48 protein-coding genes and 1 pseudogene (1 of these 49 running past the window's edge) are annotated in these 57,671 nt (G+C 69.6%); 35 read left to right on the top strand and 14 right to left on the bottom strand.

What is annotated here, in order from left to right; translation table 11 throughout:
- From ABD357_RS02295 to ABD357_RS02265, 7 genes are all read left to right on the top strand, one after another.
- A protein-coding gene (locus ABD357_RS02295; protein WP_344387100.1) for an ATP-binding protein crosses the window boundary here: on the top strand, positions 1 to 100 show its 3' end. The gene continues 413 nt to the left of window position 1, outside the view; 100 of the gene's 513 nt are visible here — the last part of the coding sequence; its start codon lies beyond the left edge, outside the window; it ends in the stop codon at positions 98 to 100.
- A 190-nt stretch (positions 101 to 290) separates the two neighbouring features.
- Positions 291 to 1,001, top strand: a complete 711-nt coding sequence (locus ABD357_RS02290) for an LPXTG cell wall anchor domain-containing protein (protein ID WP_344387099.1) — start codon at positions 291 to 293, stop codon at positions 999 to 1,001.
- A 118-nt stretch (positions 1,002 to 1,119) separates the two neighbouring features.
- Positions 1,120 to 2,094 (top strand): COG1470 family protein, encoded by a 975-nt coding sequence (locus tag ABD357_RS02285; protein WP_344387178.1) that lies wholly within the window; start codon positions 1,120 to 1,122, stop codon positions 2,092 to 2,094.
- The gene (locus ABD357_RS02280) at positions 2,091 to 3,251 is read left to right on the top strand and encodes a hypothetical protein (RefSeq protein ID WP_344387097.1); all 1,161 of its coding nucleotides are present in this window, start codon (positions 2,091 to 2,093) and stop codon (positions 3,249 to 3,251) included. The genes ABD357_RS02285 and ABD357_RS02280 overlap by 4 nt, the downstream gene beginning before the upstream one ends.
- An 83-nt stretch (positions 3,252 to 3,334) precedes the next feature.
- The gene (locus tag ABD357_RS02275; RefSeq protein WP_344387177.1) at positions 3,335 to 4,666 is read left to right on the top strand and encodes a hypothetical protein; all 1,332 of its coding nucleotides are present in this window, start codon (positions 3,335 to 3,337) and stop codon (positions 4,664 to 4,666) included.
- Positions 4,667 to 5,008: 342 nt separating this feature from the next.
- On the top strand, positions 5,009 to 5,686 hold the full coding sequence (locus ABD357_RS02270; protein ID WP_344387095.1) for a response regulator transcription factor: 678 nt from the start codon (positions 5,009 to 5,011) through the stop codon (positions 5,684 to 5,686).
- A gap of 68 nt (positions 5,687 to 5,754) precedes the next feature.
- On the top strand, positions 5,755 to 7,035 hold the full coding sequence (locus tag ABD357_RS02265; RefSeq protein ID WP_344387094.1) for an ATP-binding protein: 1,281 nt from the start codon (positions 5,755 to 5,757) through the stop codon (positions 7,033 to 7,035).
- Between the two features lie 14 nt (positions 7,036 to 7,049).
- Here the strand turns inward: ABD357_RS02265 and ABD357_RS02260 are convergent, their stop codons facing one another.
- Positions 7,050 to 7,589 carry a GtrA family protein gene (locus tag ABD357_RS02260; RefSeq protein ID WP_344387176.1) on the bottom strand — a complete coding sequence of 180 codons (540 nt, stop codon included), beginning with the start codon at positions 7,587 to 7,589 and terminating at the stop codon, positions 7,050 to 7,052.
- Positions 7,590 to 7,782: 193 nt separating this feature from the next.
- Between ABD357_RS02260 and ABD357_RS02255 the strand changes: the two genes are divergently transcribed.
- From ABD357_RS02255 to ABD357_RS02245, 3 genes are read left to right on the top strand one after another with little or no spacing between them, the layout of a single operon-like run.
- Complete coding sequence (locus ABD357_RS02255; RefSeq protein WP_344387092.1) at positions 7,783 to 8,922, top strand: 5-(carboxyamino)imidazole ribonucleotide synthase; 1,140 nt, start codon at positions 7,783 to 7,785, stop codon at positions 8,920 to 8,922.
- Entirely contained in the window at positions 8,919 to 9,479 is a 561-nt protein-coding gene (gene purE, locus ABD357_RS02250; protein ID WP_344387090.1) for a 5-(carboxyamino)imidazole ribonucleotide mutase, read from the top strand. The genes ABD357_RS02255 and purE overlap by 4 nt, the downstream gene beginning before the upstream one ends.
- Positions 9,480 to 9,492: 13 nt before the next feature.
- Positions 9,493 to 10,671 (top strand): dipeptidase, encoded by a 1,179-nt coding sequence (locus ABD357_RS02245; RefSeq protein ID WP_344387174.1) that lies wholly within the window; start codon positions 9,493 to 9,495, stop codon positions 10,669 to 10,671.
- On the opposite strand, the gene ABD357_RS02240 is transcribed toward ABD357_RS02245, so the two are convergent.
- On the bottom strand, positions 10,668 to 12,020 hold the full coding sequence (locus ABD357_RS02240; protein WP_425584722.1) for a class I SAM-dependent methyltransferase: 1,353 nt from the start codon (positions 12,018 to 12,020) through the stop codon (positions 10,668 to 10,670). The genes ABD357_RS02245 and ABD357_RS02240 overlap by 4 nt on opposite strands.
- A 72-nt stretch (positions 12,021 to 12,092) precedes the next feature.
- Between ABD357_RS02240 and ABD357_RS02235 the strand changes: the two genes are divergently transcribed.
- The 3 genes from ABD357_RS02235 (at position 12,093) to groL (ending at position 15,210) form a co-directional block, all read left to right on the top strand.
- Positions 12,093 to 12,848, top strand: a complete 756-nt coding sequence (locus ABD357_RS02235; RefSeq protein ID WP_344387089.1) for a polysaccharide deacetylase family protein — start codon at positions 12,093 to 12,095, stop codon at positions 12,846 to 12,848.
- A gap of 322 nt (positions 12,849 to 13,170) precedes the next feature.
- Positions 13,171 to 13,479: a co-chaperone GroES gene (groES, locus tag ABD357_RS02230; protein WP_328769227.1), complete on the top strand. Its 309-nt coding sequence runs from the start codon at positions 13,171 to 13,173 to the stop codon at positions 13,477 to 13,479.
- 105 nt (positions 13,480 to 13,584) lie between these two features.
- Entirely contained in the window at positions 13,585 to 15,210 is a 1,626-nt protein-coding gene (groL, locus tag ABD357_RS02225; protein WP_344387087.1) for a chaperonin GroEL, read from the top strand.
- Positions 15,211 to 15,345: 135 nt separating this feature from the next.
- Here the strand turns inward: groL and ABD357_RS02220 are convergent, their stop codons facing one another.
- The 3 genes from ABD357_RS02220 to ABD357_RS02210 form a co-directional block, all read right to left on the bottom strand.
- Positions 15,346 to 16,053, bottom strand: coding sequence for an ester cyclase (locus ABD357_RS02220; RefSeq protein WP_344387084.1), 708 nt, complete (start codon positions 16,051 to 16,053; stop codon positions 15,346 to 15,348).
- A gap of 175 nt (positions 16,054 to 16,228) precedes the next feature.
- Positions 16,229 to 17,002: an SDR family NAD(P)-dependent oxidoreductase gene (locus ABD357_RS02215; protein WP_344387081.1), complete on the bottom strand. Its 774-nt coding sequence runs from the start codon at positions 17,000 to 17,002 to the stop codon at positions 16,229 to 16,231.
- 76 nt (positions 17,003 to 17,078) lie between these two features.
- On the bottom strand, positions 17,079 to 17,744 hold the full coding sequence (locus ABD357_RS02210) for an MOSC domain-containing protein (RefSeq protein ID WP_344387079.1): 666 nt from the start codon (positions 17,742 to 17,744) through the stop codon (positions 17,079 to 17,081).
- 80 nt (positions 17,745 to 17,824) lie between these two features.
- Here ABD357_RS02210 and ABD357_RS02205 point away from each other — a divergent pair, with 80 nt between their 5' ends.
- Positions 17,825 to 18,775, top strand: coding sequence for a LysR family transcriptional regulator (locus tag ABD357_RS02205; protein WP_344387078.1), 951 nt, complete (start codon positions 17,825 to 17,827; stop codon positions 18,773 to 18,775).
- 66 nt (positions 18,776 to 18,841) lie between these two features.
- Here the strand turns inward: ABD357_RS02205 and ABD357_RS02200 are convergent, their stop codons facing one another.
- Positions 18,842 to 19,171 carry a WhiB family transcriptional regulator gene (locus ABD357_RS02200; protein ID WP_344387076.1) on the bottom strand — a complete coding sequence of 110 codons (330 nt, stop codon included), beginning with the start codon at positions 19,169 to 19,171 and terminating at the stop codon, positions 18,842 to 18,844.
- A gap of 398 nt (positions 19,172 to 19,569) precedes the next feature.
- On the opposite strand from ABD357_RS02200, the gene ABD357_RS02195 reads away from it, so the two are divergent.
- From ABD357_RS02195 to ABD357_RS02180, 4 genes are all read left to right on the top strand, one after another.
- Positions 19,570 to 20,181: a response regulator transcription factor gene (locus tag ABD357_RS02195; RefSeq protein ID WP_003948568.1), complete on the top strand. Its 612-nt coding sequence runs from the start codon at positions 19,570 to 19,572 to the stop codon at positions 20,179 to 20,181.
- 256 nt (positions 20,182 to 20,437) lie between these two features.
- Entirely contained in the window at positions 20,438 to 21,025 is a 588-nt protein-coding gene (locus ABD357_RS02190) for a sigma-70 family RNA polymerase sigma factor (protein ID WP_344387075.1), read from the top strand.
- A 184-nt stretch (positions 21,026 to 21,209) separates the two neighbouring features.
- Positions 21,210 to 22,715: an IMP dehydrogenase gene (gene guaB / locus ABD357_RS02185; RefSeq protein WP_344387073.1), complete on the top strand. Its 1,506-nt coding sequence runs from the start codon at positions 21,210 to 21,212 to the stop codon at positions 22,713 to 22,715.
- 137 nt (positions 22,716 to 22,852) lie between these two features.
- Positions 22,853 to 23,977 carry a GuaB3 family IMP dehydrogenase-related protein gene (locus tag ABD357_RS02180; RefSeq protein ID WP_344387070.1) on the top strand — a complete coding sequence of 375 codons (1,125 nt, stop codon included), beginning with the start codon at positions 22,853 to 22,855 and terminating at the stop codon, positions 23,975 to 23,977.
- A gap of 733 nt (positions 23,978 to 24,710) precedes the next feature.
- On the opposite strand, the gene ABD357_RS02175 is transcribed toward ABD357_RS02180, so the two are convergent.
- A complete protein-coding gene (locus ABD357_RS02175; RefSeq protein WP_344387069.1) occupies positions 24,711 to 25,916 on the bottom strand; it encodes a nucleotide sugar dehydrogenase in 1,206 nt (401 codons plus the stop codon).
- Positions 25,917 to 26,188: 272 nt separating this feature from the next.
- Between ABD357_RS02175 and ABD357_RS02170 the strand changes: the two genes are divergently transcribed.
- The 7 genes and pseudogenes from ABD357_RS02170 (at position 26,189) to ABD357_RS02140 (ending at position 38,643) form a co-directional block, all read left to right on the top strand.
- On the top strand, positions 26,189 to 27,895 hold the full coding sequence (locus tag ABD357_RS02170) for a glycerol-3-phosphate dehydrogenase/oxidase (protein ID WP_344387067.1): 1,707 nt from the start codon (positions 26,189 to 26,191) through the stop codon (positions 27,893 to 27,895).
- Between the two features lie 122 nt (positions 27,896 to 28,017).
- Positions 28,018 to 30,252, top strand: a complete 2,235-nt coding sequence (locus ABD357_RS02165; RefSeq protein WP_344387065.1) for a serine/threonine-protein kinase — start codon at positions 28,018 to 28,020, stop codon at positions 30,250 to 30,252.
- Positions 30,253 to 30,417: 165 nt separating this feature from the next.
- Positions 30,418 to 33,144, top strand: a complete 2,727-nt coding sequence (locus ABD357_RS02160) for a protein kinase (protein WP_344387064.1) — start codon at positions 30,418 to 30,420, stop codon at positions 33,142 to 33,144.
- 210 nt (positions 33,145 to 33,354) lie between these two features.
- The gene (locus ABD357_RS02155) at positions 33,355 to 35,022 is read left to right on the top strand and encodes a serine/threonine-protein kinase (RefSeq protein ID WP_344387171.1); all 1,668 of its coding nucleotides are present in this window, start codon (positions 33,355 to 33,357) and stop codon (positions 35,020 to 35,022) included.
- 105 nt (positions 35,023 to 35,127) lie between these two features.
- A complete protein-coding gene (locus ABD357_RS02150) occupies positions 35,128 to 35,520 on the top strand; it encodes a hypothetical protein (protein WP_344387062.1) in 393 nt (130 codons plus the stop codon).
- A gap of 97 nt (positions 35,521 to 35,617) precedes the next feature.
- Positions 35,618 to 36,793, top strand: a pseudogene (locus tag ABD357_RS02145) (serine/threonine-protein kinase); the annotation flags it as partial.
- 152 nt (positions 36,794 to 36,945) lie between these two features.
- A complete protein-coding gene (locus tag ABD357_RS02140) occupies positions 36,946 to 38,643 on the top strand; it encodes a protein kinase domain-containing protein (RefSeq protein ID WP_344387061.1) in 1,698 nt (565 codons plus the stop codon).
- Here ABD357_RS02140 and ABD357_RS02135 read toward each other — a convergent pair.
- Positions 38,559 to 38,822 (bottom strand): DUF397 domain-containing protein, encoded by a 264-nt coding sequence (locus ABD357_RS02135; protein ID WP_344387060.1) that lies wholly within the window; start codon positions 38,820 to 38,822, stop codon positions 38,559 to 38,561. The genes ABD357_RS02140 and ABD357_RS02135 overlap by 85 nt on opposite strands.
- A gap of 11 nt (positions 38,823 to 38,833) precedes the next feature.
- Positions 38,834 to 39,688 carry a helix-turn-helix domain-containing protein gene (locus tag ABD357_RS02130; RefSeq protein WP_344387059.1) on the bottom strand — a complete coding sequence of 285 codons (855 nt, stop codon included), beginning with the start codon at positions 39,686 to 39,688 and terminating at the stop codon, positions 38,834 to 38,836.
- Positions 39,689 to 39,988: 300 nt separating this feature from the next.
- Between ABD357_RS02130 and ABD357_RS02125 the strand changes: the two genes are divergently transcribed.
- The 5 genes from ABD357_RS02125 (at position 39,989) to ABD357_RS02105 (ending at position 46,494) form a co-directional block, all read left to right on the top strand.
- Positions 39,989 to 40,408: an ATP-binding protein gene (locus tag ABD357_RS02125; protein WP_344387057.1), complete on the top strand. Its 420-nt coding sequence runs from the start codon at positions 39,989 to 39,991 to the stop codon at positions 40,406 to 40,408.
- A 91-nt stretch (positions 40,409 to 40,499) separates the two neighbouring features.
- The gene (locus ABD357_RS02120) at positions 40,500 to 41,117 is read left to right on the top strand and encodes a Uma2 family endonuclease (RefSeq protein WP_344387169.1); all 618 of its coding nucleotides are present in this window, start codon (positions 40,500 to 40,502) and stop codon (positions 41,115 to 41,117) included.
- Between the two features lie 86 nt (positions 41,118 to 41,203).
- Positions 41,204 to 42,916: a serine/threonine-protein kinase gene (locus ABD357_RS02115; protein WP_344387056.1), complete on the top strand. Its 1,713-nt coding sequence runs from the start codon at positions 41,204 to 41,206 to the stop codon at positions 42,914 to 42,916.
- Positions 42,917 to 43,046: 130 nt separating this feature from the next.
- Positions 43,047 to 44,660 carry a succinic semialdehyde dehydrogenase gene (locus tag ABD357_RS02110; protein ID WP_344387055.1) on the top strand — a complete coding sequence of 538 codons (1,614 nt, stop codon included), beginning with the start codon at positions 43,047 to 43,049 and terminating at the stop codon, positions 44,658 to 44,660.
- Positions 44,661 to 44,688: 28 nt separating this feature from the next.
- Positions 44,689 to 46,494, top strand: coding sequence for a GMC family oxidoreductase N-terminal domain-containing protein (locus tag ABD357_RS02105; RefSeq protein ID WP_344387054.1), 1,806 nt, complete (start codon positions 44,689 to 44,691; stop codon positions 46,492 to 46,494).
- A gap of 148 nt (positions 46,495 to 46,642) precedes the next feature.
- On the opposite strand, the gene ABD357_RS02100 is transcribed toward ABD357_RS02105, so the two are convergent.
- Positions 46,643 to 47,668 carry an LAETG motif-containing sortase-dependent surface protein gene (locus ABD357_RS02100; RefSeq protein WP_344387053.1) on the bottom strand — a complete coding sequence of 342 codons (1,026 nt, stop codon included), beginning with the start codon at positions 47,666 to 47,668 and terminating at the stop codon, positions 46,643 to 46,645.
- Between the two features lie 275 nt (positions 47,669 to 47,943).
- On the opposite strand from ABD357_RS02100, the gene ABD357_RS02095 reads away from it, so the two are divergent.
- Positions 47,944 to 49,107: a hypothetical protein gene (locus tag ABD357_RS02095; protein WP_344387052.1), complete on the top strand. Its 1,164-nt coding sequence runs from the start codon at positions 47,944 to 47,946 to the stop codon at positions 49,105 to 49,107.
- Positions 49,108 to 49,768: 661 nt separating this feature from the next.
- Here ABD357_RS02095 and ABD357_RS02090 read toward each other — a convergent pair.
- Positions 49,769 to 50,053: a chorismate mutase gene (locus ABD357_RS02090; protein WP_344387051.1), complete on the bottom strand. Its 285-nt coding sequence runs from the start codon at positions 50,051 to 50,053 to the stop codon at positions 49,769 to 49,771.
- A gap of 480 nt (positions 50,054 to 50,533) precedes the next feature.
- On the opposite strand from ABD357_RS02090, the gene guaA reads away from it, so the two are divergent.
- A complete protein-coding gene (guaA, locus tag ABD357_RS02085; protein ID WP_344387050.1) occupies positions 50,534 to 52,108 on the top strand; it encodes a glutamine-hydrolyzing GMP synthase in 1,575 nt (524 codons plus the stop codon).
- A 45-nt stretch (positions 52,109 to 52,153) separates the two neighbouring features.
- On the opposite strand, the gene ABD357_RS02080 is transcribed toward guaA, so the two are convergent.
- Together ABD357_RS02080 and ABD357_RS02075 are read right to left on the bottom strand one after the other, a co-directional pair.
- Positions 52,154 to 52,672, bottom strand: a complete 519-nt coding sequence (locus tag ABD357_RS02080) for a pyridoxamine 5'-phosphate oxidase family protein (protein WP_344387049.1) — start codon at positions 52,670 to 52,672, stop codon at positions 52,154 to 52,156.
- Positions 52,673 to 52,759: 87 nt separating this feature from the next.
- Entirely contained in the window at positions 52,760 to 53,308 is a 549-nt protein-coding gene (locus tag ABD357_RS02075; protein ID WP_344387047.1) for a hypothetical protein, read from the bottom strand.
- Positions 53,309 to 53,526: 218 nt separating this feature from the next.
- On the opposite strand from ABD357_RS02075, the gene ABD357_RS02070 reads away from it, so the two are divergent.
- Entirely contained in the window at positions 53,527 to 54,321 is a 795-nt protein-coding gene (locus tag ABD357_RS02070; RefSeq protein WP_344387046.1) for a class II aldolase/adducin family protein, read from the top strand.
- 81 nt (positions 54,322 to 54,402) lie between these two features.
- Here ABD357_RS02070 and ABD357_RS02065 read toward each other — a convergent pair whose 3' ends face one another.
- Entirely contained in the window at positions 54,403 to 55,308 is a 906-nt protein-coding gene (locus ABD357_RS02065) for a DUF4429 domain-containing protein (protein WP_344387045.1), read from the bottom strand.
- Between the two features lie 223 nt (positions 55,309 to 55,531).
- On the opposite strand from ABD357_RS02065, the gene ABD357_RS02060 reads away from it, so the two are divergent.
- Positions 55,532 to 56,797, top strand: a complete 1,266-nt coding sequence (locus ABD357_RS02060; protein ID WP_344387044.1) for a hypothetical protein — start codon at positions 55,532 to 55,534, stop codon at positions 56,795 to 56,797.
- Positions 56,798 to 57,045: 248 nt separating this feature from the next.
- Entirely contained in the window at positions 57,046 to 57,576 is a 531-nt protein-coding gene (locus ABD357_RS02055) for a DoxX family protein (RefSeq protein WP_344387043.1), read from the top strand.
- Positions 57,577 to 57,671 lie beyond the last annotated feature (95 nt).

Genomic DNA, 57,671 nt, shown 5'->3' with positions numbered 1-57,671 from the left:
GATGTTCATCGTGCAGCGACTGTGCCTGGACTGGGGGGTCCTCCGGGCTCCGGGGGTGGCGGGCAAGACGGTATGGGCGGAACTCGGGGCGCCCGCTTAGCCGGAAGCCCGGGGTGCCCGCTTGGCCGAACGTAACTCCCACCGAGGGTTACCGCGGGTTCGAACCCTTCTTCGTACTTCTTCGTACGCGGCGGATCGATCGAGATCCGGCGCGTCCTTTGTCTTCCCTCCACAAGGCCCCGGGCGTACCTTGACGGCCGATCTGATGTGCCGTCAGGAATGAGGGGACCGTGTCATACCGGACGTACCAGAAACGAACCGCCGCGCTCGCGTTCGCCGCGGCCCTGGCCGGCTCGGCGGTGCTGATGGCCGCCCCCGCAGCATGGGCCGAGGTCGTCGACGTCGAGTACAACTGCAAGACGCCGATCGGTGACAAGTCCGCCGTCTCGCCCATCGACATCAAGAGTGCCGAGAGCGGCAGCGGCTACAAGATCACCATGTCCTGGCAGAAGGGAGTCTCGTCCAGCCCGGTGGAACTGGGCAAGGGCGCGATGAGCCCGAGCGCCACCATCAAGCTGGGCGGCGCCGAGAGCGGCACGCTCACGGTGAAGGGCCCGGCCAACGCCGAGGCCATCCCCGCCAACACACCCATCAAAATCAGCGACTTGAGCGGTACCTACACGCCGTCCAAGAGCGGCAAGGTCACCTTCACGCCGGGCGTGCTCACCATCAAGGCGCTCGGTACGACGACCACCTGCGAGCCCGGCAACAATCCGGGCCCCGCGCTGAGCCTCGACGTCACGGCCGCAGGTGGCGGCGGCGGTTCGTCGGAGACCTCCCCCGAGGGCGGCACCGAGAGCGGCGCGGACTCCGGCGCCGAGCTCCCGCAGACCGGCCCCGAGGACTCCGCGATCGCCCTCGGCACGCTCGGCGGCACGGTGCTCCTCGCCGGAGCGGCCGGGGTGCTGTGGCTGACCCGAAGGAACCAGGCGCCGCGCTGACCTTTCGTTTTTCGCGTACGCGCAGGACGAGCCTCCCCCAGCCTTCGGCCGGGGGACCCCCATCTCGCTGCGCTCGCCGTACGCCGCACCTTCTGGTCTGGAGCCGCCTGTGACATCCGTGCAGTCCGCCGCCCGTGGCCTCTGTGTCCTCGCTCTCGCCGCAGCAGTTCTGCTCGGCCTGCCCGGCGTCGCACCCACCGCCGTGGCCGACGAGGGCTGGTCCGTCGTGCCCTCGGCGGGCGGCCGGGACGGGCGGCCGTACTTCTACGCGGAGGGCGCGCCCGGTGCGGTCCTGCAGGACACGGTGTCGGTGATCAACCCGGGCGAGGAGCCGCTCACCGTACGGCTGCGGGGCGCTGACGCCGACAACAGTCAGGCGGGCGGCGGCTTCGCGCTGCGGGCGAAGCCGCGCGACACCGGCTCGTGGATCACCTTCGCCGAGAAGACCGTGAAGGTGCCCGCGCGGACCCGCGCCGATGTTCCATTCACCATCGGCGTGCCCGAGGGCGCCATCCCCGGTGACCACCCCGGCGCGATCGTTGCGAGCGGCGGCGGCCGGTCCGCGGCCGTACGCGTCCAGTTGCGGGTCGGCGGCCCGACCCTGTCCGCGCTCACGGTCGAGGACGTGGCCGTACGGGACGGCCGTATCTCGTACGACCTGGTCAACCGCGGCAACACCGTACTGACCCCGAAGCTCGCCGTACGCGCCGACGGACTGTTCGGCGAGGTGCTCGACCGCGCCCCGCGCACCCTCCCCGTCGAACTGCTCCCCGGCCGACGCGTCACCCTCCGCGAGCCCTGGCCAGACCGGCCCGCGTTCGACTCGGTCGACGTGAGACTCACGGTCACGGCGGCGGACGGGGCGCACGACGAGGCGGGCACGGCGGCGCGGTTCGTGCCGTGGGGAGCGGTCGCGGGCCTGGCGGGCGGGCTCGTGCTGTGTGCGGGCGGTGCCGGCTGGCTCGTACGACGTCGAAGGCGCACCGCGCAGTCAGGCGAGCCCGGTGGGCCTGGTGGACCCGGTGGATCCGATGGACCCGGTGGGCCCGAACAGCCGCGTACGGAAGTCGAGTTGACGGGAGCGGTGACGTGAGCGGGAAGGTGCGGGTTCCGGCGTTGGTGGTGGCGGTGCTCGCGCTGCTCCTGCTCCCCCTGGGCGGGGCGGCTACGGGCGCGGACGGGAAACCGGAGGTCAAGCTGTCCAAGTCCCAGGCGGGGACGGGCGGTTCGATCACGGTGACCGGCTCCGGATGGCGGCCGGACGCCCTCCTCATGATGCTGATCTGCGGTCAGTCCTCGCCCGACCGGGGCGTGATCGGCGGCACCAACTCCTGCGCCAACTCGGACGGCCGCGCCGTCACCACGGATGAGAAGGGCGCGTTCAGCAAGAAACTGCCGGTCGTCGAGCCGCCGCAGCCGTGCCCGTGCGTGGTGCACGTGGCGACCGTGACCGGTGAGAAGGCAGACGCGGACGCGGCGTTCCTGGTCGCCGGGCATGAGGTCGAATCCCTGCCGAAGGAGGACACCAGCGGGCGGCTCTCGGTGCTCACCGACACCCGGCTCGACGGTTCGAGCGGTCTGCTGACCTGGTTCGGCGCGTCGCCGTCCCGCGATTTCGTCTTCACCGTCGGCAACGTCGGCTCCTTGCCCGTCAAGGATCCCGTCTTCCAAGTCGGCACCTCACACGGCGTGTTCGCCCCGCAGTGGGAGGAACAGCAGTGGCGCGGCACCATCGAGCCTGGCAAGAAGGCGCAGATCGAACTGCCCGTCGAACTGTCGGCCGGCGCGCACGGCGACTACACGGTCTCGGTGAAGTACGGCGGCAAGGTGCTCGCCGAACAGCCCTGGGGCGTGGGCCGCCCCTGGGGCGTGACGCTGTTCTGGATCCTGCTCTTCATCGTCGTACCGGCCGCCGTGTTCCGGATCGGGATGGCCGTGGTGGACCGCGTACGTCCGCAGGGCAGGTCCAGGCCGGCCGGGCGCTGGGGCTCCCGCCCGAGGAGCGGTGGCGGTGGCGGGCACGCCGGTCCGCGCCGGAGTCTGCGACTGCCCGAAGTCACCATACGCATGCCGAAGTTGAGCATTTCGTCCACGGCGTCGTCCCCCCACGCAGACGCCGACGGTGACACCCGTACGAACCCGACCTTGCCGTGGTTCACCCCGGACGCCGATCCGGGGGCCGAGGCCGGTCAGCTCTCCGCACCGCAAGAGAACAGCCCTACGCCCCCCACCAGAAAGGGAAACTCGTGAGCACGCAACGGAGAGTCCGGCCCGGAGGCGGCGGCCTCGGAGTGCAGGAGCGCCCCAGAGCGAGCGCAGCCGGAGTCGCGCTGATGCTCGGCGGCGCGGGCATCCTGCTCGGGGTGGCCGCGGTGCCCGCCCAGGCGGCCGAGGTGTCGTACAAGACCGAGTGCGTACCGCCCGCGATCTCCGGGATGGACCCGGTGCAGGGCACGACCCAGGTGGAGATCACCGCGCCCGCCGAGGCGAAGGTCGGGGACGAGGTGCAGATCACCTGGAAGTTCGTGAAGGCCGCCTCCAAGAACCCCGACATCATCGACCTGGAGAAGGACACCGTCCAGCCGACCGGCACCCTCAAGGCGGGCGGCGCGCAGACCGGCGACATCGCCATGGAGGGGCCGCGGCAGAACCCTGCCATCCCGAAGAACAGCGACATGAAGCTCTCCGACATGAAGGGCACGCTGAAGCTGACGGCGGCCGGGGAGGTCACGCTGACCCCGGACGCGTACAACGTCAACGTAAACAAGCCGGTGTCCGCGGACACCAAGTGCACGCCGACGGAGGCGGTGAAGTCGGCCGCGACGATCAAGGTGAGCGGGGGAGACTCCGGGGGCACGACGGGTGGACTGCCGACGGGGGTGCCGTCGGTGCCCACGGAGGTTCCGACGGAGCTGCCGACCGGGAGCGCGCCTCCGTCGTCTCCCTCGGATCCCTCTGAGAGCGCGACCGGGGGTGACAGCGGAGGCTCCGGTGGTTCGGACTCCGGTGGGTCCGGGGGCGGGCAGACCGAGTTCACAGGCAAGGAGGTCGAGATCCCGTACGAGTGCAAGACGCCGATCGGGGACAAGAACGCGACCTCTCCCGTGCAGATCGACGCCAAGAAGGACGGCGGGAACTTCGGGCTGACGGTGCAGTTCAAGAAGTCGGTCATGGACAGCCCCGCGGACATTCCGGCGGACTCCGTGAAGCCGTCGATGGAGGTCGTGCTGGGCGGCGCGGACAAGGGCACGGTGCGAGTGGAAGGGCCGACGAACCCGGAGCCGATCAAGTCGGGTGACCCGATCGAGATCCCCGACCTGACAGGTACGTACAAGCCGGGGGCGGACGGTGAGTCGACGCTTTCACCGGGTGTGCTGACGGTGGAGGCGCTGGGTACGACGACTACGTGTACGCCGGCCAAGAGTGAGGTTTCGCTGACGCTGGATACCTCGTCTCAACCGGGCGGGGCTGCGGGTGGCTCCGCGGGTGGCTCCGCCGGCGGAGCGGGTACGTCGGGCGCCGGCCCCGCTTCCTCGGGCGGTGGCCTCGCGGACACGGGGTCTGACGACAGCGGGCTGCTGCGGGCGCTGGGGCTGCTGGCGGGTACGACGATTTTGTTGGGTGGGGCTGTGTTCACGTTTATGCCGCGAGGACGCCTGCGCTAGCTGGGCTGTCCAGGGCCGTATGTCGCCTGCGGGTCCGTTGTGGCTGGTCGCGCCCCTCGGCGTAGCCGCTGATGTCACATCCCGCGCCCCTGGGTGGTCTGTGGGTGCGGGGCCGTGGGCCGGTGCGTCAGCCCGTCGCAGGCGGGGCGTACGGCCCTTTGCTGATACAGGGCGTAGGCGGCCTGAGACAGAACCTGCGCGACCGGCATACGACGCACCGGCCCACGTCCCCTCCCGCCGGTGGGAGAGTGCGGGTGGTCGGGGGTGCGGGCTTTTGGACGGGGGTAGAGAGATCCCGATCTTCCCTCACGGCGGTTGTCCACGTCGGACTACCATCACCCCATGACCCGAGTACTGCTCGCCGAGGACGACGCGTCCATTTCGGAGCCGCTGGCCCGTGCTCTGCGCCGGGAGGGTTACGAGGTCGAGGTTCGTGAGGACGGACCCACCGCGCTCGACGCCGGCATCCAGGGTGGCGTCGATCTGGTCGTGCTCGACCTCGGGCTGCCCGGTATGGACGGACTGGAGGTGGCCCGTCGGCTGCGCGCCGAAGGCCATACCATCCCGATCCTCATCCTGACCGCGCGCGCCGACGAGGTGGACACCGTTGTGGGCCTCGACGCGGGCGCCGACGACTACGTCACCAAGCCGTTCCGTCTCGCCGAGCTGCTCGCCCGGGTCCGGGCGCTGCTTCGGCGCGGGGCCACGGAGCCGCAGCAGGCGCCCACCACGCACGGGGTGCGCATCGATGTCGAGTCGCACCGGGCGTGGATGGGGGACGAGGAGCTCCAGCTGACGGCCAAGGAGTTCGATCTTCTGCGGGTGCTGGTGCGGGACGCGGGGCGGGTTGTCACGCGTGACCAGTTGATGCGTGAGGTGTGGGACACGACGTGGTGGTCGTCCACCAAGACCCTCGATATGCATATCTCGTGGTTGCGCAAGAAGCTCGGTGACGATGCGGCCAATCCTCGGTACATCGCCACGGTACGGGGCGTGGGGTTCCGCTTCGAGAAAAGTTGAACCGCTGCGAGTTCGTCGTGGCTGGTCGCGCACACTGGACCTCGTAAACCAGCTGCCCGGAGGGCCCCGTGCGTCGCCGTCTTATTCAGTCCACTCTCGCCGTGGTCCTTGTTGTGATTGCCGTGTTCGGGGTTTCGCTCGTCATCGTCGAGACCCGGACCATCGGTGCCAGTGCGCAGGAACGCGTGGATCTGGAGGCGCTGCGGCTGGCCAGCATCGTCGACAGCCGGATTCTCGGGGATGAGCAGATCAGTGCCGAGATTCTCGAGGATCAGGTCGCGGGCGAGCGGTATGCGCTCGTCGAGATTCCGGGGCGGGATCCGATCGAGATCGGCACCAAGCCCAGCGGTGAGGTCATCCAGTCGAAGGAGGCCAGGGGCGAGGAGGGCGAGACGGTCACGGTCGAGGAGCCGCGGTCCTCGGTCACCCGCGAAGTCGGCCGTACGTTCCTGATCATCGGCGCCGTCGCCCTGCTCGCGGTGATCGCCGCCGTACTGCTCGCCGTACGCCAGGCCAACCGGCTCGCCTCCCCGCTGACCGACCTCGCCGAGACCGCGGAGCGGCTCGGTTCCGGGGACCCGCGACCGCGCCACAAGCGGTACGGAGTGCCGGAGCTGGACCGCGTCGCCGATGTGCTGGACAGTTCCGCCGAGCGCATCGCCCGGATGCTCACGGCCGAACGCCGGCTGGCCGCCGACGCCTCCCACCAGCTCCGTACGCCCCTCACCGCCTTGTCCATGCGACTGGAGGAGATCACCCTCACCGACGACCTGGACACGGTGAAGGAGGAGGCGACGATCGCGCTCGGCCAGGTGGAGCGCCTCACGGACGTGGTGCAGCGGCTGCTCACCAACTCCCGCGACCCGCGAACCGGCTCAGCCGTCACCTTCGACCTGGACGAGGTCATCAACCAGCAGCTCGCGGAATGGCGCCCCGCCTACCGCAGCGCGGGACGCGCCATCGTCAGCTCGGGCAAACGGCATCTGCAGGCCGTGGGCACCCCCGGAGCGGTGGCCCAGGTGCTGGCCGCCCTGATCGAGAATTCGTTGATGCACGGCGGCGGCACGGTCGCCCTGCGCACCCGCGTCACCGGAAACCAGGCCGTGGTCGAGGTGACCGACGAGGGCGAGGGCGTCCCCGCCGAGCTCGGTGCCCGAATCTTCGAGCGGGCCATCAGTGGCCAGAACTCCACCGGCATCGGCCTCGCCGTGGCCCGAGACCTGGCGGAGGCGGACGGCGGCCGGCTCGAAATGCTCCAGGCCCAGCCGCCTGTCTTCGGCCTGTTCCTGTCGCGTACGCCGAAGAAGCGGGCGTCGGCGGGCCAGGAGCCGGAGCAGACAGTGCGATAGCGCCCGGGCCGGTGTCAGCGCATGCGCTGGAACTGGCGGGTCGGGCGGTCCTCCGTCAGGAACGATTCGGCACTGGCCACGGCCTCACGGGCCGGGAGTGTGCGGAACACCCAGGTGCGGTAGGACCAGAAGCGGAACAGGGTCGCGATACCGATGCCGAGGAACTTGAAGACGTTGCTCTGCAAGGGGCTGTCAAGGCCGAGGCCGTAGGTGGCGGCGAACAGAATGCCGTTCTCGATCACCAGGCCGATGGCGCTGAACAGCAGGAAGAGCGAGAGCTCCTTGGTGCGGCCGCTCTTGTCGCGGTCGCGGTAGGTGAAGTAGCGGAACCCTATGTAGTTGGAGACGATCGCCACCACCGTGGCGATCACACTGGCCCGCACGACCTGCAGGTCCGTGGTGCTGCGTACGAGGTTGAAGACGAGAAGGTTGACCAGTAGCCCCATGCCGCCGACCGCCCCGAACTTGGCGACCTCTCGCGTAAGCCGGTCGATGCGCTGGCGTACCGCGCTGCGCGGCGCGGCATGTGCCCCGCGTGAACCACCTTTGCCCATGGTGTCGCCCGGCCCCCGTCTCGTCGGATATGCCAACTTCGTCAACCTCCGTCGACTTGGCCATGCTATCCAGCTCTTCCCGTCCAGTCCTGGGCAGAGCCGGAAGATGTGGCCGGTAGGTGATGAACATGCGGATCTTTCGATGATCATGCGGGCTGCTTGGGCGCCCCGGGGCGCCCGTTACCCTGGGTGCGTGACGTTCCCCGTAGTCGGCATGGTCGGCGGGGGTCAGCTCGCTCGTATGACGCACGAGGCTGGCATCCCGCTCGGCATCAGATTCAAGCTCCTCAGTGACACTCCCCAGGACTCAGCGGCGCAGGTCGTCAGCGATGTCGTCGTCGGCGACTATCGCGATCTCGACACGCTGCGTGACTTCGCGCGGGGCTGCGATGTGATCACCTTCGATCACGAGCATGTGCCCACCGAGCATTTGCGGACCCTGGAGGCGGACGGCATTCCCGTACGCCCCGGCCCCGACGCTCTTGTGCACGCCCAGGACAAGGGCGTGATGCGCGCGAGACTCGACGCGATCGGGGTGCCGTGTCCACGGCACAGGATCGTGAGCGATCCCGAGGACGTGGCCGCGTTCGCGGCGGAGGGCGAGGGCTTTCCCGTCGTACTCAAGACCGTCCGCGGTGGCTACGACGGCAAGGGTGTGTGGGTCGTACGGTCCGCGGCGGAGGCCGAGGATCCCTTCCGCGCCGGTGTACCGGTCCTCGCCGAGGAGAAGGTCGACTTCGTACGGGAACTCGCCGCGAACGTCGTCCGCTCGCCCCACGGCCAGGCGGTCGCATACCCGGTCGTGGAGTCCCGGCAGGTCAACGGCGTCTGTGACACGGTGATCGCCCCGGCCCCGGACCTCCCCGCGGAGCGGGCGCTCCATGCCGAGCAGCTCGCCCTGAACATCGCCAAGGAACTGGACGTCATAGGCCACCTCGCCGTCGAGCTCTTCGAGACCCGCGACGGCCGCATCCTGGTCAACGAGCTGGCCATGCGCCCCCACAACTCCGGCCACTGGTCCCAGGACGGTGCGATCACCTCCCAGTTCGCCAACCACGTCCGCGCGGTCCTCGACCTGCCCCTCGGCGACCCGCGCCCGCGCGCCAAGTGGACGGTCATGGTGAACGTCCTGGGCGGCGACTACCCCGACATGTACTCCGCGTACCTGCACTGCATGGCCCGCGACCCGCAGCTCAAGATCCATATGTACGGCAAGGATGTGAAGGTGGGCCGCAAGGTCGGTCACGTCAACACCTACGGCGACGACCTGGCCGACGTCCTCGACCGCGCCCGTCACGCAGCCGCATACCTGAGAGGGACGATCACCGAATGAGCACTTCGGCTGAGTCTGCAGATTCTTCGGCGGGTCCCGTCGTCGGCATCGTCATGGGCTCGGACTCCGACTGGCCCGTCATGGAAGCGGCGGCCCAGGCCCTGGACGAGTTCGAGATCGCGTACGAGGTCGATGTCGTCTCCGCGCACCGGATGCCGCGCGAGATGATCGCGTACGGCGAGGAGGCGGCGGACCGCGGCATCAAGGTGATCATCGCGGGTGCGGGCGGGGCCGCCCATCTGCCGGGCATGCTCGCCTCCGTGACCCCGCTGCCCGTGATCGGTGTGCCCGTGCCGCTGAAGCACCTGGACGGCATGGACTCGCTGCTGTCGATCGTGCAGATGCCGGCCGGGGTGCCGGTCGCCACCGTGTCGGTCGCCGGCGCGCGGAACGCCGGACTGCTCGCGGCCCGTATCCTCGGCGCCCACGACGAGGAACTCCGCGGCCGTATGCGGGAGTTCCAGCAGGAGCTGAACGACCAGGCGGCGGAGAAGGGCAAGCGGCTGCGCGCCAAGGCCGAGGGCGTGGCGGGCTTCGGCTTCGGTTCGGGGAGCTGAGGGGGTGGCGCCGCTGACGTCCCTGGACGAAGCCCGGGAACTGCTGCGGGAGTTCCCGGTCGCCGACGGGCACAACGACCTCCCCTGGGCCCTGCGCCAACAGGTCCGCTACGACCTCGACGCCCGCGACCTCGCCACCGACCAGAGCGCGCACCTGCACACGGATCTGCCGCGGCTGCGCGCGGGCGGCGTGGGCGCCCAGTTCTGGTCGGTGTACGTCCGCTCGGACCTGTCGGAGCCCGTGCCCGCCACGCTCGAACAGATCGACTGTGTACGGCAGTTGATCGCGCGCCATCCCGCGGACCTGAGGGCAGCGCTGACGGCCGCCGACATGGAGGCGGCGCGCGGCGAGGGCCGTATCGCCTCGCTGATGGGCGCGGAGGGCGGCCACTCGATCGCGAACTCCCTCGCCACGCTACGGGCGTTGTACGCGCTGGGCGTCCGCTACATGACCCTCACCCACAACGACAACATCCCCTGGGCGGACTCCGCGACGGACGAGCCGGGCGTGGGCGGCCTGTCGGCCTTCGGCCGCGAGGTGGTCCGGGAGATGAACCGCGAGGGCATGCTCGTGGACCTCTCGCACGTCGCGCCGACGACGATGCGCGACGCCCTGGACACGACCGTCGCGCCCGTGATCTTCTCCCACTCCTCCTCGCGCGCCGTGTGCGACCACCCCCGCAACATCCCCGACGACGTACTGGAGCGCCTGCCGGCCAACGGCGGCGTGGCGATGGTGACGTTCGTGCCGAAGTTCGTCCTCCAGGCGGCCGTCGACTGGACGGGGGCGGCGGACGAGAACATGCGTGAGCACGGCTTCCACCCCCTGGACACCACGTCGGAGGCAATGAAGGTCCACCGCGCCTTCGAGGACGCGCACCCCCGCCCGGTCGCCACGGCCGCGACGGTCGCCGACCACCTGGACCACATGCGCGAGGCCGCCGGAATCGACCACATCGGCATCGGCGGCGACTACGACGGCACGGCCTTCACCCCCGACGGCCTGGGCGACGTCTCGGGCTACCCGAACCTCATCGCCGAACTCCTCAGCCGCGGCTGGTCAAAGCCCGACCTCGCCAAGCTGACCTGGCAGAACGCCGTACGGGTCCTGGGAGCAGCGGAGGACGTGGCACGCGCCGAGCGCTCCCGCAGGGGGCCGTCGAACGCGACACTGGCACAACTGGACGGCTAACCAGGGGACTTCTGCCGCTGGACGGGGTGCCCGATCAGCATGGTCGGGGCCCCCTGCACCCGCGTCAGGAACACCGTCGCCGAGTTCGGCCCCTGCGGCTTCACCTTGCGGCGGAGTTCCTCCGGCTCGACCGCTGAGCCGCGTTTCTTGACGGTCAGGGTTCCGACCTTGCGCTCTCGGAGCAGCGCCTTCAACTTCTTGACACTGAAGGGGAGTTGGTCGGTGATCTCGTAGGCGGTGGCGTACGGGGTCGGGGTCACGGCGTCCGCGGTGACGTACGCGATCGTTTCGTCGAGCAGTCCGCCGCCGACCTCCTCGGCGACCTCCGCGACCAGGTGGGCGCGGATGACGGCACCGTCGGGTTCGTACAAGTACCGCCCCGGCGGCCGCACTTGAGGATCGGGCAGCCCACGGCCGCGCAGGCGGCGCGGCCCTGGCAGCAGAGTGGCGCGCACCAGCCCGGGTTCGGTGCCGAACCACAGCACGGCCTCCTTCACGTCACCGGAATCCGAGACCCACTCGGCCTCGGCGTCGCCCGGGACCGCCTCGTGCGGAATCCCCGGCGCGACCTTCAGCGCGGCATGAGGCGCCTTGAGTGCCACGTCGATGGCCCAGGACAGAGGCGGCGAGTAGGCCTCGGGATCGAAGACACGCCCGCCCGTCACCCGACCACCGCCCCTCACCGACGCTCCCCCAGAGCTGAATGCCTGGGGGGACCCCCAGCGCGCGGCCCCTCCTTGTCTGCCGCCACGCCTGGCAGGGTCGACGAAGACGGCGTCATACGCGGACGTGTCGACCTCCGTGACATCCGCCTCCCGTACGTCGATCAGGTCATCGAGCCCGAGCGCGTCGGCGTTCGCTCGCGCCACCGCGCAGGTCAGCGGGTCGCGATCGACAGCGAGGACACGTACCCCCGCGCGGGCGAGAGCGATCGCGTCGCCGCCGATGCCGCAGCAGAGATCGGCGACGGACCGTACGCCGAGCTCCGTGAAACGCTCCGCCCGATACGCCGCGACCGTCGCCCGGGTCGCCTGCTCGACCCCGTTAGCGGTGAAGAACATCCGCCCGGCGTCCGCGCCCCCGAACTTCCCCACCGCCCGCTGCCGCCACCGCGCCTGAGCGATCGCCGCGGACACGAGCTCGACGGGATGCTCCCGCCGCAACCGCGTGGCCACGGCCAGCTCCTGCGCCGGCTCGACCTCCCGCACCTCGTCGAGCAGAAACCGTCCGCGGTCGGTGAGCAGCGCGGCGAAGGAGGCCAGGGGGTCGTGATCGTCCACGGTTCCATTGTGGGCCAGTCGGTGGATGGTGCGCGCCCGGCGGTGGTGTCGGGGGCTCGTAGGGCCCATGGCCTGTGAGGATCCGGGACCATGCGTTCAGTACGACAAGATGGCAGAACTGGTTTCAGCCGCGCTCTCGCCATGGCCGTACTCGCGTCCGCACTGCTCGCCGTAGGCGCCACCGGCTGTTCCCGGTCCGTCGACCCGGTCGAACGGCTCGACAAGAAGGCGACGTCGGCGCTGCGGACCCACAGCCTCCCGGCCACGACATACCGCCGCTGGGGCCTGGCCGCCCCGCTCCCCCCGGCGCCGAAGCCACCCGCCCGCCCCGCCGTACGCCCCGCGGGTCCGGGCCTGCCGCCCGTCGTCGACCGCGTCCCCACCCGCGACAAGGTCGTCTTCCTGACCTTCGACGACGGCGCCGAGCGGGACCCGAGGTTCGTCGACATGGTCCGCGAACTTCGGCTGCCGGTCACCATGTTCCTCACGGACAGCGTCGTCGGACCGGGGTACGCGCACTTCGGCCGCCTGCGCGCGGTAGGCGCGAGCGTCCAGAACCACACCCTGGACCACCCCTACCTGCCCGGCCTCCCCTACGCCGGCCAGCGAGCCGAGATCTGCGGCCAACAGGAGAAACTCAGGCAACGCTTCGGAATCCGGCCCCGCCTCTTCCGCCCCCCGTACGGCGCCTACAACGACGACACGCTCAGAGCGGCCGCGGACTGCGGACTGACGGCGGTGATCCTGTGGAGCAACCAGGACCGCCTCAGGCCGGGCGACATCCTCCACTGCCCAGAGGGCCAGCACGGCACAAGCCTCACAGAGGCCACGACCAGAATGCTGACCCGCATCCAGGAGCAGGGCTTCACGCTGGCGCGCTTGGAGGACTACCTCTAGCCAAATCGGCCCGTCCGGCGTTTGAGGACGAGGCCGCAAGGCCGATCAACCACCCACCCACCCGCGCATTCCCGCCCACCCTGGGCACCCCCCGCCCGGCCGGCGACACCAGTGCAGGGTGCCCAAAACCTCGAACACGCCGGAGGCGATTGGCACTCCGCTTGACCGAGTGCTAATCGCGGTCATAGTCTCAGGTCTGGCACTCCCCAGTGGAGAGTGCCAACAACGCGACGGGCAGGTCCGGCACCCGCGACGACGGATCGACCTGGTCGCCACCTCAGACAGTTAACCCCGTGAGATCTCCGAAGGGGGAGGTCGGATCGTGACGACCGCCAGCTCCAAGGTTGCCATCAAGCCGCTCGAGGACCGCATTGTGGTCCAGGCCGTCGAGGCCGAGCAGACCACGGCCTCGGGCCTGGTCATCCCGGACACCGCGAAGGAGAAGCCCCAGGAGGGCGTCGTCCTTGCCGTGGGCCCGGGCCGGTTCGAGAACGGCGAGCGCCTGCCGCTCGACGTCAAGACCGGTGACATCGTGCTGTACAGCAAGTACGGCGGCACCGAGGTGAAGTACAGCGGCGAGGAGTACCTCGTCCTCTCGGCTCGCGACGTGCTCGCGATCATCGAGAAGTAATTCACCCAGGTTTGCTTTGAACTGCGCCCCTGGCCCCCCGCAACCACTAAGAAGCCGGGCGCCGGGGGCGCGGTTCGTTTTTCCCGAAAGGACTGACTCAGCTCCATGGCGAAGATCCTGAAGTTCGACGAGGACGCCCGTCGCGCCCTCGAGCGCGGCGTCAACAAGCTGGCCGACACGGTCAAGGTGACCATCGGCCCCAAGGGCCGCAACGTCGTGATCGACAAGAAGTTCGGCGCGCCCACCATCACCAACGACGGCGTCACCATCGCCCGCGAGGTCGAGGTCGAGGACCCGTACGAGAACCTCGGCGTCCAGCTGGTGAAGGAGGTGGCGACCAAGACCAACGACGTGGCGGGTGACGGTACGACCACCGCCACCGTGCTCGCTCAGGCGCTCGTGCGCGAGGGCCTGCGGAACGTCGCCGCCGGCGCGTCCCCCGCCGCCCTGAAGAAGGGCATCGACGCGGCCGTCGCCGCGATCTCCGAGGACCTCCTCGCGACCGCCCGCCCGATCGACGAGAAGGCTGACATCGCCGCCGTCGCCGGGCTTTCCGCCCAGGACCCGCAGGTCGGCGAGCTGATCGCCGAGGCGATGGACAAGGTCGGCAAGGACGGTGTCATCACCGTCGAGGAGTCCAACACCTTCGGTCTCGAGCTGGACTTCACCGAGGGCATGGCCTTCGACAAGGGCTACCTGTCGCCGTACTTCGTGACGGACCAGGAGCGCATGGAGGCCGTCCTCGACGACCCGTACATCCTGATCCACCAGGGCAAGATCTCCTCCATCCAGGACATGCTGCCGCTGCTGGAGAAGGTCATCCAGACCAACTCCTCCAAGCCGCTGCTGATCATCGCCGAGGACGTCGAGGGCGAGGCCCTGTCGACCCTGGTCGTGAACAAGATCCGCGGCACGTTCAACGCGGTGGCCGTGAAGGCCCCCGGTTTCGGCGACCGCCGCAAGGCGATGCTCGGCGACATGGCCACCCTCACCGGTGCCACCGTCATCGCCGAGGAGGTCGGCCTCAAGCTCGACCAGGCCGGTCTTGACGTGCTGGGCACCGCCCGCCGCGTGACCGTCACCAAGGACGACACGACGATCGTCGACGGCGGCGGCAAGTCCGACGACGTCGCGGGCCGCGTCAACCAGATCAAGGCCGAGATCGAGACCACGGACTCCGACTGGGACCGCGAGAAGCTCCAGGAGCGCCTCGCGAAGCTGGCCGGCGGCGTGTGCGTGATCCGCGTGGGCGCGGCCACCGAGGTCGAGCTCAAGGAGAAGAAGCACCGCCTGGAGGACGCCATCTCCGCGACCCGCGCCGCGGTCGAGGAGGGCATCGTCTCCGGTGGTGGCTCCGCGCTCGTCCACGCCGCGAAGGTCCTGGAGGGCTCCCTCGGCAAGACCGGCGACGAGGCCACTGGTGTCGCCGTCGTCCGTAGGGCCGTCGTCGAGCCGCTGCGCTGGATCGCGGAGAACGCGGGCCTCGAGGGCTACGTCATCACCGCCAAGGTGGCCGACCTCGACAAGAACCAGGGCTTCAACGCCGCGACCGGCGAGTACGGCGACCTGGTCAAGCAGGGCGTCATCGACCCGGTCAAGGTCACCCGCTCCGCCCTGGAGAACGCCGCCTCCATCGCCTCCCTGCTCCTGACGACCGAGACCCTGGTCGTCGAGAAGCCGGCCGAGGAGGAGCCGGAGGCCGGGGGCCACAGCCACGGTCACTCCCACTGAGCCTCGGACAGTAGGGCGGTACGTCCCTGACGACGCCCGGTGAAAGGCCCGGTACCCCAAGCGGGGCCCAAGCGGGGGGTACCGGGCCTTTCGCGCTGCCAAGCCGGATGCCCGGCCGTCTGCTCGGCTTACCGGCTAGATCTCGAGCTGGTCGAGCACTCCGAGCTGGGCCATCAGCCCCAGCCGGTCGTACTGCCACCAGCCCTCGACGATCTTGCCGTCCTCCCGGCAGCGGAAGATGGTCGTTCCGGTCATGCTGACCGTCCTGCCGGTCGACGGGATCCCCAGGAAGTCACCTTTGTGGGTGCCGTTCCAGGTCCAGCGCGTACAGACCCGGTCGCCCTCGGCGATCTGGTCGTCGAGGGTGAACGTGAAGTCGAACGCTGCGCGCCACATCCCCATCTCGCGCCGTATCGCGTCGAGTCCGATGGTGTCCTGGTCGTTGGAGGGATCGTGGTCGTGGTAGTTCTCCGCGATCAGATCGTTGAGCGGAGGCAGTTCACCTTTCGTGCCCATCGCCTCGAAGAGCCTGCTGGCATTGGCCGCGTACAACTGCTCGTCCCGTACGACGTCCAGGTCCGTGAACGTCGGCATCTCCTCGCAGAGCGCCACCATCTCGCGGAAGACCTCATCCGTCTCGGGCAGATTCGAGTTCCGCATAGCCTCCTCGTACGACGGGAACTCGACGATCTCGATGATGTGCGACGAGTCGGACCGGTCCTGGCCGATCAGACTGTGCGTCGCCGTCCGCTTTCCCTTGGTCCGCTCGACCCAGGTGTCCATGAGCCGGTTCACCTCGTCGAACCGACTCGTCTTGCAGTCGATGAGTTGCACAAAGGTCATGACGCCGCCTCCAGCCCCCCTGACTCCGGCTGAATCCACCATTTTAGTGAAAATCGCCCAGGAGTGTCTTAGTTGAATGAGCGACTTGACTGGATGCTTTGAACGAGGGCCTCAAAATTGAGGAGCTTGAAATAAGGGCTGGAGTCGAGCAGGCGCCGGCTGCGACGGCCGCGGGCTACTGCGGCCCGTATTTCCGGCCCGTCCTCGAGCTGATCCCGCCGAGCAGGCCGCGCGGGGCCACCTTCACCATGCCCATGAGGGCTTTGTAGCGAGGGTCGGGGATGGACACCGACTTGCCGCGGGCCAGGTCCGCGAGGGCCGTCGTGACCAGCTTGTCGGCGTCGAGCCACATCCAGTTGGGGATGTTGTCCGTGCCCATCCCGGCCCGCTCATGGAACTCCGTACGCACAAATCCGGGGCACAGCGCCATCAGCCGGACCCCGGACCCGGCCAGATCCTTCGCCGCGCCCTGCGTGAACTGCACGACCCACGCCTTGGACGCCCCGTAGGTGCCGCGCGGCAGGAACGCGGCCACCGACGCGACGTTGACGACACCTCCACGGCCCCGCTCCCGCATGGACTCCGTAGCCGCCGAGGTCAACCGGAGCACCGCCTCGCAGTGCACCTTGAGCATCTTCAGCTCGTCCGCCATCGGTACGTCCAGATAGCGGCCCTTGTTGCCGAAGCCGGCGTTGTTGACCAGCAGGTCGACCGGGTGCTTACGGTCGGAGAGGCGGCCGGCCACCGCCTCGATGCCGTCGTCCGTCGCCAGGTCCGCCGACAGCACCTCCGCCTCGATGCCGTGCCGGTCGTGCAACTCGGTCGCCTGCTCACCGAGCCGCTTCTTGTCACGCGCCACCAGCACGAGGTTGTGGCCGTCTGAGGCCAGTCGCCGTGCGAAGGCGGCGCCGATGCCCGCGGTCGATCCCGTAATCAGAGCCGTTGTCATGGCCCAAGGTTATTGAGTGCTTGCCGACTTGAGAGCACCGGATTCCCGGATTCCGCCCCGCCGGGGTGACGGTCTCTCAACTCTGCTGCGCCATATAGGTCCGCGCCCTCTCGATCGCCTCCGGATGCAGCGCATCGCCCGCCGCAAGCAGCCGCGGCAGCAGCTCCCGCTCGGTGGTGACCGCGCGGAACTGGAAGGCGACGGTCACCTCGTGGTCCGGCCGGTGCACGATCTCGATAGGGTCCCCGGCCCGTATCTCTCCCGGCTCGATCACCCGCAGATACGCGCCCGGCGCCCCCTTCCGCGTGAACCGCCGGACCCAGCCCTTCTCCCCGAGATGGCCCTGGAACGTACTGCACGGAATCCGCCCGCTGGTGACCTCGAGGACGACCTCGGAACCGATCCGCCAGCGCTCCCCGATCTTCGCGCCGGACACGTCGAGCCCCTCCGTGGTGAGGTTCTCGCCGAACGTGCCGCTGGCCAGCGTGCGCCCCAGCTCCTGCTCCCAGTCGTCGAGATCCTCCCGCGCGAAGGCGTACACGGCCTGATGATCCCCACCGTGATGCCGCGTGTGACACACGGCGTCCCCGGCCACTCCGCTGGCGCCGACTCCCTTGGGCCCGGGCGCCGCCACCCGCACCGGGCCGCTCACCGGCCGCTTGTCGATCCCGGTCACGCGCTCCGGCTGATCCGTGTGCTCGCTGACCTCGGGCCGGCCCAGATTCAAAGACAGAAGCTTCATATCGGCACGCTAGGCGATGGACGACCAAAGGGGCGACGCAATATCCGGCAACGTACCCAAGATGCGCTTATGCTCAGGACGTGATCGAGGCCCGTCATCTCCGCGTGCTGCGCGCCGTGGCCGCCACCGGTTCCTTCTCGGCGGCGGGGCGTGAGCTGGGCTGCACCCAGCCCGCCGTGAGTCAGCAGATGAAGGCCCTCGAAGCCTCCGTCGGTACCCCGCTGCTGATCCGCACGGGCCGCGAAATGCGTCTGACGCAGGCGGGCGAGGCGCTTGTGCGCCATGCCGCGGGCATCATCGCCGGCCTCACCGCCGCCGAGGAGGAGGTCGCCGCGATCGCGGGCCTGCGTGCGGGCCGGGTCCGCCTGGTCTCGTTCCCCAGCGGCAGCTCCACGCTCGTACCGACCGCGCTCGCTGCCCTGCGCGCCGCACACCCCGGCACCCGGGTCTCCCTGGAGGAGGCGGAGCCGCCGCACTCGGTCGAGATGCTCCGCGAGGGCGACTGCGACGTGGCGCTGGCCTTCAGATATGAGGAGCGGGGCGAAGCCCCTCGAAACAAGGGCGGTGGTGAGAGACGGGCGGGCGAGGGAGCGGAGGGCGTGGGGGAGTGGGACGACCTGGTGGTGCGGCCCCTGCTCAGCGACCGGCTCGTCGGGCTCGTACCGGAGGGGCACCGGCTGGCCCGTGCGAAGTCGGTCGCCCTCGGCGAACTCGCCGGGGACCCGTGGATCGCGGGCTGCCCCCGCTGCCGCGGCCAGCTCGTCGAGGCCTGCGAGAGCGTCGGCTTCACTCCGCGTATCGACTTCGCGACCGACGACTACCCGGCTGTGGTCGGTCTGGTCGGTGCGGGTCTCGGCGTCGCGGTCCTGCCGGAACTCGCCATCGAGTCCGTACGCCCCAAAAGGGCACGCACGGTGACGGTGGAACCCGCACTCCGGCGGGAGATCGTCGCGCTCACGCTGCCCGACCTGGCCCATGTGCCCGCGGTGGCGGCCACGCTGAACGAGCTGGCCCGCGCCGCGGCGCGCTGAGAACAGCACACCCCCAGCAGAGCATCCCACTGGGCAAGCCCTGCGCAGAAACGTTCCTTCGAGTGTTCAGTTGTTCGACGGAAGGCCCCCGCTCGGCGCGGAAGCCGATACCAGCCGGTTGCGGGCGCGTCCCATGAGCTCTTCGCGTTCGTCCTCGGTGAGTCCGCCCCACACCCCGTACGGCTCGCGCACCGCCAGCGCGTGCGCCGCGCACTCCGCGCGTACCGGGCACCTCATGCAGACCTCTTTGGCCGAGTTCTCGCGAGCGCTACGGGCTGCCCCGCGCTCGCCCTCCGGGTGGAAGAACAGGGAGCTGTCGACTCCGCGACAGGCCGCGAGGAGCTGCCAGTCCCACAGGTCCGCGTTGGGTCCGGGAAGGCGGGAGAAATCTGCCATTGCGTTGTCCCCTTGTGGCCGTTCAGGCGGATACCTGCCCATGATCGCATGTAGACGATCTAAGGAGATGAAAATATGACTCATTGCGAATCTAGCTACAGACACCAGCGAATGGGAAGAAAAACGTCTGAATGGGGCACGCCTTGTGGTGAAACCTTGAGGGTCCTTTGCGGGTGTCTGCACCGTGTCCGCGCCCTCACGTAGAGTGCCGAAGATGGCTCACCGCCCCGTAACTCTTTCGAGTGACCGTCGTTGAGTGTGCTGAGGCGGTTGAAGGAACAAACGCTCGGTCGGACGGCAGAATCCGTCGGCGAGTATCGACCGCACAGGTGACGATTCGTACCAGCCTGGAGGCTCAAGGTGACGCGCAGCAGCTGTGAGAGCCGCGGAGGACAGCCATGACATCGGTCCTCGTCTGCGACGACTCCCCGCTTGCCCGAGAGGCGTTGCGCCGCGCGGTCGCGACCGTGCCCGGCGTCGAGCGTGTGACGACGGCGGCCAACGGCGAGGAAGTCCTCCGCCGCTGGGGCGCCGACCGCTCGGACCTGATTCTGATGGACGTACGCATGCCCGGTCTGGGTGGCGTGGAGACGGTCCGGCGGCTGTTGTCCGCCGATCCCGGTGCGCGCATCATCATGCTCACCGTCGCCGAGGACCTGGACGGTGTGGCGCTCGCCGTGGCCGCCGGTGCCCGCGGCTATCTCCACAAGGACGCCTCGCGCGCGGAGCTGCGGGCCACCGTGACCCAAGCCCTCGCCGACCCGACCTGGCGGCTCGCCCCGCGCAGGCTGCGCTCCGCCGAGATGGGCGCCGCACCGACGCTCACCGCGCGTGAGATCCAGGTGCTCGAGGGCATGAGCCACGGCAGGTCGAACGCGGAGATCGGCCGTGAGTTGTTTCTCTCGGAGGACACCGTCAAGACCCACGCCCGGCGCCTGTTCAAGAAGCTCGGCGCCTCGGACCGCGCCCATGCGGTGGCGCTCGGTTTCCGGTGGGGCCTGGTCCGTTAGGTGAAGTGCAGCGGGGGTAGGAAAATCCCCGCCTGCCGCGTGGTGGGCGGGGGTGGAGAGAGGGCCCGACAGGTGCCCGCTGCTCGTTTCGGCGCCGATGCCGCATCCTTGAGGTGTGGAGTTCCTCGGGGACGAGTCGGTCGAGCGGGAGGGGAGGGCGCAGGAGATGAGTTCCGGCGCACCTGCTCATAACGCTTCGGTGCACAACAACGAACGCGGTGCCTCGGAACGGACGACGCCAAGGCACCATGGACCGATGCGCGACGACGAGGCGACCACTGCCCAGGGGGCAATCGGTTCGCTCGTGCATCGTGCTGTCGACGGTGACGAGCAGGCCACGCACGATCTGCTCGCCCATGTCCACCCCCTCGCGCTGCGCTACTGCCGCACCCGGCTGTCCCGGCTGCCTGGTGACGCACGGCACTTCGTCGAGGACCTGGCGCAGGAGGTCTGCGTGGCGGTGCTGCTCGCACTGCCGCGCTACAAGGACACGGGACGCCCATTCGAGGCCTTCGTCTTCGCCATCGCCGCGCACAAGGTCGCCGATCTGCAGCGCGCCGCGATGCGCCACCCCGGCTCGACGGCCGTGCCTTCGGACGAGATGCCCGAGCGGCCCGACGACTCCCTCGGCCCCGAGGAGCGCGCCCTCCTCAGCAGCGACGCCGAGTGGGCCAAGAAGCTCCTGGCGAACCTTCCGGAGAACCAGCGCGAGCTGCTGCTCCTGAGGATCGCCGTGGGCCTCACGGCCGAGGAGACGGGACAGATGCTCGGGATGTCTCCGGGAGCGGTCCGGGTCGCCCAGCACCGGGCGCTGAGCCGCTTGAGGGCGCTGGCCGAGCAGTAGGGCCGGCTTCCGGGATCCCCGGTCCCTGGATTGGCGGGAGGTCGGGGCAGGTGGTGAACGAGGTGGCCACCAGGACCGTACGAACCCACGAAGCGGCGGAGCAGCCCATGGTGTGGAATCAGAGCCCCCAGTTCGCCGTTAGCATGGACATCCGCACCGATCAAGGCCATTTGGGGAAGGTGTCATGACTGCCAACGTCGACGGAGTGCCCGAGAAATTCGCGACACTCGGGCTGACCTACGACGACGTGCTGCTGCTGCCGGGCGCGTCGGAAGTGCTTCCGAGCGCGGTCGACACCTCGTCCCGCATCTCCCGCAACGTGCGCGTGAACATCCCGCTGCTCTCGGCGGCGATGGACAAGGTGACCGAGTCCCGCATGGCGATCGCCATGGCGCGACAGGGCGGCGTCGGCGTACTACACCGCAATCTGTCCATCGAGGACCAGGTCAACCAGGTCGACCTGGTCAAGCGCTCCGAATCCGGGATGGTCACCGACCCGATCACGGTGCACCCGGACGCGACGCTGGCTGAGGCCGACGCGCTGTGCGGCAAGTTCCGTATCAGCGGTGTCCCGGTGACCGACGGCGGCGGCAAGCTGCTGGGCATCGTCACCAACCGCGATATGGCCTTCGAGACCGACCGCTCCCGTCAGGTGCGCGAGGTCATGACCCCGATGCCGCTGGTCACCGGCAAGGTCGGCATCTCCGGCCCGGACGCCATGCAGCTGCTGCGCCGCCACAAGATCGAGAAGCTTCCCCTGGTCGACGACGCGGGCGTCCTCAAGGGCCTCATCACGGTGAAGGACTTCGTCAAGGCCGAGCAGTACCCCAACGCCGCGAAGGACGCCGAGGGCCGGCTGATCGTCGGTGCCGCGGTGGGCGCCAGCCCCGAGGCGCTCGAGCGGGCCCAGGCGCTGGCCGAGGCCGGGGTGGACTTCCTGGTCGTCGACACCTCGCACGGTCACAACAGCAACGCCCTGAGCTGGATGTCGAAGATCAAGTCGAGCGTCCGCGTCGATGTGATCGGCGGCAACGTCGCCACCCGTGACGGCGCTCAGGCTTTGATCGACGCCGGTGTCGACGGCATCAAGGTGGGCGTGGGCCCCGGCTCGATCTGCACCACCCGGGTGGTCGCCGGCATCGGCGTCCCCCAGGTCACCGCGATCTACGAGGCGTCCCTCGCGGCCCTTCCGGCGGGCGTCCCGTTGATCGGCGACGGCGGCCTGCAGTACTCCGGCGACATCGGCAAGGCGCTCGCCGCCGGCGCCGACACGGTGATGCTGGGCAGCCTCCTCGCCGGCTGTGAGGAGTCGCCCGGCGAGCTGCAGTTCATCAACGGCAAGCAGTTCAAGTCCTACCGCGGGATGGGCTCGCTCGGTGCGATGCAGTCCCGGGGCCAGGGCCGGTCGTACTCGAAGGACCGCTACTTCCAGGCCGAGGTGGCCTCCGACGACAAGCTCGTGCCCGAGGGCATCGAGGGCCAGGTGCCCTACCGCGGCCCGCTGGCCAACGTGCTGCACCAGCTCGTCGGTGGTCTGCGCCAGACGATGGGCTACGTGGGCGCGGCCTCCATCGACGAGATGGAGACCAAGGGCCGCTTCGTACGGATCACCTCCGCGGGCCTCAAGGAGAGCCACCCGCACGACATCCAGATGACGGTCGAGGCGCCGAACTACAGCCGCAACAAGTAGTCGTACGACGCCGTAATCGGCCTCCACGCGCGCGTGCAGCACGGCCAAGGGCGGCCCCGGGAGCTTCGGGGCCGCCCTTGTCATAGGCGTCGGTGATACTGGAAGACGCTGAAACGAAGAGGGAAAGGCCACAGAACGTGACTGAGATCGAGATCGGGCGCGGCAAGCGCGGCCGCCGGGCGTACGCCTTCGACGACATCGCCGTCGTCCCCAGCCGCCGTACGCGAGACCCGAAGGAGGTCTCGATCGCCTGGCAGATCGACGCCTACCGCTTCGAGCTGCCCTTCCTGGCCGCCCCCATGGACTCCGTCGTCTCTCCGGCCACGGCGATCCGCATCGGCGAGCTGGGCGGCCTCGGCGTACTGAACCTCGAAGGCCTGTGGACGCGGTACGAGGACCCGCAGCCGCTCCTCGACGAGATCGTCGAGCTGGACGCCGAGACCGCGACCCGCCGCCTTCAGGAGATCTACACGGCTCCCATCAAGGAGGAGCTGATCGGGCAGCGCATCAAGGAGGTGCGCGACTCGGGCGTGGTCACCGCCGCCGCGCTCTCGCCGCAGCGCACGGCCCAGTTCTCCAAGGCCGTCGTGGACGCGGGCGTCGACATCTTCGTGATCCGCGGTACGACGGTGTCGGCCGAGCATGTGTCGGGCGCCTCCGAGCCGCTGAATCTGAAGCAGTTCATCTACGAGCTGGACGTCCCCGTCATCGTGGGCGGCTGCGCCACGTACACGGCGGCGCTGCACCTGATGCGTACGGGCGCGGCCGGTGTCCTGGTGGGCTTCGGAGGCGGCGCCGCGCACACCACGCGCAACGTACTGGGCATCCAGGTGCCCATGGCGACGGCAGTGGCGGATGTCGCGGGCGCGCGCCGGGACTACATGGACGAGTCCGGCGGCCGGTATGTGCACGTGATCGCCGACGGCGGAGTCGGCTGGTCCGGGGACATCCCCAAGGCCATCGCCTGCGGCGCCGACGCCGTGATGATGGGCTCCCCGCTCGCGCGCGCCACGGACGCGCCCGGCAAGGGCCACCACTGGGGCATGGAGGCCGTCAACGAAGAGCTGCCGCGCGGCAAGAAGGTCGACCTCGGCACGGTCGGCACGATCGAGGAGATCCTCGCGGGTCCCTCGCACACCCCCGACGGTTCCATGAACTTCTTCGGGGCGCTGCGTCGGGCGATGGCGACCACCGGGTACAGCGAGCTGAAGGAGTTCCAGCGGGTTGAGGTCACGGTGGCGGACTCGCAGCACAAGCGGTGACGTGACGCTGCGCTCGGCTTGAGCGGAGGGAGGGGCTCGGTTGCCTGTGTGGGCGACCGGGTCCCTTTTCTGTGCCCAAGTGGGCTGGTGGGGGCGCGGGTTGTGAGAGGGGGCGCGTGGTTGCGTTTGGGGCGAATGTGGGCTGAACGGGCGTAGTGGGGCGATAGTGTCCGTGTTCGGCGCCCTGGTTCTTTGGGGCGCCCCCTTCCAAGGACACGGTTCCGGACCCCGGGCGTCGGGGCCCGGCCCGAGCTCCAATGAACCGTCCACCGGGCCTCTGGTCGGCGTCATGGAAGGGGGCGCGCCCATGGGGCGTCACCGCAAGCCCACCCCGCTGGGATCGAATCCGTCTTCGGATGGTGCCCCTACAGAACCTAGGGGCGGACACTCGTGAACCGGCTAGGAGCCTGCCGCAGTGTCCGCTGCGGTGGGCTCCACCTTTTTGTACGGTACCGGATCCGCCGTTGGGCGGCGCGGCGCCGGAGGAGGTGGATCCTCGATGGATGAGTGTCCACGCCTATAGGAACTAGGGGTGGACACTCCGTTCTCCTATCAGGAGCCTGCCGCAGTGCCTGCTGCGGTGGGCTCCACTTTCGTACGGCACCAGATCCGTTACCGGCGGTGAGGTGCCAGAGAAGGTGGATCTTGCGGATGTACGTGTTTCGTACGCTATCGGCGCACCAGCCCCGCACGCCACCAGCCCCAGAAGCACAACCCCGCACACGCGCCCCCTTCACAACCGATGCGCCGCCCCCGTAGGCGTAGCCCCCCGCGTATCCAGCAGCAACTGCGCCTTCACCGAAAGCCCCTGGAGGTCGTACGTGCGATGGTGCTGGAGCAGGATCGTCAGGTCGGCGTCGGCGGTGGCCTCGTAGAGGGAGTCCGCGCGCGGGACCGGGTGGTCCAGGACGCTCCAGGACGGTACGTACGGATCGTCGTAAGTGATGGCGGCGCCCAGTTCCATCAGCCGGAGCGCGATCTCCCGGGCGGGGGAGCCCTGCTGGTCGGCGTGGTCCGGCTTGTACGTCACGCCGAGGAGTAGTACGCGTGCGCCTCGGGCCGACTTGCCGTGTTCGTTGAGGAGTGTGGCCGCGCGCTGGATGACGTACTGAGGCATGTGGTTGTTGACCTGCTGGGCCAGTTCGACCATGCGCAGGGCGCGGGTTCTGGGGCCCGCGAGGTCCCGGGGGACGGCGTGGCCGCCGACTCCGGGGCCGGGGCGGAAGGCCTGGAAGCCGAAGGGTTTGGTCTCGGCGCAGCGGATGACGTCCCACAGGTCGACGCCCAACTCGTGGCAGAGGACGGCCATTTCGTTGACCAGGGCGATGTTGACGTGCCGGTAGTTGGTCTCCAGGAGCTGCACGGTCTCCGCTTCGCGTGGTCCACGCGCGCGTACCACCTTGTCGGTGAGCCGGCCGTAGAAGGCGGCGGCCGATTCGGTGCAGGCGGGGGTGAGGCCGCCGATGACCTTCGGGGTGTTGGCGGGGGTGTGGTCGCGGTTGCCCGGGTCGACGCGGCTGGGCGAGTACGCGAGGTGGAAGTCGCGGCCCGCGCGCAGCCCGGAACCCTCTTCGAGGAGAGGACGTAGGAATTCCTCCGTGGTCCCCGGGTACACGGGTGACTCCAGGATGACCGTGGTGTGCGGACGCAGATGTGTGGCCAGGGCTCGCGCGGCGGCGGTCACCTGGGTCAGGTCGAGCCCGCCGTCCGCGCCGCGGGGGGTGGGTGTGCAGATGACGGCGGTGCGGACGCGGCCGAGTTCGGCGGGGTCGGTGGCCGGGCGGAAGCCTGACGAGAGCATCCGGCGCAGGTCGGCGGCGGACAGCGGTGCGGGGTCGCCGCTCTGGTAGCCGAGCGTGGGGATGCCGGTGGTGGCGGCGGCCTGGGCCAGGGGCAGGCCGAGCTGGCCGAGGCCGATGACGGCGAGATCTGCGGGCATGGCGGTGGGCCGTCCTTCCCAATAGCCGAGGCGGGACAACGGCGCAAGCCCTGTGGACAGAACGGGCGAGCGCAATGTCAGACTAGGAGTAAATATGACCGATTTGCGGGATTGTCCGGTGGTGATTCCTTGCGAGTCGCCGAGAGTTGTCCACAGGCTGGCGGTGGGTGGTGGCCGAAGTCGGGCAACGCCGTCAGACTTTGGGTGTGGGGGATGTGGACCGAGCCTCGCCGAACAGATGAGGCCGGCTCGACGGAAAGCGGGAGGCAGCGGTGAGGACAGCGACACTGGGACCGGCGGAGCGCGCCGAGTCGCTCGCATCCATGGCCGAGCATGAGCTGGATCTGCTGGTCGTGGGCGCCGGCGTGGTCGGCGCGGGCACCGCTCTGGACGCCGCGACCCGCGGACTGTCCACCGGCCTGGTCGAGGCGCGTGACTGGGCGTCAGGCACGTCGAGCCGGTCGAGCAAGCTCATACACGGCGGCCTGCGCTATCTGGAGATGCTCGACTTCGCGCTTGTGCGGGAGGCGTTGAAGGAGCGCGGCCTGTTGCTGGAGCGGCTGGCGCCGCACCTCGTGAAACCGGTGCCGTTCCTGTATCCCCTGCAGCACCAGGGCTGGGAGCGGCTGTACGCGGGATCGGGCGTCGCGCTCTACGACGGCATGTCGATGGCGCGCGGTCACGGACGAGGGCTGCCCATGCACCGCCACCTGACGCGCCGCCACGCCCTACGGGTCGCACCCTGCCTGAAGAAGGACGCGCTGGTCGGGGCCCTGCAGTACTACGACGCGCAGATGGACGACGCCCGCTATGTGGCGACACTGGTACGCACGGCGGCGGCGTACGGCGCGAAAGTCGCCAACCGCGCGCGAGTCACCGGCTTCCTGCGCGAGGGCGAGCGTGTCGTCGGTGCCAGGGTGCAGGACGTGGAGGCGGGCGGGGAGTACGAGATCCACGCCAAGCAGGTCGTCAACGCCACAGGGGTGTGGACGGACGACACCCAGGCGATGGTGGGCGAGCGGGGACAGTTCCATGTACGGGCGTCCAAGGGCATCCACCTGGTCGTCCCGAAGGACCGGATCCACTCGACGACGGGACTGATACTGCGGACCGAGAAGTCCGTGCTGTTCGTGATCCCGTGGGGACGTCACTGGATCCTGGGTACGACGGACACAGACTGGGACCTGGACAAGGCGCATCCCGCGGCGTCCAGCGCGGACATCGACTATCTCCTGGAACACGTCAACTCGGTGCTGGCGGTGCCGCTCACACGTGACGACGTGCAGGGGGTGTACGCGGGGCTGCGGCCGCTGCTGGCGGGGGAGTCGGAGGCCACCAGCAAGCTGTCGCGCGAGCACACCGTGGCGCATCCGGTGCCGGGGCTCGTGGTCGTTGCGGGTGGCAAGTACACGACGTACCGCGTGATGGCCAAGGACGCGGTGGACGAGGCGGTGCACGGTCTCGACCAGCGCGTCGCCGACTGCGTCACCGAGGACATCCCGCTCATCGGCGCCGAGGGGTACCGGGCGCTGTGGAACGCGCGGGCGCGGATCGCCGCGCGGACCGGGCTCCATGTGGTGCGCGTGGAGCACCTGTTGAACCGGTACGGGGCGCTCGCCGAGGAGGTGCTCGACCTCATCGCCAAGGACAGCTCACTGGGCGAGCCGTTGCCGGCCGCCGAGGACTATCTGCGCGCCGAGATCGTGTACGCCGCCTCGCACGAGGGGGCGCGGCACCTGGACGACGTACTGACCCGGCGCACGCGCATCTCGATAGAGACGTTCGACCGCGGGACGCGCAGCGCACGGGAGGCCGCGGAGCTGATGGCGCCGGTGCTCGGCTGGGACAAGGACCAGATCGAGCGTGAGGTGCAGCACTACGAGAAGCGGGTGGAGGCCGAGCGGGAGTCGCAGCGGCAGCCGGACGACCTGACGGCCGACGCGGCACGGCTGGGAGCGCCGGACATCGTGCCGCTGTAACGCAGCGTGCCCTCGCCGGGGTTGGGGGTGGCGCATTCCGATTGTGGGCACCCTGCGCACTGACTGGTCGTCGAGTGAGGGACAATGGAGGCTCTGTCGGGGCGGGTTGCATGAGGGGACGCATGTCGGAGCCGGAGCGGGACGGGACATCCCGTCAGGACAAGAGTGAACGTCTCCTCGCCGGTCGGTACCGGCTGGGAGAAGTCCTCGGCCGCGGCGGCATGGGCACCGTGTGGCGAGCCAAGGACGAGACGCTGGGCCGGACGGTCGCCGTCAAGGAGCTGCGGTTCCCGTCGAGCATCGACGAGGACGAGAAGCGGCGGCTGATCACGCGCACCCTGCGTGAGGCCAAGGCGATCGCGCGGATCCGGAACAACGGCGCGGTGACGGTCTTCGACGTGGTCGACGAGGACAACCGTCCGTGGATCGTGATGGAGCTCATCGAGGGCAAGTCCCTCGCCGAGGCGATCCGTGAGGACGGGCTGCTCACCCCGAAGCGCGCTGCGGAAGTCGGGCTCGCCGTCCTCGACGTGCTGCGTGCCGCGCACCGCGAGGGCATCCTGCACCGTGACGTGAAGCCGTCGAACGTGCTCATCTCCGAGGACGGCCGGGTCGTGCTCACCGACTTCGGTATCGCGCAGGTCGAGGGCGACCCGTCCATCACCTCGACCGGCATGCTCGTCGGCGCGCCCTCCTACATCTCGCCCGAGCGGGCGCGCGGCCACAAGCCGGGGCCCGCGGCCGACCTCTGGTCGCTCGGCGGTTTGCTGTACGCCTCGGTGGAGGGTGTGCCGCCGTATGACAAAGGGTCCGCCATCGCGACGCTCACCGCGGTGATGACCGAGCCGCTCGAACAGCCGAAGAACGCGGGGCCGTTGGAGGAGGTCATCTCCGGGCTGCTGGTGAAGGACCCCGAGCAGCGGCTCGACGAGGCGGGTGCGCGGGCGATGCTCACCGAGGTGATCCACGCGCCCGAGCCCAAGGAGCCGGAGCCGGAGCCGATGGACGCGACGAAGGTCGTGCCCTTGCCGGACGTGCCGGAGGCGCCCTCGAAGAAGGGGAGTTCGGGCGGTGGGGCCGGGGGCGGTTCCGGGAGCAGGCCGGGCAAGGCGGGCAAGAAGGGGGAGGAGGCGGCCGAGCGGTTGCTCGGGGCGTTTCGTTCCGTACGGAAGAGTGCTGCCGCGTCGGCGGGGGCGGCCTCTGCGGCTGTGGCCGGAGTGCGGGGTAAGTCGGACAGATCCACCGCCGGCTCCGAGGGCTCTGCCGAGTCATCCGCCGCCACCGAGCCAGCCGAATCCGGCAGCTCCGCCGAGCCCGCCAACTCCGTCGATTCAGCCCGCTCCACCGAGTCGGCCGGCTCTGCCGGCTCGACCGACTCAAAGGTTTCCTCCGGGAAGGGCGCGGCAACCCCGAGCGAGCAGACGCCCGCCGGCGAGAAGGCCGAAGCAGCCGAAGCACCCGCGAAGGACAGTGAGACAGCCGCCGTCGGGCTGAGCTCTGGCGGAGCGAACTCCCCTGCGGTGAGAGGGACTTCGGAGGCCGCGACGTCGGGAGCCGGTGGCGGGACGCCGTCGTCCACCACCCCCAGGGCGCCGCTCAGCGATGTGGTGTCGCGGCGGACGTTGGTGGTCGTCGCGGTGGCCGTGGCACTCGCCGTACTCGGCACGATTCTCGCGGTCGTGCTGGACGGCGATGACGATCCCGGGGCTCAGGGCAACAAGGGTGGAGGCAACGCAACCGCGTCCAGCGGGGCGAACGCCGGGAGCGGCACCAAGCAGGACGAGAACAGCGGTACCGGCACGGACGGCGGTGAAAAGCCGGAGTCCGCTGCCGGAGCCTCCGGAAGCCCGACCACCGGGGGTACGCCGAGCCCGAGCCCGACCCCGAGTGGGGCGAACGGAGGCGCTGGCGGGGATTCGAAGGACATCGCCGCGTCGACGTACAAGGCAGGCCAGGGATACTCGATCGGGCTGCCGAAGGGGTGGAAGTACCAGTCCACCAGCGCGAGCGGGGACAGGTTCACCGGCCCTGACGGGCAGCAGCTGCTGGTCGCCTGGACGTCCACGCCCAAGGATGACCCCGTGGCGGACTGGAAGAACCAGGAGCAGTTCATGGCGCGGTCGCAGTACCAGCGGATCCGCATCGAGAAGGTGGGCTACCGCAGCTGGAACGCGGCCGACTGGGAGTTCACGTACTCGGAGGGCGGGACCAAGTACCGCTCGATCGACCGCGGGTTCGTCGTCAACGACCGGCTCGGTCACGCGCTGATGTACACCGCGAAGGCCTCGACGTGGGACAGCGAGCTTCGCAGGGACACCTGGCAGACACTCGCGCGTACGTTCGAACCGAAGTCCTGAGGGAAACAAGAGGGATACGGGAGTCTTGAGATCTCGCATCCCCTCACTGCGGGTTGCCTCCGGCACGTATCGTGAGTGGTTGCGGACCGTACGCAGCCGGATATGCGGCCACAACGGGACGCGTGACGAACGGATTTGACCGACCGGGTGGCCGGGGGAGGCATCGTGGACGACTATGCGGGACGGGTACTCGCCGACCGCTACCGCCTGCCGCTGCCGCCCTCGGACGAGTACGAATTCGCCGAGAGCCGGGCCTTCGACACCTACAGCGGGCAGGAAGTGCTGGTCAGGCAGGTGCCGTTGCCCGAGGTCGTCGAGGCTGAGGTGATCGACGCCGACGGCTTGCCCGACGGGTTCGTGGCGCGGGACGGCGGGGCGCGGCGGTCGGCCGCGCGGCCCACCCGGCGGCCCACCGAGCCGGCCGTGCGCCGGGCGATCGAGGCCGCACAGGCGGCGGCGCAGATACCCGACCACCCTCGGCTCGACCAGGTCTTCGACGTGTTCGCCGAGGGCGGGTCGCTGTGGATAGTGAGCGAGTTGGTGCCCGCCCGGCCGCTTGCGGCGCTGCTCGCGGACCGCCCGCTGACTCCGTATCGGGCCGCCGAGGTCGCCGCCGATGTGCTGACCGCGTTGCGGGTGCTGCATGCGCACGGCTGGGTGCACCGGAACATCACCGTCCGTACGGTGCTGGTCTGCGACGACGGCCGGGTGATGCTCACGGGGCTCGCGGCCGGGGCGGCCGAGGAGGCGCTGTGCGGGTACGACCCGGTGCCGGTTGCGGAGGGTGAGCGCGCCGGGGGCCCTGAGGGGGCCGATTCCGATTCCGGTTCCGCTTCCGGAACGGCCGCCGGTTCGCCGGTTCCGCACGGAGAACCCGGTCAGCCCGGTCAGCCCGGTCACCACGGCTCGCCCGCTGTGCCCCATACACGATTCCCCGGTGACGACCGGTCCGCCGTAGAAGCGGCGCCCGGCGATCATGGAGCCGTGGCGCCCGTTGCGCAGCCGCCGGTCGCGGGGCGGCGGGCGTTGGAGCCGAGCAACGACGTACGGGCGGCCCGGGCCGGAGCCATCGCGGCCTATCGCGCCGGTGCGCGGGCTGCCGCGCGGGTGCACGAGGAGCAGCGGGACGGACGGCACGGACAGAACGCAGCGTTGCCCGCGCCGCGGCCCCGTCCCGCCGAGAGTGACACCGAGGCCGGGCAGACCTCCGCGTACGGCGTGGAGCACACTGCGCCGCCCGGCCAGATCGCCGACCCGTATGGAGTGGGCGGGTCGAACCCCTGGCATGGCGCCGTTCCCCGGGCCGGAGCCCCCGCGCTGCCCGGCAACGGCCAAGGCCCCGGACAGCCCGCACTCCCGGGCCAGGCGAACGTGACGGGAACCGGAACGGGCATACCGGGCAACGGATTTGGCGCTTCCGGCACAGGAACCGACGTACCGGGGAATGGAGCCGCCCCCGAGGCAAGCGGCGTACCCACCGGGTCCCCCGACTACCGCACCGACCCACACGCCCCACACGCTCACGCCCCAGACCCTCATGCCCCTGACCAGCACACTTCCTCCGGGCCCACCCGCTGGCCCCACCTCGTCCCCGAACGCGCCCCTCACCGTGGCCCCACCACCGCCCTCGCCGCCGAGCGCGCACGCCAGGCCCGTATGGCGGTCGTGGGACCGGTCACCGAGCGGTGGGCGCCCGAGCAGGCCGGGCCGGTGCACGAGAACTGGCAGTTGGCGGCGCCGATCGGGCCCTCGACCGACCTGTGGGCGCTGGGCGCGCTGCTCTTCAGGGCCGTGCAGGGGCATGCGCCGTATCCGGAGGAGAACACCGCCGAGCTCGTGCAGCTGGTGTGCGCGGAGCCGCCCGCATTCGCGGAGGAGTGCGGGCCGCTGAGGCCGGTCGTGGAGTCGCTGCTGCGTCAGGACCCCACCGAGCGGCTGGACTTCGAGGAGCTGCGCGGCTGGCTGCGTTCGCTCGTACGGTCGGCGCCCGAGCCCGAGGCGGGGACACATGTCGTGGTCGTGCCGCCGGTGGATGCCACGCGCCTGCCCGTCGTACGCCGCCGGGGCGAGCTCGTCCGTAAGCGTCGTGCCGGCTTGCCCGACCGGCATGCCCGTCACAAGCGGCAGGAGAAGGCACCCAAGCCCCGCCGCCTGGGCCGCACCCTGCTGGTGCTGATACTGCTGGCGCTGGCCGCGGCCGTGGCGTACGCCATGGTCTTCATGCCCAAGGCCGAGCCGGACGCGAGCGGCGGCGCGCAGACCGGTGCCGCCGGGGACGCCGCGCCCGAGGCCTCGTCCGACACCGACCCGAACCCCGGCACGGACGGGAACGCGGGCACGGATCCGCAGCCCGACGAGACCCCGAGCGCGACGCCGAGCAAGGAGAACAGCCCCAGCCAGTCGTCCAGTTCCGACACGCAGACCACTGGCCCCGATCTCCCGCAGGACTTCACGCTGCGTAAGGATTCCGAGGGCTTCAGTGTCGCGGTCGCGCGCGGCTGGGACCGGACGCCCAAGAACGGAAGCGGGCAAGTCGTCTACTCCCAGGGCAACTTCGAGCTGCTGATCGTGCCCGGACGCGACACCGCCAGTCAGTACGGCGACGATCCGATGACGTATCAGCGCGAGGAGGAGCGCGAGTTGCAGCGGTTCCGCGACTCGACCTGGGCCACGTCCAGCGGGATGCGGCGGATCGACGTGGGCGGACGGGCCATGGCCGAGGGCCAGTTCACCTGGCAGGACGCCGAAGGACGCGAGATCTACGTACGCAATCTCGCGATCCTCGTCGACGGCCGTTACCACGTGGTGCAGTTGCGCGGTCCGGAGGCCGAGCGGGACGAGGTGTCACGGCTGTACGAGCAGGCGTCGGCCACCTATCGGATCACCGGTTGACGTCCGGAACGCCAGGGCCGGATCGCTCCACCGAGTGGGCCGGTGACTGCCCACCAGCCCTGCGGTTACCGCCAGTTCCCGCAGGTCCCTTCTCCACGCACAAGGCGCAACCGTCACAGTGCGGTACCGAGTGCCCATGCGGGTTCCCCTGTTCGATGGCCGGTCCCTAGTCTGAGACCGTCAAGAACATTGCGGGGAAACGTGAATCAGATGCAGGGCGTGCTCCTCTCGGACCGCTACCGGCTCGTCGACTCCATCGGGAGCGGCGGCATGGGCCGGGTATGGCGAGCGCATGACGAGGTGCTGAACCGTGCCGTCGCCATCAAGGAGCTGACGGCCGCGCTGTACGTGTCCGAGAGCGATCAGGCCGTACTGCTCGCCCGTACCCGGGCCGAGGCGCGTGCGGCCGCGCGGATCAACCACTCGGCCGTCGTCACGGTGCACGACGTGCTGGAGCACGACGGCCGGCCGTGGATCGTGATGGAACTGGTCGAGGGCCACTCGCTGGCCGACGCGGTCAAGGATTCGGAGCGCGTCGAGCCCCGGGAGGCGGCACGGATCGGGCTGTGGGTGCTGCGTGCGCTGCGGGCCGCGCACTCGGCAGGCGTACTGCATCGCGACATCAAGCCCGGCAACGTACTTCTCTCCCGGGACGGCCGTGTCCTGCTCACCGACTTCGGGATCGCGCAGATGGAGGGGGACACGACGATCACGCGGACCGGCGAGATCGTCGGCTCGGTCGACTATCTCGCGCCCGAGCGCATCCGCGGCCATGACCCCGGCCCCGCCTCCGACTTGTGGGCGCTCGGTGCCACGCTCTACACGGCGGTCGAGGGGCGTTCGCCGTTCCGGCGGACCACACCGCTGACCACCATGCAGGCGGTGGTCGACGAGGAGCCGGGCGAGCCGGAGCACGCGGGCCCGCTTGGGTCCGTCATCACCGCCCTGCTGCGGAAGGATCCGGCCACCCGGCCCGACGCGGCCGAGGCAGAGCAGATGCTGGCCGAGGCGGCGGAGGGACGGCGGCCGCACGCGGCGCAGGTGTACGTGCCGACTCAGCACTCCGTTCGGTACGAGCCGGAGGCGCGCACGGGGCCCGCGGGCGCCGGAGCGGAGGTGGCCACGGGCACGCCGTATCCGCCGATGCCGGGTCCGACGCGGGTCGGAGCGCAGTACGACACAGCGGGGACCGGGACGGGCACGCGTGGGGGCGACGCTCTCGTACGGCCGCCCAAGCGCCGTCGGCTGCGCACGCTCGCCCTCGTCGTGGTGCTCGCGGCGATCGTCGGCGGGGGTGTCGCGGTCGCGTTGCAGCAGTTCGGCATGGACAGCCCCACCGACTCCGCCGCGCCGGGCCCGAGCACCAGTGCCACGCCGCCCGAGGAGGGGGGCCAGGGGGCGGTTCCCGCCGGCTGGGAGCAGTACAACGACCCGGCTGGCTTCAGCGTCCACCTGCCCAGGGGCTGGAAACGGTCCGTCTCCATCAAGCAGCAGGACGGCCTCCAGCAGGTCGACTACTCGCCCGACAAGGGCAAGCACCTCCTCCGTATCGCCGTGGACACCTCGCCGGACTTCAGCAGCGCGTACGACCACCAGCGCGACCTGGACCAGCAGGTTTCCCAGCGCCTTGTGGCCTACAAGCAGCTGCGCCTGAAGAAGGAGATCTTCCGCGACCTGCCGAGCTCCCGCTGGGAGTACACGTGGACCGCGCTGGCGAAGGACCCGCCGTACTCCCCGGGGCCGCGCCGCGCGATCGACGTGGGGTACATCGCGCGGGACGGCGTCGAGTACGCCATCTACATGTCCGCACCGGCCGAGGACTGGGCCACCATGCGCAAGCAGTTCACCTGGGTCCTCCAGAGCTGGAGGGAGGGCTAGGGCCGTTCCGGTCGGAGGCGCCGACATGATCAGTACAATCTCGCCGAACGTGATGTGAACATGCCGGAAAGGGGCCGACTGTCCATCGTGTAACGGGAGGCTCTCATGCTGAAGCGCATGGCTCGGATCGCGGCTGTGCCCGCGACTGTGGTGCTGGGACTGGCGGCCGGCACCGGACCTGCCTACGCCGGCACCAACACGGAGGCGTACCTGGTCACGGGCGGGTACACCGTGGGCAGCGCGCACTGGACCGCCAACGGTGACTCCCTGCTGGTGTGCGACCAGCGGAAGAACGGTGAGTCGGTCTGGGGCGGTGTGGAGCACTACGAGACGGGCATCGTCTTCGACAGCCTGTACAACAACGCCGGATCGGGCAGTTGCCTGGGCTTGACGGTCAACCTGGCGGAAGGCACGTACATCAAGCTCAAGGTGTGCAGTGCCTACCGCGGCAACGTCAACTGGGACGACTGCGAGTACTCCCCGCGCGGCCAAGCCTGAGCTCCCGGAAGTGTGCCGCCAACCCTCGTGGGTCGGCGGCACACTTGGCCGGTCAGTGCCGCGGAAGGCAGGCGTCCGGCGGGGCATGATGGGGCGCATGGGGACCGAGGGCGAGAACCTCCGTGTCATCGCAGGTCGTTACCGGCTTGAGGGCTCGGTCGGCCGGGGCGGCATGGGTGTCGTATGGCGGGCCACGGACCTGTTGCTCGGCCGGCAGGTCGCGGTCAAGGAACTCGCCGTCGACCCGTCGCTCCCGGAGGAGGAGTCCCGCTCGCAGCGCGAGCGCACGCTGCGGGAGGCGCGGGCCGTCGCGCAGCTCGAGCACCCGAACATCATCGTGGTGCACGACGTGGTCGAGGACGACGAACGCCCGTACATGGTCATGGAGTTGATCGAGGGCAGCTCGCTCGCCGACCGGATCTCCGCGCACGGGCCCGTCGACGCCACCGAGGCGGCGCGGATGGGCATCGCCCTGCTCGGCGCGCTGCGCAGGGCGCACGGCGCGGGCGTTCTGCACCGTGATCTGAAGCCTGCGAACGTCCTCGTCTCCGACGAGGGCCGCGTCGTGCTCACCGACTTCGGGATCGCCCGGGTCGAGGGCGCGACGACGCTCACCGAGAGCGGGTCGTTCGTCGGCTCGCCCGAGTACACCGCGCCCGAGCGCATGGCCGGGGCCAGAACAGGACCCGAGTCCGACCTGTGGTCGCTCGGCGCGCTGCTGTGCACGGCGCTGAGCGGCGAATCGCCGTTCCACCGCGACTCGTTGGGCGGCATTCTGCACGCGGTGGTCTCCGCCGAGATCCATCCGCCGGACGAGGCCGCGCCGATCCTTCCCGTCGTACGCGGGCTCCTGGAACGCGATCCCGGCCGGCGGCTCGGTTCGGCGGAGGCGGAGCAGATGCTGCGGGCGTTTCTCGACACGGGCCGTACGCCACCGGTGCCGCCCGGGCCCGCGACGCCGACACGGCGGAACGTACCGGAACGGCAGCCGGTGACCGCGCCGCCCCGCATCCCCTCGCCCACACGGCCGCCGAGGCTGTCGGCCCGGAGCGCGCTGATCGCGGCCGCGCTGGTCGCCGCGATGGCGGGGGCCGGTGTGTCAGCGGCCGCGCTGCTGATGAGAGGGGGCGGGGACAACGGCCGTACTCCGTCACCCACGAGCTCGGCGCCCGAGACGAGCCCCGGTACGAGTCCGCCGACGAGCCCCACGCCCTCGGTGACCGGCACGCGCTCGCCGACGTCCATCGTGGACACGGCTCCGTCGCGGGACCGGCCGCCCAGGATCCCGTAACCGCCGCCAGGATCCCGTAGCCGACCGCCCAGGGCCCCGTAAAAGGAACATAAGGAACGCCGTGCGTCACGGGTGTGTGACCGGTGGGCATCAGGGGTGGAAGCAGGCCGCCTGGCGCGATAGAGATGGTTCCTATGAGCATCAACGGGGGAGCCCCTTACGGGGCGAATGAGCCAACGAGTTTCGGTCTGCAACCGCCGCAGCCGGGTGTGCCCGGACAGCAGCCCGGCGTACAGCAGCCCGTCGGCGTCCCCTATCCGGGCAACCCGTACGCGGCGCCCACCCAGGTCGTGCCCGAGCAGCAGGTGCCGCAGACGCAGCAGGCGCCGCCGGAGCCCGGCACCGGGCGCCTGATCGCCGGCCGTTACCGGCTGCTGGGCAAGCTCGGCCATGGCGGCATGGGGACCGTATGGTGTGCCAAGGACGAGACGGTGGACCGTGAGGTCGCCGTCAAGGAACCCCGTGTGCCGGACCATCTTCCCGAACGCGAACGCGCCAACATCTTCGAGCGCATGCGTCGCGAGGCGCGCGCCGCGGCCCGGCTCGATCACCCGGCTGTCGTGAATGTGCACGACGTCGCGGTGGTGGACGGCCAGCCGTGGATCGTGATGGAGCTGGTGCCGGGACGTTCGCTCGGCGCCGCGCTGCAGGAGGGCACGCTCGGGGTGCGCGAGGCGGCGAAGGTCGGCCTCGACGTCCTCGGCGCGTTGGAGGCCGCGCACGCCGCGGGCATCCTGCACCGCGACGTCAAGCCTGACAATGTCCTGCTCGGCCCGCACGGCCGCGTCGTCCTCACCGACTTCGGCATCGCCCAGATCGAGGGCGAGACCAACCTGACGGACACCGGCGGCTTCGTCGGCTCACCCGAATTCATCGCGCCCGAGCGGGTGTTGGGGCAGCGGCCGGGCCCCGCCTCCGACCTGTGGTCGCTGGGCGTCGTCCTGTACGCGGCCACGGAGGGCATCTCGCCGTTCCGCCGCACCAACACACCCGCCACACTCCAGTCCGTCCTCAACGCCACGCCGGCCGCAGCGAACGCGGCCAAGGGCCCGCTCGCCGACGCCATCAACGCCCTCCTGAACAAGGACCCGGCCCGCCGCCCGAACGCCGCCCAGGTCCGCCAGCTCCTGGAAAAGGCCGCCCAGCCGCCCCAGGAGACCAAGCTCGTCCAACTCGCCTCCCCCGGCGGCAAGTCGGTCCGCATCGGACGCAAGGGGTGGATCGGGATCGCCGCGGGGCTCGTCGTGGTGACGGTGGTCACCGCGTTCCTGCAGATGGGCAACCCGTTCGCGGGGCCGTTGCCGGAAGGCTGGAAGACGCACAAGGAGAAGGACGTGGCGGCGACGCTGGCCGTGCCCCCGGACTACGTGCGGGGCGTGCCCGACAGCGCCACGGACAAGACCCACTGGGTCACGTACACGGACCCGAGTTACTCCGTCTCGATCGGCCTGTACCTGTACAAGAAGTCCGAGGACAGCCTCAACGAGATCGCGGGCACCGCCAGTTCGGAGGCGTACCAGGACGCCGACGCCATGGAGAAGACGGACGACAGCGCGTTCAGCAACATGGCGGAGTCACCCGCGCCCAAGGCCGATACCACCGAGACGTCGTACAAGAAAGGCGAGGCGGCGGAGAACGTCGTCACCTACGTCGACGACCAGACGGACTCCGACACGCCCCGGCCGCGCGAGGCCCGGATCTTCTACTACAAGACCAAGTCGGGCGACCTCTACAAGCTGTGGATCGACTATCCCGGCAAGGGCGACTTCACCGGGCGTGGCCGCGAGGTCGCGAAGGCGGCGATCGAGAACCTGGACATCGACAGGCTGTGAACTCCGGGCTGGCGTAGTGCGGTTATCAGTGCGTGGAGTTGTCGTGGGCCGGTGGTGAGGATGGCTTCCGGGGTGTCGCTTTCGCGGAGGAGGATCGTTCCGGCGGGGGTGGTGGCCACGTTCACGCAGGCGGAGGCTTCCTGGCTGTACGTGGACTTCTGCCATCGCGGTTCGGGCACGGCGGGCTCCTTCAGAGGTCTCGGGCGAGATGGACGATGAAGTCGCGGGACTTGGCCTCAGGGAGTGCAGCTTGCTCCATGCGGTCCAGAACCAGGTGGTAGCGCTCCAATTGGGCCGGGGAGTCGATGAGTTCGGCGCCATGGTCAGTGTCGAGCTGGACGGTGTCGAGCTGGCGGACCGGGCCGTGGAAGTAGTCGATGCCCTGGCCGGAGGTGTGGAACGGGCCACTGTCGAAGGGGATTACGGCGATGGTGACGTGGCCGAGTTCGCCCACCTCGGTGAGATGGTCGAGCTGGGCCCTGACCGTGCTCCGGTCGCCGAAGCGCATACGGAGAGCGGCTTCGTGAATGATCGCCGTGTACGGCGGCGGCTGTTCGCGGTGCAGGATCGCCTGGCGCTTGATGCGGTGCGACACGCGGTGCTCGACCTCGTGCGGCTTCAGCGGGGGCACAGTGTGACTGAACAGGGCTCGGGCGTGGTCCGTGGTCTGCAGCAGGCCGGGGATGTTGATGACGTGTGCCACGCGTAGGGCGGTGGCGTGGTGTTCAACCTCGGTGAGGTCCAGCATGCGAGGCGCGAGGATGTCGCGGTACTCCTCCCACCAGCCGCGTCGACGCTCACCGGTCATCGCCGCGAGGGCGTCGATCAGCGGCTCGTCGGTGCAGTCGTAGTGACGGGCAAGTGTGCGCACGCGCTCGCCGCTGACCCCGTAGCGCCCCGCCTCGATGTTGCTCACGCGCGACTGTGTGGCGCCCACCAGCGCCGCGGCCTGCGTGGCGGACAGGTCCGCGCGCTCGCGCAGCCTTCGCAGTTCGATGCCCAGTCGCCGACGCCGGGCGGTGAGGAGGGGGGTTGGCTGCGGCATCAGCTGCGACTTCCCGTTCGTACGTATGGCGCGTGGGTCACCCACACGAAGGTAATAGGGGCTACAGCCCCTGTGATTCATGGAATGTAGTCCATGAAGCGGTCTACGGTGAGTCCCGAGCCGCTCAACTGGCCCCGCCGGTAAGCCGGAAGCGCACCGCGTTGCCCGCACGCACGCGACATGCCACCGCCCAGCCGGAGTCATCGAGTAGGCCCAAGTTCCCCTACCGCAGGAGGCGTTCATGGTCACCGTATCCCCGTCGAAGTCCGAAGCGTCCGCATCTTGGGCGTACGCCCTTCAGTGCCCCACAATCGACTCGCCCCGCGCATCGCCCGCGTTACCCTGCGGGCCGTACTCTCCGGCCACGGACTGACGCAACTCGTCGACACCGCTGAGCTGTTGACGTCGGAACTCGTCACCAACGCCTACCGGCACTCCACAGGCCCCGCGACCCTCCGCCTCCGTGGCCTTGCCGACGCCCGCCTTCGCGTGAGCGTCTGGGACGCCAACCCGCACATCCCGCCGCCCTTCGACCAGAAGCCAGGGCCATTGCGTCCCGTCCGGGTCGATGCCGACGGCGGGCGCGGACTGTTCCTCGTATGCCACTACGCCGACACGTGGGGTGGGTTCCCGCTCGCGGCCGACCCCTTCGGGTGCGGCGGGAAGCTGTTGTGGTGCGAGATCGGACCGCAGGCCGGCGTTGGCGTTGCCGCAGCGTGACGGCGGTGGACGGCGGGCGGCGGGACCTCTCCGGCGCTATCGTGGGGCGAGTGACACGCTCTGTAGTCAACGGAGGACCGCGGTGACCATCATGACCGAGCGCCCTGCGGCCATAGAGCCTCCTCTGGCCGGAGCCTTCGAGGACATGCTCCGGATCGTCGAGGAACTGGACACACCTGAGGGCTACAAGGCCGAACTCATCCGGGGGAAGATCGTCGTGTCGCCGTGGTCGAAGCTGCGCTACAAGAAGGTGATGAAGTCGCTGCGGCTCCAGCTCGAGCCCCATGCGCCGGAGGGGTACGACGTGGATGTGGCGCCGTTCCTCTTCACTTTTTCCGGTTCCGAGCGCGGTTTCGGGCCCGACCTGCATGTCGCCGACGAAGCCGCCTTCGACGTCGAAGGCCGTCACGCCGACGGTGCGGCACTCTCCCTCGTCGCCGAGCTGACCTCCGCATCCACCAAGGACGCCGACTGGCTCGACAAGCTGGACACGTACGGACGTGTCGTTCCTGTGTACCTGGTGCTCGACATGCAGGTGGCCGAGATCACGGCGTTCTGGGATCCGTCACCGAAGGGCTACCGGTCGCGGACGACGGTCCCCTTTGGTACGTCCCTGCATGTTCCTCCGCCCTTCGACTTCGACCTCGACACCTCTGGGTTCGCGGTCGGCACGCAGGAGGACGGGGCAGACGAGGGTGTGAAGGGCTGAGGACAACGAGGGGCGGCCGAAACCGCCGCCCCTCCCAGTACCGGCCTACATCGACAAGTTCCGATCCCGCACGGTACTGATGTGACATGAGTGAACGCGGGGACCGTCTGATAGGCGGCCGTTACAGATTGGCCGCGCGCATCGGCTCCGGGGGCATGGGCACCGTGTGGCGGGCCTGGGACGAACTGGTGGGGCGCGAAGTCGCCGTCAAACAGCCGCGGTTGCCCGGGGATCCCGAGGACGACGCCCACCAGCGCGCCGCCAACCGCCTCTACCGCGAGGCGCGGGCCGCCGCGCGTGTCGACCATCCCGCCGCCGTCGCCATCCACGACGTGGTCGTCGAGGACGGACTGCCGTGGATCGTCATGGAGTTGATCCGGGGCGAGTCGTTGGACGACATACTGCGGCGCGGCCCCCTCAAGCCGGCCGACACCGCGCGCATCGGGTTCGCGGTCGTCGGCGCGCTGCACGCCGCGCACTCCGCCGGGATCGTGCACCGGGATGTGAAGCCCGCCAACGTGCTGCTCGGCCCTCCCCCACTCTCGACTTCGCTCGAGCGGGGGGACCCGCATGGCCGGGTCGTCCTCACCGACTTCGGCATCGCGCACATCCAGGGCGAGGAATCCCTCACCGCAAGCGGCGAGTTCGTCGGCTCGCTCGAGTTCATCGCGCCCGAGCGCATGGCGGGCCAGGGCGCCGGACCCGCCTCCGACCTCTGGTCCCTGGGCGTTCTGCTGTACGCCGCCGTCGAGGGCTGGTCCCCCTTCCGCCGTGCGACCGTGGAGTCAACGCTCGCCGCGATCCTGTCCGACGAGCCGCCGGAACCGGGGCAGGCCGGGGACCTCGGGCCGCTGATCACCCAGCTGCTGGCCAAGGACCCCGAGCGGCGACCGGATGCCGCGAAGAGCGCGGCGGTGCTGGAGGCGGTCGCCGAGGGCTGGACCGTGCCCGTCGTCACCGACACGCCCCGAGAGTGCCAACCTCCCTCCGCCTCACGGGAGTTCGCGGGCTACACCGAGACGGTACGGTCCGGACCGCCGTCATCGGTCACGGCACGAAGCGAGACGGCCGGACCCCCGCCCGCCGAACCCATGCCGTCCCCGACGGAGCCCGACCATCGCTCCGGGCGCCGACGACGCCCCAGCCTTCGTCTCTTCGCCGCCTCCGTCGCCGGTGCCGTACTCCTCACCGGCGGCATCTGGCTCGGGATCTCCTTCCGGGGCGGTGACCCGAGGGCGGAGGCGCAGAGCCGCGGCGACGCCTCCCCCTCGGCGTCCGCCTCCGCCTCCCCCTCGTCCCCGACCGTGAACGGCTGGACCATCCACACCGAGAAGGACATGGACGCGATCCTGTCCGTACCGGCCGGCACCCCGCTTCTCGACCGCAACGACTCCGGCGCGGACCACCGCAACCCCTCCCGCACGGTGATCTACGGCGACGAGACCGTCCAGCTCCGGCTGACCCGCGAGGAAGCAGTGCCGACGCCGATCAACAACTGGGCTGACGAGGTCACGCTCTCTCACACCGACGACTGGGCCGACACGCTGTCCAGCCCCACCACGTTCAACGGCTACACGGCGATGGAACTCGACACCGAGTACGGGGTGAAGGAGGAGAAGTTCAGGGTGATGCAGCTGCTGATCGTCACGGACGCGAACGAGTACTATCACCTGCGCGTGGACATGCCGAAGGGCACGAAGGACGAGAAGCGCGGCACCTCGATGTTCAAGGGTGCCATCGAGCGCCTCAAGGTCGGCAAGTCGATGGTGGGGCAGGTGACTTTGGGCTCACGTCCCTGAGCTGCTGCCCTTGAGTCAATGCCCTGATCAGGGTGTTTTCCGCCAGCGCACACTGGCGCGATGTGTGTACTCCGTGAAGTCGGTTACCAACGGGTACCAAAAGTTTCCGCCCCGGAATACCCTGCGCGTCATGACGGACTCGCAGGCCCCGGCAAAGACCGGCACGAACCCCCTCGCCCCCGCCCCCGAGGGCGCCCGCACGGCCGCCGACGTGGTCACGCCGGAGCTGGTCGCCCAGCTCACCAAGGGCGTGGCCGGCTCGGGGCGTACGGCCAACCACACGCCGTTCACCGGCGAGAAGCTGGCCGATCTGCCCGAGTCCACCCCCGAGGACGTACAGAAGGCGTTCGAGCAGGCCCGCGCGGCCCAGGCGGTCTGGGCGCAGGTGCCCGTACGGCAGCGTGCCGCCGTACTCCTGCGCTTTCACGACCTGGTGCTGGAGCGTCAGGCCGAAGTCCTCGACCTGATCCAGCTGGAGACCGGCAAGGCCCGGCTCCACGCGCACGAAGAGGTGCAGGCGGTGGCGGTGGCCGCCCGTCACTACGGCCGCAAGGCCTCCTCGTACCTCAGGCCCAAGCGGCACACCGGCGCCGTACCGACCCTCACCAAGGTCACCGAACTGCGTCAGCCACGCGGCGTCGTCGGGCAGATCGCGCCCTGGAACTACCCCCTGGAGCTGTCGGTCGGCGACGCGCTGCCCGCCTTCGTCGCGGGCAACGCGGTCGTGATGAAGCCCGACACGGAGACCTGCCTGACGGCACTGTGGGCTCGCGACCTGCTGATCGAGGCGGGGCTGCCGATCGAGGTGTTCCAGATCGTCATCGGCGAAGGCCCGGTCGTGGGGCCCGAGGTGGTCCGGCACGCCGACTACGTCTCCTTCACCGGCTCCACCCGCACCGGCCGCGAGGTCGCCCAGAGCGCGGCGGGCCGCCTTGTCGGCGTCTCCCTCGAGCTCGGCGGCAAGAACGCCATGCTGGTACTCGACGACGCCGACATAGAGAAGGCCGCGGCGGGCGCCGTGCGCGCCTGTTTCTCCTCCGCGGGCCAACTGTGCATCTCCATCGAGCGGTTGTACGTCCACGAGTCGGTCGCCGACGCCTTCGTGGAGCGGTTCGCCGCCCGCACCAAGGCGATGCGGCTCGGTACGTCCCTGTCGTACGGCGCCGAGATGGGCTCGCTGGCCGGTGAACGCCAGCTCCAGGCGGTGACCCGGCACGTCGACGAGGCCGTCGCCAAGGGCGCCAAGCTGGTCGCGGGCGGCGTGGCCCGCCCGGACATCGGCCCGTACTTCTTCGAGCCGACCATCCTCGACGGCGTCGAGGCGCCGATGGCCGTCTGCAACGAGGAGACGTTCGGCCCGGTCGTCTCCATCTACCGCGTGAAGGACGACGACGAGGCGATCGAGCTCGCCAACTCCACGCCGTACGGCCTCAACGCGTCGGTCTGGACGAGGAACGGCCGTCGCGGTGCCGAGGCCGCCGCCCGGCTGCGTACCGGAACGGTCAACATCAACGAGGGCTACGCCTCCGCATACGGCAGCGTCCAGTCCCCGATGGGCGGCATGAAGGACTCCGGCCTGGGCCGCCGCCACGGCTCCGAGGGCATCCTCAAGTACACCGAGGCACAGACGATCGCCCACCAGCGGCTGCTTCCGATGGCCCCGTCGTTGGGCATGGACGACGAGAAGTACGCGCAGTTCATGAGCCGGAGCCTCCGGGTGATGAAGGCACTCCGGTTCCGTTAGGGCCACCCGTTCTCAACGAGGAGAGCACGTGTCACAGGAGAACTCTGTCCAAGAGCGGGACGAAGGGGCGTACGACTACGACGTCATCGTCGTCGGTTCCGGCTTCGGCGGCTCCGTCACCGCCCTGCGCCTGACCGAAAAGGGCTACCGAGTCGGCGTCCTCGAAGCAGGCCGCCGCTTCACCCCCGAGTCGCTGCCCAAGAACTCCTGGGACCTCAAGAACTACCTCTGGGCGCCGAAACTGGGCATGTACGGCATCCAGCGCATCCACCTCCTGGGCAACGTCATGGTGCTGGCAGGCGCCGGCGTCGGCGGCGGTTCGCTGAACTACGCCAACACCCTGTACGTACCGCCGAAGCCCTTCTTCGAGGACCCGCAGTGGAAGGACATCACGGACTGGCAGGAGGAGCTGAAGCCGTACTACGACCAGGCGCGGCGCATGCTCGGCGTACGGCTCAACCCGACGATGACGCCGTCCGACGTCCACCTCAAGGCGGCGGCCGAGCGGATGGGCGTGGGCGACACCTTCCATCCGGCTCCGGTCGGCGTCTTCTTCGGTGACGGCGAGGACGCCGACGGGACCGCGAAGGCTCGGCCCGGACAGCAGGTGAACGACCCGTACTTCGGCGGCGTGGGACCGGCCCGCAAGGCCTGCACAGAGTGCGGCGAGTGCATGACCGGCTGCCGGCACGGCGCCAAGAACTCCCTCGTCGAGAACTACCTGTACCTCGCCGAGAAGGCGGGCGCGGTCGTCCACCCGATGACGACGGTCGTGTCCGTCACCGACGACTCGCAGGGCGGGTACGCCGTCGCCACCCTCCCGACCGACCAGAAGCGCAAGGGCGAGGGACGGGTCTTCAGGGCCCGCCGGGTCGTCCTCGCGGCCGGTACGTACGGCACGCAGACCCTGCTGCACCGCATGAAGGCCGGCGGTCAACTCCCGTACCTCTCCAGCAGACTGGGCGATCTGACCCGTACCAACTCCGAGGCACTGGTCGGCGCGCAGACCGACAACCGGCGCTATCGCAAGGTCACGGGCGAGGCGAAGGCCGACTTCACCCGCGGGGTCGCGATCACCTCCTCGATCCACCCCGACGCGAACACGCATATCGAGCCGGTCCGCTACGGCAAGGGCTCGAACTCGATGGGCGGTCTGTCCATCGTCCAAGTCCCGTACGCGGAAGGGTCGTCGAGAGTCCTCGGCTTTCTCTCCCACGCGGCCCGGCATCCGCTGCTCGTGCTCCGCTCGCTGTCCAACCGCCGCTGGTCGGAGCGCACGATCATCGGGCTCGTCATGCAGTCCCTCGACAACTCCCTGACCACATATCTGAAACCAAAGGGCGCGGGGAAGGGCCTGTTGACGGCTCGTCAAGGGCACGGGGCGCCCAACCCGAAGCAGATCAGGGCGGCTTCGGAGGCGGCGTCGGCGATCGCCGCGGAGATCAACGGCTTCGCGGGCAGCAATGTGGGCGAGCTGATGGGTACGCCGCTGACGGCCCACTTCCTGGGCGGTTGCCCGATCGGCGCGTCCGCCGACGACGGCGTCATCGACCCGTACCACCGGCTGTACGGGCATCCGGGCATCTCGGTCGTCGACGGCGCCGCGGTCTCCGCGAACCTTGGCGTCAACCCGTCGCTGACCATCACCGCCCAGGCCGAGCGTGCGATGTCGTACTGGCCCAACAAGGGCGAGGCGGATCCGCGTCCGGCGCCGGGAGCCGCGTACGAACGCCTGAAGCCGGTCGAACCCCGCTCGCCCGTCGTCCCGGCGGACGCCTTCGGCGCGCTGCGACTGCCGTTCCTGGGGATGCCGGCGGTGCCGCCGGAGAAGTAACCCCCGGCGACAAGACGAAGGACCTGCACCCCCCTCCGAGCGCAGGTCCTTCGTCTCTTGCGCCACGCCCCTTCAGAGGGCGCGGAGTACTGCGCGACCAGCCCCCACCGGCCCGCAGTTCATCACCGCGCCTCCAGCAGCGGAGCGATTACGCGTCGGCGCCCGTCTTGCGTCGGCGCACGATGAACACCGCGCCCGCACCGGCGACGAGGGCGGCACCGCCGGCGAGGCCGATCATCGGCAGGGCGGAGCTGGAACCGGTCTCGGCGAGGCTGCCGGTCACCTGCGCGGTCTCGTTCCTGTTGGGCTTCTCGTTGGTGACCGGAACCTTGCCGCCTTCCTGCGGCTTGGTGCCGTCCGTGTCGGTGCCCGCGGCCACGATCTGGAACCTGTACGCGATCTCGCCGAAGCCCGTGCACTCGGCGTCCGCGTCGCCATAGATGCTCGCACCGAGCGAGAAGCCCGCACCGACCGGGGCGTTGGACTTCACGTTGATGCGCAGCGGGATGTTGACCTCGTAGTCGGGCTCGAGCTCGTCGGTGTAGCCGACGTATCCGACCGCGTAGCCGCCCGCGTCGAGGTCTTCCCAGATCTTGTCGTCGGGGTTGTAGGCCTGGAGCTGGACCTGCTTGCTCTTGAACAGCTCCTCGCCGTTCTTGTCGGGGGAGGCCCCGGCGAAGAAGTCGAGGTCGTTGAGGACGGAGTCGGAGTTGTTGGCCACGTTCAGCGAGAACTTGTGCCAACCGCTGCCCGCAGCGATTTTGCCGGGCAGACCAGTGATGGTCACGTCGACCTTGGAGTCCTCGCACACGGAGGGCTCCGGCTCGGGCTCCTCGGTGGGCTCCGCGGGGTCGGTCTCGTCGTCGGTGGGCTTGTCCGACGGGGTGTCGGTGGGGTGCGCCGTCGGTGCCGTGGGATCGGTCGTCGGAGCCGTCGGGTCCGTGGTCGGATCCGTAGGGTCGGTCGTCGGAGCCGTGGGATCGGTCGTCGGAGCCGTCGGTTCGGTGGTCGGAGCCGTCGGGTCCGTCGTCGGGTCGGTCGTCGGCGTAGTGGGCTCCGTGGTGGCCGTCGTGCTGGGACCGTCTGTGGCGAACGCGGCAGGTGCAGACAGCAGCGCGAGCGGGGCTATGACGGCCGTCGCGGCCGCAGCGGCCATGGCACGGCGAAGCTTCATCAAGACCTCGGTGAGTCCGGCGTACCGCGGCATCGCGGTACGAGATGTGGATGGATGCCTCCCGCGCACGAGACGCGGTGTGGCTGTTGGTTCCGGAAGTGAGACACGTGAATCCTGTGAATGGTTGTCCTGGATTTCACAGGATTCTTATGTGGGCTGAGTCACACACGTGCACTCCCTGCTCGACTTGTGAACTCCCTCGGCCACGGCTTAGAACGGTGCCTCGTCTGCCCATCGGGGGTGGGCAGTTGAACAGGGGGAGAGGCGCGAGCGCCGTGGCCGAGAAGCCGTCCGAGGATCCCAGGGGCTCCGGGGACCCCAAGGACTCCGCAGACGACCTGTGGGAGAAGTTCGTACGGGACAGCGAGCTGGACATCGGCACCTCCGACGCGCCCAAGGAGCCCTCCGCGCGAGCCCGCATGGTGACGGAGCGGCTGCGTCAGCAGGACGCGCGGGGCGAGGCGCCTCCGGGGTGGCGCACCGGTCCCGACGTGCAGGGGATGAACGGGCGGCCCGCCCGCCGCCGCAAGCTCTGGGCGATCATCGGCGTACCGCTGGCGCTCGCCGTCGCCCTGGTCGCGATGAAGCCGTCCCTGCTGCCCGGCGACCCGTTCGGCACGGGCGGTACGGGCGGCACGGGTACCGAATCCGCGGCTCCGCTGCCCGAGGAGACCGCGCCCCCGTCCACCGCCCCCTCCTCCGCACCCGGGACGCCGACGCTGGACCGGCCGTTCGCCGGATCTCCGGCCGCTCGTTACGCCGACGGGGCGGCGGGAATCGTGCTGCCGGAGGCGACCGCGGTCGGCTCGTTCAGCAAGGACCAGGTGGGCCAGGCCCTGAAGCAGACCAAGGCCCTGCTCGTCGATGCGAACCTCGACCGCAAGACCCTGCTCGGCGGCACCCCGGAGACCGTGCTCGACATCCTCGACCCCAAGCAGCCCCGGATGCTCTCCGACGTGAGGTCCTGGCTGCGCAGGCCGGACAAGCAGAATGACCCGTTGCTGCTGTTCAGCCGCTTCGACAAGGACGAGGTGCGGCTCGTCGGCGATGTGGTCAAGACCCGTGGGCGCCTGACGTTCGAGCGGGGCGAGAACGGGTCCGTCGTGGTCCGCGCCGACTACACCTTCGTCTACGCGGTGGCCCCGGCCGACCCGGACTCCACGGAGGTGACCCGCGTCATCGTGCGCCGCGTCATCGAGACGGAACTCGCCGACCCGACGCGTTTCCGGGTCACCCCGGGCAAACTACTGGTCGTCCGCTTCGACCAGGATCTCGCCAACTCCGCCTGCGGCGTCTACGACGGCTACATGCACCCGCAGTTCGACTCGGGCATCACCCAGGGGCCGACGCCGACAGGGCCCATGGTCGACCCGTACGACCGCAGCCGCGACATCCAGAACTCCGATACGGAGACCTGCGGCACGGTCTCGCGGACCTGAGGGGGCTTGAGGGGACCTGACGGGAAGCGCAGACAGTCCGGGCAGGCGAAGGGCCCCACGGCGGGGGGATCCGCGGGGCCCTTCCTGGTCAGCACCGACGTCAGGGCATCGCCGGTGCCTGAGGAGCGGCGCCGGGGGAAGCGCCGCTGGTTCGGTGGTGGTGCGGGTGCCCGCCGGTCCGCGCCCCGGAGCACTTGGGGAGCGTCAGTGGCGTAGACCTTTGGCAGTTGGATGAGGCATTGCGGTTGTCTGCGCTGGGACTCGGGTGGGGTGTTCGATTTGGGACTGCTCTACGCATCGTGCTCGATGGGCGGAGGCCTCCGCAACCGTTTCGACCGCTCTCACACAGATTCGGCCGGTCGGCTCCGGGCGTCCCCGGAGCCGGCCTTCCCTGGTCGTGACCGGCCTGCTGTCCCCTGCCGTCCGGTCACGTCTACTGGAGCGAGGTCCCACGACGCACGTCCGTACGCCTCATCGCTCCAGCGGAGCCACGCGTGGTTTCTTCGGGCCCGCCCCTGGCTGGCACGGACACCGACACCAACGAAGCGCGGCGCGACTCGGTCACGCGAATCCGGGGTGAGGGGCCATGGGTACGTGCGTACGCGGAACTCAGATGCGGAGACTCGGATACGGGGGGATGCGGGGACTCGGATGCGGTGGCTCAGATTCGGCCCCGGCACAGCTCCAGCAACGTCATCGCCAGCGACGTACCGGGCTTGCCCAGCGCCTCCCTGTAATGGCCGAGGATGTCCATCTCCCGCGACAGGTTCACCCGCCGGCCGCCGGACGCGATCCGCTCCTCCTGGATCACGGCCGACAGGGCCATTCGTTCCTGTACGAGACCGATGATCCGGTCGTCGATCGCGTCGATGCGCTCACGCGCACCGGTGATCACGCCGGCCGCCTCATCGGTACGGGCGCCGGTCTTGTTCAGTACGTCAGCCATGTCGGGCTCCTCTGCTTCGAGTCTTCGAGTCTTCGAGTGAGGCCCTGGAGCGGCAAGGTCCGGAAACGTCAGGCGCCCCGGACCTTGTCGGCCCGGGGCGCCTGGTAAGTCGCTTGTCAGTAGCTCAAGCAGCACGACCATGGCAGCCGGTGGGCCGGTTGCCATAGGTAAAGACGAAGGTCTGGTGCGTGAGCATGAGGGGAGTATGGACCGGGCGGCAGGGGCGAGCCAAGCGGTTCCGGATGCTGAGACGACCTGAGCTTCTCGACTTGGTCTCGCCTCAAACCTGAGCCTCTCAACCCGGTCCCGCATCAAAAGAGCCGCGGCCACGGCGGGGCCCATCAGCCCGTCCGGCGATTGAGGACGAGTCCGAAGGGCGATCGGGGGTCTGGGGGCGGAGCCCCAGTGACGGCGCCACCACCACCGAGCTCCCGGCTAAACTCGGGGACACAGCCCTGCTCAACCGCCGGAAGGCAACCCGTGCCAGAAGCGAACCCCACCGCCCCCGACACCGTCCTGGTCGTCGACTTCGGTGCGCAGTACGCCCAGCTCATCGCCCGACGGGTCCGCGAGGCCCGGGTCTACAGCGAGATCGTGCCGAGCACCATGCCGGTCCACGACATGCTCGCCAAGAACCCGGCGGCGATCATCCTCTCCGGCGGCCCCTCGTCGGTGTACGCGGAGGGCGCCCCGCGCCTGGACCGCGAGCTCTTCGAAGCCGGCGTCCCCGTCTTCGGCATGTGCTACGGCTTCCAGCTGATGGCGACTACCCTCGGCGGCACGGTCGACAACACGGGCGCCCGCGAGTACGGCCGTACGCCCCTCCACGTCTCCAAGTCCGGCTCCACCCTCTTCGAGGGCACCCCGGACGAGCAGTCGGTGTGGATGTCCCACGGCGACGCGTGCAGCGCCGCCCCGGAGGGCTTCGCCGTCACCGCCTCCACGGACGTCGTCCCGGTCGCCGCCTTCGAGAACGACGAGAAGAAGCTGTACGGCGTCCAGTACCACCCGGAGGTCATGCACACCACGCACGGCCAGCAGGTGCTCGAGCACTTCCTGTACCGGGGCGCGGGACTCACCCCCTCCTGGACGACGGGCAATGTCATCGAGGAGCAGGTCGCGGCCATCCGCGAGCAGGTCGGTACGAAGCGCGCGATCTGCGGACTCTCCGGCGGCGTGGACTCCGCCGTCGCCGCCGCCCTCGTACAGAAAGCCATCGGCTCGCAACTGACCTGCGTGTACGTCGACCACGGTCTGATGCGCAAGGGCGAGACCGAGCAGGTCGAGAAGGACTTCGTCGCGGCCACCGGTGTGCAGCTGAAGGTCGTCGACGCCGAGGAGCGCTTCCTCAAGGCACTCGCCGGGGTCAGCGACCCCGAGGAGAAGCGGAAGATCATCGGGCGCGAGTTCATCCGGGTCTTCGAGCAGGCGCAGGCGGAGATCATCGCGGACGAGGGCCCCGAGGTCGCCTTCCTCGTGCAGGGCACCCTCTACCCGGACGTGGTCGAGTCCGGCGGCGGCACCGGCACGGCCAACATCAAGTCCCACCACAACGTGGGCGGGCTGCCGGAAGACCTCGAGTTCCAGCTGATCGAGCCGCTGCGCAAGCTCTTCAAGGACGAGGTCAGGATGGTCGGCCAGGAGCTGGGCCTGCCGGACGAGATCGTCCAGCGCCAGCCGTTCCCGGGCCCCGGCCTCGGCATCCGTATCGTCGGCGAGGTCACCAAGGAGCGCCTCGACCTGCTCCGCGAGGCCGACGCCATCGCCCGCGAGGAGCTGACCGCGGCCGGGCTCGACCGCGACATCTGGCAGTGCCCGGTCGTGCTGCTCGCGGACGTACGCAGCGTCGGCGTCCAGGGCGACGGCCGGACCTACGGCCACCCGATCGTGCTCCGCCCGGTGTCGAGCGAGGACGCCATGACCGCCGACTGGTCGCGACTGCCGTACGACGTCCTCGCAAAGATCTCGACCCGGATCACGAACGAGGTAGCGGACGTCAACCGCGTCGTCCTCGACGTGACCAGCAAGCCGCCGGGCACGATCGAGTGGGAGTGACGCTCCGGGCGTTCCGGAGCGCCTGGGCGCCCCGGAGCCTCCGGCTCACTTGCGCTTGACGGTGCGCAGCGCTTCGCCGGGCTTCCAGGTCTGCACGACCAGGTACGCGTTGTCCTCGACGTAGGTCCGTACGACCTCCGTCAGCTCGGTGCGGAAGAGATGGAACGGCTCCGGCGGTTCCACCTCTTCCGTCTTTCCCGCATACAGCGCCATCGTCTCGGGATCGGTGACCCGGACAGCCCGTCCCGAGATCCGTATGTCGCCGCCCCCCATCTCAGTCCCGGGCCCCGGGTTCGCCTGGATCGCGAAGCGGGGATCGCGGTGCAGGTCCAGTGCCTTGAGCGAGTCCGGCATCATGCCGAGCCACAACTCGCCGTTCTTGAACTGGACTTCGAGCCCTGAGGTACGGGGCGAACCGTCCTTGCGGATCGTGGCGAGGATGTGGTGCGTGAAGGCCCCGAAGCGTTCCTCTGCCGTCTTGGCGAGCTCGGGTTCGGCGGTGGCGAAGGCTGCCCAGTTCGTGTTCTGGTTGGGCTTCTGGCTCGGGTTTGGTTTCGGCGTCATACGACGAGTCTGACGCCGAAACCCGACACCTGCTGTCGCCTTTGATGGGCGGTGAAGAGCGGTGCGCAGACGTTGAGCGGTGGTTCCTCAGAGCAGCCCGTGCGCCTTGAGGCGCCTCGCCAGCCGGTCCTTGCGTCCCAGTTCCAGTTGCAGGAAGACCGCGAACACCAGGCCCATCGCGCCGCCGGCGCAGAGTGAGGCCCTCCATCCCGCGGGGATCAGCAGCAGCATCATCAGGGCCGTGCTGGCGCTCATGAAGACGGCCTTGCGGCGCCAGTCGAGGTCGTCGTCCATGGCATCGAACTCGATCCGGGCCCTCAGCAGCCCGACCGCGGGCGCCGCGTCCGGAAGGGGTTTGAGGGTGCCGGGGCGCATACCGGGCGTGCGGCCGGCCGCGAGCCGGCTGAGCGCGGCCGTGCTCCGCTCGCGCGCCTCCGGGCGGTTGTCGCGGATCAGGCGGACCTGGAGCATCTGACCGTGCCTGGTCGTCTGCCCGTACCGGAATCCGTACTGGACGGCGATATAGGTGAGCGCGGCCAGCCTGCGCGGTGAGCCGCCGAAGTCGTTCAGCACGACCACGTCACGGGTCGCGATCTGCCGGAGCATGTCGGTGATCCGGCGTTCGGTTCTGTTCATGCCTCCCCTCATCTCTCCGCCCTTCCTATTGGCCCGACTTGATCGTGCCTGCTCGGACCGTGCCCGACTGGGCAGTAGGTTTCACTCTCGCAGACACGCAGACACTCGACCCCGCACAACGGTTGTGCACTCTCTTCACGAACATCTCTGTTCCTCTGCGCTGACCGACGGTAACTTCCGGGCTGCAAACAAGTCCGTACCTCTGGGCTGGAGGACATATGCACGGGCCCACCCCGCCCCTGCCCCGACCCACCGAGCAACTGCGCTTCGCCATGCCGCCGATGTACGAGTCGCTCGACGACGAGCGGCGGCATCGCAAGGAACGGCTCGCGGGGGCGTTGCGGATCTTCGGGCGGCTCGGTTTCGAGGACGGGGTCTCCGGCCATATCACCGCGCGTGACCCGGAGTTCAGTGACTGCTTCTGGGTCAACCCGTTTGGGATGCCCTTCAAACATGTCACCGTTGGTGATCTTGTCATGGCCAACGGAGAAGGTCAGGTGATCGAGGGGCGCTATCACGTCAACCAGGCGGCATTCACCGTGCACGCCCAGGTGCACGCCGCCCGCCCGGACGTCGTCGCGGTCGCCCACTGCCACTCGGTGCACGGGCGGGCCCTGGCCGCGCTCGGCGAACTGCTCGACCCGATCACCCAGGAGAGCTGCGCCTTCTACGAGGATCACGCACTGTACGACGCGTATACCGGCGTCGCCGTGGACGCCGAGGAGGGGCGGCGGATCGCCACCGCGCTCGGCTCCCGCAAGGCGCTGGTGTTGCGCAACCACGGACTGCTGACCGTCGGCGACTCGGTCGACGCGGCGGCCTGGTGGTTCGTGTCCATGGAACGCTCCTCCCAGGTCCAGCTCACCGCCCGCGCGGCGGGCCGGCCCGTGCTCATCGACCACCGGCAGGCGGTGGCGACACGTGAGCAGCTCGGCGGGGATCTGGTGGCGTGGATCAACTATCAGCCGCTGTGGCAGGACATCAGCCGGAGTGAGCCGGATCTGTTGTCGTGATCTGAGGGTCCCACCTGAGGGGTCCGTTCCGGGGCCTGTTCTGAGCTTCGGGTTCCAGGGAGCCCTGGGGCGTCTGGGTCCTCAGAATCCGCGGAGTACGGCGGCCTTCGTCGCCGCGAACTCCTCGTCCGTCAGCACGCCCTCGCGGTGCAGCTCGCCCAACTCCCGCAGGCGGCGCAGGAGTACGTCGTGATTCTCGGGCTGCGGCTCGGACGGTACCGCATCCCTGGTCGTCAGCGGGAGGCGGGGCGCGTCGGCGGCAAGATACTCGCCGGTGCGGGTGGACGGATGGGGGAGACGGGCCGTGACCGCGGTGGCGACCAGCGCCGTGAGCAGGTCGCGGCGGGCGCTGCCCCACAGGTCGACGGCGAACGGGTCCTTCTCGGGCGGGAGTTTCGAGAATGCCGTCTCACGGGTCACGAAGCGCAGAAATCCGTCTTCGTAACCGGAGTTGGGCAGCCACTCCACCTGGACGAGATCCGGTACCTCGATGATGCGCGGACCCGTCGCGCGCTTCACCCGGTCCGAGGTGTCGCTCCAGTCGATCCGGACCTGGGCTCCGTCGAACGACACCGTGCCGTCGCTGGAGCGCACGGACACCGGCACGGGCGGGCCCGGCAGAAGGTACTCCTTCGCGGGTTCCTTGGGGATCTGGTCGAGGAGCAGCGCACGGCGTATCTCCTCGGCGACGTACTCGGCGATGCCCGAGCGGTCGAGGTCCACCGTCAGCCGGTACGGGTCCGCCGCGTCGGGAAGCCGGCCACCGGTGGCCTGGAGCAGCGGGTCGGCGCCCTCGCGGAGTCTCAGGCGCAGTCGGCCGCGCTTGCGTTCGGGTTCGTAGACGACGCTCGCGACCGCTTCGAGGGGCACGGCGATCTCTCCGTACGTCTGCCGGAACAGCGGTACGGAGCGGTGGAGTCCCGGCGTGATCCGGACCGTGTTGCCGTCGAAGGCCCAGGTCCCGTCACGCTGGATGATCTCGGCCATAGGGAAATTCTCGCAGCCGGGTCAACAAGGGGTCGGGGGTTGGGGCGACGGCCTCCCCGCGGGGTGCAGTGGGGGCGGGGTGCGGCGGTCCGCCACCGCTGGGCAGACCTGCCGGGTGGGGCCGCAGTGGCGTACGGCACAATCCCGGTGCTTGGTACTTGTGGTTATGGGTTGGTTCTACGAGTTGGTTCTACGGAGCGGTGCGGGAAGGCGGCAGCGGGCGGTGGCGGTGCAGGAGGCTGGACAGGGCGCGCACGAAGGGGGCTGCACCTGCGGGGACTGTCCGCAGGGGGCGCGCGAAGGGCATCGACGAGCTGTTGCCGCGTTCCTTTCCAAGCGGGACGAGTTGGCCTCCGGCCGGGGGTTGCCCGCCGCGGTGGCGCACTCGGCGGGCGCCTCGCGGCAGTGGGTGTCCGACGAGCTGACCCAGTCCGCGGACCTCGTCGTCGAGCAGAGCCGGGCCGAGGGCGAGGCATGGCTGGGGCTGCTGTGGCGGCGTACGGCACTTGTGGTGGCGGGAGTCGTCGGGGGCCTGCTTCTGGTGCAGGCGCTCACCGCGATCGGGGCGGGCTGGACTGCCGCGCGGACTGCCGGCTTCCTCGCCGCGGTCGTCGTGGGCGGGCTGCTCGTCGGGGCGTCGTGGTTCCACCGAGCGCGTGGAGGTGCGCTGGCGCCCGTCATCGGTGAGGACAACCGGCTGTCCACCTCCCGTGCGGTGGCGGCGAGTTGGGTGCTGTTCGTCGTCTACGCCGTGCTGGTGCTGGCGGGCCGGCTCGCGGGCGCGTCCTCTCCGGGCGAGCGTGACGCGTTGATCTCCGGGCTCGAACTCACCCGGGGCGCGGGCGTCGTCACCGTTCTCGCCATGGTGTGCGGGATCGCTGTGCTGGTGCGGCGGGTCGTGGGCCTTCGCGTGCTCGGTCAGCGCCTGCAGAAGATACGTGCCGACCGGCCGAGGGCCGCTGATCTGCTGACCGACGACTCGGGGCGGGGCAGCTTCGCGGACACGCAGTACGTGGTGATCGCCGGGGCCGCGCTGGTGTTCGCGGCGGTACGGCTCGCTCGGCGGCCCGAGCAGTTGCCGGACCTGCCGTGGGGGCTGGCGTTGGTGGTGCTGGTGTCGGCCGCGACGTACGTTGCGGCCAAGTACGCGGAGGGTGGGCGGCCCGTGATCTACTCGGTCGTCCGGTCCCGTGAGGCCGGGGACCTGGACGCGCCGATCCGCACGGGGGACGACATCGAGATCCGGGGGGCTGGGTTTGTGCCTCCGGGTGCGCACACGGCTGACCGCCTGTCCCGGATGGTGGTCAGGATCGGAACCGTCCATGTGCATGTACCGCTCGTGCCTGTGGCAGGGGGTTTCCGGAATCCGTCCGACGCGGTTCTGACTGTGCCGGTGCCTGCGGATGTGGAGCCTGGGCGGGTGGATGTGCAGGTGGTTACTGCGGCGGGGGTCGAGACGAACCGGTACGGGATTGATGTGACGGATTGACTCCGTCGGTTGGGCGGGGCTTTCGACTGCGGGTCCGCCGCGGGGCGCGACAAGCCACGACGAACCCGCACTCGCCCATGAATGAACCGAACCCACTACCTCTTTAGGCGCCCCTGCTCAACCGGCGGAGGCACGCGGGACAACTTTTGGGTCAAAAAGTTCGGTCCGCGGTTGAGCCGCCGGTCCCAGGCATACGTATGGTCTGTTGAGGGGCGAACTGTCGGTTCGGTGAGAGGTGGCGGAGAGCGATGGCTCACGGTATGCGGATGGATACGCACTCCGGTTACCTCGACGGTGGAGGCAGAGACTGGCGGGACGCCGCCACCCGGTACGCCCTGCTACCGCTGCGGGTGTTCCTCGGCGTCACCTTCATCTACGCGGGGATCGACAAGCTCACCGACAGCGCGTTCATGTCGGAGGCCGGTTCCGGTTCGATCGGCGACATGATGCGCACGGTGCGTGATTCCTCGGCGATCCCGGAACTCGTCGACCTCTCCCTCGAGAACCCGGTCGGCTTCGCCTATGCCATCGCTTTCGGCGAGCTCGCCGTCGGCATCGCCACCCTGATCGGACTGCTCGCCCGGCTCGCCGCGTTCGGCGGTGCCATGATCTCCCTCAGCCTCTGGCTGACCGTGAGCTGGCCCTCGGACCCGTACTACTACGGCAACGACCTCCCCTACCTGATGGCCTGGCTCCCCCTCGTACTGGCCGGCGCCTCCGTGTTCTCGATCGACTCGATGCTGCGATCACGACGAAGGCAGCGAGCCGGCGCGTACTAGGGCCTGTGTGATGTCGTGATCATCTTGCCGATTCGGGTCCGCTCGGAGGGCGGATCCGATAGGAAGATGGTCGTGACGCGCAGGCAACTTACCGA

This window comes from Streptomyces vastus (assembly GCF_039532825.1).
Classification (GTDB): Bacteria; Actinomycetota; Actinomycetes; order Streptomycetales; family Streptomycetaceae; genus Streptomyces; species Streptomyces vastus.
This window is presented reverse-complemented; position numbering and strand designations above follow the sequence as displayed.

Excerpts from the sequence above, each read along its gene's own strand:
- ABD357_RS02065 (WP_344387045.1), bottom strand. The coding sequence starts at position 55,308 with ATGGCCGAGATCATCCAGCGTGACGGGACCTGGGCCTTCGACGGCAAC.
- ABD357_RS02195 (WP_003948568.1), top strand. The coding sequence starts at position 19,570 with ATGACATCGGTCCTCGTCTGCGACGACTCCCCGCTTGCCCGAGAGGCG.
- ABD357_RS02270 (WP_344387095.1), top strand. The coding sequence starts at position 5,009 with ATGACCCGAGTACTGCTCGCCGAGGACGACGCGTCCATTTCGGAGCCG.
- ABD357_RS02165 (WP_344387065.1), top strand. The coding sequence starts at position 28,018 with ATGTCGGAGCCGGAGCGGGACGGGACATCCCGTCAGGACAAGAGTGAA.
- ABD357_RS02130 (WP_344387059.1), bottom strand. The coding sequence starts at position 39,688 with ATGCCGCAGCCAACCCCCCTCCTCACCGCCCGGCGTCGGCGACTGGGC.
- ABD357_RS02210 (WP_344387079.1), bottom strand. The coding sequence starts at position 17,744 with ATGAAGCTTCTGTCTTTGAATCTGGGCCGGCCCGAGGTCAGCGAGCAC.
- ABD357_RS02115 (WP_344387056.1), top strand. The coding sequence starts at position 41,204 with ATGAGTGAACGCGGGGACCGTCTGATAGGCGGCCGTTACAGATTGGCC.
- ABD357_RS02070 (WP_344387046.1), top strand. The coding sequence starts at position 53,527 with ATGCACGGGCCCACCCCGCCCCTGCCCCGACCCACCGAGCAACTGCGC.
- groL (WP_344387087.1), top strand. The coding sequence starts at position 13,585 with ATGGCGAAGATCCTGAAGTTCGACGAGGACGCCCGTCGCGCCCTCGAG.
- ABD357_RS02275 (WP_344387177.1), top strand. The coding sequence starts at position 3,335 with ATGCTCGGCGGCGCGGGCATCCTGCTCGGGGTGGCCGCGGTGCCCGCC.
- ABD357_RS02240 (WP_425584722.1), bottom strand. The coding sequence starts at position 12,020 with ATGGGCCCTACGAGCCCCCGACACCACCGCCGGGCGCGCACCATCCAC.
- ABD357_RS02080 (WP_344387049.1), bottom strand. The coding sequence starts at position 52,672 with ATGACGCCGAAACCAAACCCGAGCCAGAAGCCCAACCAGAACACGAAC.
- ABD357_RS02235 (WP_344387089.1), top strand. The coding sequence starts at position 12,093 with ATGGCCGTACTCGCGTCCGCACTGCTCGCCGTAGGCGCCACCGGCTGT.
- ABD357_RS02140 (WP_344387061.1), top strand. The coding sequence starts at position 36,946 with ATGAGCATCAACGGGGGAGCCCCTTACGGGGCGAATGAGCCAACGAGT.
- ABD357_RS02220 (WP_344387084.1), bottom strand. The coding sequence starts at position 16,053 with ATGACCTTTGTGCAACTCATCGACTGCAAGACGAGTCGGTTCGACGAG.
- ABD357_RS02100 (WP_344387053.1), bottom strand. The coding sequence starts at position 47,668 with ATGAAGCTTCGCCGTGCCATGGCCGCTGCGGCCGCGACGGCCGTCATA.
- ABD357_RS02155 (WP_344387171.1), top strand. The coding sequence starts at position 33,355 with ATGCAGGGCGTGCTCCTCTCGGACCGCTACCGGCTCGTCGACTCCATC.
- ABD357_RS02120 (WP_344387169.1), top strand. The coding sequence starts at position 40,500 with ATGACCGAGCGCCCTGCGGCCATAGAGCCTCCTCTGGCCGGAGCCTTC.
- ABD357_RS02090 (WP_344387051.1), bottom strand. The coding sequence starts at position 50,053 with ATGGCTGACGTACTGAACAAGACCGGCGCCCGTACCGATGAGGCGGCC.
- ABD357_RS02175 (WP_344387069.1), bottom strand. The coding sequence starts at position 25,916 with ATGCCCGCAGATCTCGCCGTCATCGGCCTCGGCCAGCTCGGCCTGCCC.
- ABD357_RS02150 (WP_344387062.1), top strand. The coding sequence starts at position 35,128 with ATGCTGAAGCGCATGGCTCGGATCGCGGCTGTGCCCGCGACTGTGGTG.
- ABD357_RS02200 (WP_344387076.1), bottom strand. The coding sequence starts at position 19,171 with ATGGCAGATTTCTCCCGCCTTCCCGGACCCAACGCGGACCTGTGGGAC.
- ABD357_RS02190 (WP_344387075.1), top strand. The coding sequence starts at position 20,438 with ATGCGCGACGACGAGGCGACCACTGCCCAGGGGGCAATCGGTTCGCTC.
- ABD357_RS02075 (WP_344387047.1), bottom strand. The coding sequence starts at position 53,308 with ATGAACAGAACCGAACGCCGGATCACCGACATGCTCCGGCAGATCGCG.
- ABD357_RS02215 (WP_344387081.1), bottom strand. The coding sequence starts at position 17,002 with ATGACAACGGCTCTGATTACGGGATCGACCGCGGGCATCGGCGCCGCC.
- ABD357_RS02055 (WP_344387043.1), top strand. The coding sequence starts at position 57,046 with ATGGCTCACGGTATGCGGATGGATACGCACTCCGGTTACCTCGACGGT.
- ABD357_RS02260 (WP_344387176.1), bottom strand. The coding sequence starts at position 7,589 with ATGGGCAAAGGTGGTTCACGCGGGGCACATGCCGCGCCGCGCAGCGCG.
- ABD357_RS02110 (WP_344387055.1), top strand. The coding sequence starts at position 43,047 with ATGACGGACTCGCAGGCCCCGGCAAAGACCGGCACGAACCCCCTCGCC.
- purE (WP_344387090.1), top strand. The coding sequence starts at position 8,919 with ATGAGCACTTCGGCTGAGTCTGCAGATTCTTCGGCGGGTCCCGTCGTC.
- guaB (WP_344387073.1), top strand. The coding sequence starts at position 21,210 with ATGACTGCCAACGTCGACGGAGTGCCCGAGAAATTCGCGACACTCGGG.